The 42,724-nt window shown below is 70.7% G+C and carries 31 protein-coding genes; 20 read left to right on the top strand and 11 right to left on the bottom strand.

The window, feature by feature from the left end; all coding sequences use genetic code 11:
* Nucleotides 1-164: 164 nt before the first annotated feature.
* Complete coding sequence (locus WG209_RS00630) at nt 165-944, bottom strand: hypothetical protein (RefSeq protein WP_337173048.1); 780 nt, start codon at nt 942-944, stop codon at nt 165-167.
* A gap of 162 nt (nt 945-1,106) precedes the next feature.
* Between WG209_RS00630 and WG209_RS00625 the strand changes: the two genes are divergently transcribed.
* From WG209_RS00625 to WG209_RS00595, 7 genes are all read left to right on the top strand, one after another.
* A complete protein-coding gene (locus WG209_RS00625) occupies nt 1,107-1,346 on the top strand; it encodes a type II toxin-antitoxin system prevent-host-death family antitoxin (RefSeq protein ID WP_337173047.1) in 240 nt (79 codons plus the stop codon).
* On the top strand, nt 1,343-1,765 hold the full coding sequence (locus WG209_RS00620) for a type II toxin-antitoxin system VapC family toxin (protein WP_337173046.1): 423 nt from the start codon (nt 1,343-1,345) through the stop codon (nt 1,763-1,765). Before WG209_RS00625 ends, WG209_RS00620 begins: the two co-directional genes overlap by 4 nt.
* Before the next feature lie 123 nt (nt 1,766-1,888).
* Nucleotides 1,889-2,980, top strand: a complete 1,092-nt coding sequence (gene ychF / locus WG209_RS00615; RefSeq protein WP_337173045.1) for a redox-regulated ATPase YchF — start codon at nt 1,889-1,891, stop codon at nt 2,978-2,980.
* A gap of 67 nt (nt 2,981-3,047) precedes the next feature.
* Nucleotides 3,048-3,587, top strand: coding sequence for a methylated-DNA--[protein]-cysteine S-methyltransferase (locus WG209_RS00610; protein WP_337173044.1), 540 nt, complete (start codon nt 3,048-3,050; stop codon nt 3,585-3,587).
* An 11-nt stretch (nt 3,588-3,598) separates the two neighbouring features.
* Nucleotides 3,599-5,800, top strand: a complete 2,202-nt coding sequence (locus tag WG209_RS00605; protein ID WP_337173043.1) for a hypothetical protein — start codon at nt 3,599-3,601, stop codon at nt 5,798-5,800.
* A gap of 936 nt (nt 5,801-6,736) precedes the next feature.
* Nucleotides 6,737-8,008, top strand: coding sequence for a hypothetical protein (locus tag WG209_RS00600; RefSeq protein WP_337173042.1), 1,272 nt, complete (start codon nt 6,737-6,739; stop codon nt 8,006-8,008).
* A 71-nt stretch (nt 8,009-8,079) separates the two neighbouring features.
* The gene (locus WG209_RS00595) at nt 8,080-9,549 is read left to right on the top strand and encodes a hypothetical protein (RefSeq protein ID WP_337173041.1); all 1,470 of its coding nucleotides are present in this window, start codon (nt 8,080-8,082) and stop codon (nt 9,547-9,549) included.
* A gap of 83 nt (nt 9,550-9,632) precedes the next feature.
* Here WG209_RS00595 and WG209_RS00590 read toward each other — a convergent pair whose 3' ends face one another.
* A complete protein-coding gene (locus WG209_RS00590; protein ID WP_337173040.1) occupies nt 9,633-10,574 on the bottom strand; it encodes a caspase family protein in 942 nt (313 codons plus the stop codon).
* Nucleotides 10,575-10,741: 167 nt separating this feature from the next.
* On the opposite strand from WG209_RS00590, the gene WG209_RS00585 reads away from it, so the two are divergent.
* The gene (locus tag WG209_RS00585; protein ID WP_337173039.1) at nt 10,742-12,073 is read left to right on the top strand and encodes a hypothetical protein; all 1,332 of its coding nucleotides are present in this window, start codon (nt 10,742-10,744) and stop codon (nt 12,071-12,073) included.
* 34 nt (nt 12,074-12,107) lie between these two features.
* Here WG209_RS00585 and WG209_RS00580 read toward each other — a convergent pair whose 3' ends face one another.
* Nucleotides 12,108-13,037, bottom strand: a complete 930-nt coding sequence (locus WG209_RS00580) for a caspase family protein (RefSeq protein WP_337173038.1) — start codon at nt 13,035-13,037, stop codon at nt 12,108-12,110.
* Nucleotides 13,038-13,395: 358 nt separating this feature from the next.
* Nucleotides 13,396-13,575 (bottom strand): hypothetical protein, encoded by a 180-nt coding sequence (locus WG209_RS00575; protein WP_337173037.1) that lies wholly within the window; start codon nt 13,573-13,575, stop codon nt 13,396-13,398.
* Between the two features lie 154 nt (nt 13,576-13,729).
* Here WG209_RS00575 and WG209_RS00570 point away from each other — a divergent pair, with 154 nt between their 5' ends.
* From WG209_RS00570 to WG209_RS00560, 3 genes are all read left to right on the top strand, one after another.
* On the top strand, nt 13,730-15,418 hold the full coding sequence (locus WG209_RS00570) for a hypothetical protein (protein WP_337173036.1): 1,689 nt from the start codon (nt 13,730-13,732) through the stop codon (nt 15,416-15,418).
* Nucleotides 15,419-15,504: 86 nt separating this feature from the next.
* Nucleotides 15,505-16,020 (top strand): hypothetical protein, encoded by a 516-nt coding sequence (locus WG209_RS00565; protein ID WP_337173035.1) that lies wholly within the window; start codon nt 15,505-15,507, stop codon nt 16,018-16,020.
* A gap of 51 nt (nt 16,021-16,071) precedes the next feature.
* Entirely contained in the window at nt 16,072-18,165 is a 2,094-nt protein-coding gene (locus WG209_RS00560) for a CHAT domain-containing protein (RefSeq protein ID WP_337173034.1), read from the top strand.
* Between the two features lie 72 nt (nt 18,166-18,237).
* On the opposite strand, the gene WG209_RS00555 is transcribed toward WG209_RS00560, so the two are convergent.
* Complete coding sequence (locus WG209_RS00555; protein WP_337173033.1) at nt 18,238-20,070, bottom strand: sigma-70 family RNA polymerase sigma factor; 1,833 nt, start codon at nt 20,068-20,070, stop codon at nt 18,238-18,240.
* Between the two features lie 899 nt (nt 20,071-20,969).
* On the opposite strand from WG209_RS00555, the gene WG209_RS00550 reads away from it, so the two are divergent.
* Together WG209_RS00550 and WG209_RS00545 are read left to right on the top strand one after the other, a co-directional pair.
* Nucleotides 20,970-22,394 (top strand): trypsin-like peptidase domain-containing protein, encoded by a 1,425-nt coding sequence (locus tag WG209_RS00550; RefSeq protein ID WP_337173032.1) that lies wholly within the window; start codon nt 20,970-20,972, stop codon nt 22,392-22,394.
* A gap of 173 nt (nt 22,395-22,567) precedes the next feature.
* Nucleotides 22,568-23,251, top strand: a complete 684-nt coding sequence (locus WG209_RS00545) for a CPBP family intramembrane glutamic endopeptidase (RefSeq protein ID WP_337173031.1) — start codon at nt 22,568-22,570, stop codon at nt 23,249-23,251.
* A gap of 30 nt (nt 23,252-23,281) precedes the next feature.
* Here WG209_RS00545 and WG209_RS00540 read toward each other — a convergent pair whose 3' ends face one another.
* A complete protein-coding gene (locus WG209_RS00540) occupies nt 23,282-26,290 on the bottom strand; it encodes a sigma-54-dependent Fis family transcriptional regulator (protein WP_337173030.1) in 3,009 nt (1,002 codons plus the stop codon).
* Between the two features lie 715 nt (nt 26,291-27,005).
* Here WG209_RS00540 and WG209_RS00535 point away from each other — a divergent pair.
* Complete coding sequence (locus WG209_RS00535; RefSeq protein WP_337173029.1) at nt 27,006-27,848, top strand: alpha/beta fold hydrolase; 843 nt, start codon at nt 27,006-27,008, stop codon at nt 27,846-27,848.
* Nucleotides 27,849-28,017: 169 nt separating this feature from the next.
* Here the strand turns inward: WG209_RS00535 and WG209_RS00530 are convergent, their stop codons facing one another.
* Both WG209_RS00530 and WG209_RS00525 read right to left on the bottom strand, forming a co-directional pair.
* Nucleotides 28,018-29,643 (bottom strand): arylsulfatase, encoded by a 1,626-nt coding sequence (locus tag WG209_RS00530; protein WP_337173028.1) that lies wholly within the window; start codon nt 29,641-29,643, stop codon nt 28,018-28,020.
* An 11-nt stretch (nt 29,644-29,654) separates the two neighbouring features.
* Nucleotides 29,655-30,767, bottom strand: a complete 1,113-nt coding sequence (locus WG209_RS00525) for a hypothetical protein (protein WP_337173027.1) — start codon at nt 30,765-30,767, stop codon at nt 29,655-29,657.
* Nucleotides 30,768-30,969: 202 nt separating this feature from the next.
* On the opposite strand from WG209_RS00525, the gene WG209_RS00520 reads away from it, so the two are divergent.
* The gene (locus tag WG209_RS00520; protein ID WP_337173026.1) at nt 30,970-31,161 is read left to right on the top strand and encodes a hypothetical protein; all 192 of its coding nucleotides are present in this window, start codon (nt 30,970-30,972) and stop codon (nt 31,159-31,161) included.
* A 907-nt stretch (nt 31,162-32,068) separates the two neighbouring features.
* Nucleotides 32,069-33,082, top strand: coding sequence for a 3-deoxy-7-phosphoheptulonate synthase (gene aroF / locus WG209_RS00515; protein WP_337173025.1), 1,014 nt, complete (start codon nt 32,069-32,071; stop codon nt 33,080-33,082).
* Between the two features lie 241 nt (nt 33,083-33,323).
* Here the strand turns inward: aroF and WG209_RS00510 are convergent, their stop codons facing one another.
* The gene (locus WG209_RS00510) at nt 33,324-34,487 is read right to left on the bottom strand and encodes a TIGR04053 family radical SAM/SPASM domain-containing protein (RefSeq protein ID WP_337173024.1); all 1,164 of its coding nucleotides are present in this window, start codon (nt 34,485-34,487) and stop codon (nt 33,324-33,326) included.
* 137 nt (nt 34,488-34,624) lie between these two features.
* Between WG209_RS00510 and hemG the strand changes: the two genes are divergently transcribed.
* Nucleotides 34,625-36,049, top strand: a complete 1,425-nt coding sequence (gene hemG / locus WG209_RS00505) for a protoporphyrinogen oxidase (protein ID WP_337173023.1) — start codon at nt 34,625-34,627, stop codon at nt 36,047-36,049.
* Nucleotides 36,050-36,854: 805 nt separating this feature from the next.
* Complete coding sequence (locus tag WG209_RS00500; RefSeq protein ID WP_337173022.1) at nt 36,855-38,210, top strand: Gfo/Idh/MocA family oxidoreductase; 1,356 nt, start codon at nt 36,855-36,857, stop codon at nt 38,208-38,210.
* Nucleotides 38,211-38,454: 244 nt separating this feature from the next.
* On the opposite strand, the gene WG209_RS00495 is transcribed toward WG209_RS00500, so the two are convergent.
* Complete coding sequence (locus tag WG209_RS00495) at nt 38,455-39,321, bottom strand: SDR family NAD(P)-dependent oxidoreductase (protein ID WP_337173021.1); 867 nt, start codon at nt 39,319-39,321, stop codon at nt 38,455-38,457.
* Nucleotides 39,322-39,454: 133 nt separating this feature from the next.
* Complete coding sequence (locus WG209_RS00490) at nt 39,455-39,859, bottom strand: hypothetical protein (protein WP_337173020.1); 405 nt, start codon at nt 39,857-39,859, stop codon at nt 39,455-39,457.
* 336 nt (nt 39,860-40,195) lie between these two features.
* On the opposite strand from WG209_RS00490, the gene WG209_RS00485 reads away from it, so the two are divergent.
* Nucleotides 40,196-41,230, top strand: coding sequence for a DUF1559 domain-containing protein (locus tag WG209_RS00485; RefSeq protein WP_337173019.1), 1,035 nt, complete (start codon nt 40,196-40,198; stop codon nt 41,228-41,230).
* A gap of 200 nt (nt 41,231-41,430) precedes the next feature.
* A partial coding sequence (locus tag WG209_RS00480; protein WP_337173018.1) for a hypothetical protein occupies nt 41,431-42,724 on the top strand: 1,294 nt, incomplete at its 3' end.

Raw genomic sequence — 42,724 nt, 5'->3', positions numbered from 1 at the left:
GCGGTGTCGGCCCAGGTCGAGCCGTGGGAGGAGGAGCGGAACCGGTCGAGGGTGCAGGTCAAGTGGAGCTTCCGGGTGGCCGACGCCCGCCGGAGGCTGGCTCACCTCTACCCACAACCTTCAAAGCGGTAGACCACTAGGTGCACCTCAGGCGAGGGCTTGCATCATGGCTCGCGATCTGCAACGCGCTCCCAGAAGGCGTCGTCGATGCTCGGCTCGAAGCCCTTCATCAGCGACTTCATGCGCGCGACTTTCCGCGACAGAACCGGGTCGGCCCGGGCGCGGCGGGCGACCTCGCGCGGGGCGACGATCATCCGCGAGAAGACCTCGGCCTTGTCCTCCTCGACTCCGGAGGTCGCGTAGCTGGTGAGGAAGCCGGGGGTGTCGTCGACCAGGAAGAAGCCGAGCGCGTCGTCCTGCGCGTTGATCCCGCCCCTCCCGTAGCTGAAGCCAGGCGGGTTGAGCGCCGACCAGTCGTCGTCGCGGTACACCTCGCCGTCGTCGCGGTAGTCGACGATGTGGTAGAACTCGTGATGGATGGCCGCCTTGCGGTATGGCAGGCTGTGCGAGCCGCGCGTGACGTCGTAATACAGGGCGTCGTTGCCGTAGTCGGGGATCGCCCCCCGGAGCTGGCCGTTGAACGCCAGGTCGGAGGCCAGCACGATCCGTCGCAGTCGCGACCGCTCCATCAGGGCGCGGGGATAGATCGAAAGCTCGTCCGCCAGCACCGCGGCGAAGCCGTCCAGCCCCTCGCCCGCCGGCGAGGCGGTGATCGGCCCGAACGGCGTGTCGACCCGGAGGTCGGCCGTGCGCGCCACGATCGGGACGCCCAGCGTCCGCGAGACCTTCTCCAGCCCCCCGACCCTCGCCGGCTCCTCGCCCTCCTCCGCGCGCGTCCAGGCCCCGGGGATCAGGCACGCGACGATGACGATGAGCGATCTCATGGGACGCGTCCGCGGATCGGATGATGGTGGATCGGGGGGCTCGGTCCATGCCTACAATAGAACGTAGTACGGGGCTCGCCCGTCGAACCTTGCTGGAGCATGCCGCCCGCTCGATAATTCGGCGACGGCCCGGCTAGCCTTGCCGACAAGGAGGCCCATGCGATGACGTGGAATCTCGACGAATTCAAGGACCGATTGACCGAGGTCATGAGCCTCGCCGTGACCGAAGGCCCGCAGACGATCACCGGGCTGCAAGAACCCGTGGTGGTGGTCTCGGCCGAGAAGTACGCCGAACTCACGGGCAAGCGGCTCGACTTCAAGGAGTATCTCCGCCTGGGAGTCGGCCTCGACGAACTGGATTTGACCAGGGACCAGGGCCCCGGCCGGGATATCGACCTGTGAGGGTTCTCCTCGACACCAACATTCTGGCCGAATTTGTCAAGCCGGACGGCTCCCCGACGGTCCATGCGGCCCTCGCCGGGATCCCCACGGCGAACGTCTTCCTGAGCGTGCTCACCCTGGGGGAGATCGTGAAAGGGATTGCCCTCATGGCCCCCGGCCGGAAGAAGGATTATCTCGCCGGATGGCTCGCCGGGGTCGAGGACCAGTATGCAGATCGAGTACTCCCGCTCGACGCCGAAACCGCCCGCATCTGGGGCGAGCTGACGGCTCGCGCCCAGAAGAAAGGGCTCACGATCCCCCCGGTCGACGGCCTCCTCGCGGCGACCGCCCTCCGGCACGGGATGCACGTCATGACGCGGAACGCGAGGCACTTCGAGCAGAGCGGGGCCCTCGTCATCAATCCGTGGCGGGGGACGTGATGGCCGCCGGGAATCCGGGGAAGACGCCGAGGCCCCCGCGCGGGTACGATGGCCGATTCGACCGGCCGTCGGGCCGTCGTCGTTGGGGTTCGGACCATCTGGGGATGAGGGCGTCGCGTCGCTATGAGGGCTGGCATCGTCGGTCTGCCGAACGTCGGGAAGAGCACGCTGTTCAACGCGCTGACCAGCTCCAAGGCGGCACAGAGCGCGAACTATCCGTTCTGCACGATCGAGCCCAACGAGGGGGTCGTCAGCGTGCCGGACGGGCGGCTGGAGCGGATCAGCCGGCACATCGTCCCCAAGAAGCTGGTCCCCGCGGCGCTTCGGCTGGTGGACATCGCCGGGATCGTCAAGGGCGCCAGCGAGGGGGAGGGGCTGGGGAACAAGTTCCTCAGCCACATCCGCGAGGTCGACGCCATCCTCCAGGTCGTCCGCTGCTTCGAGGACCCCGACGTCGTCCACGTCGCCGGCGCGGTCGACCCGATCTCCGACATCGAGGTCGTCGAGATCGAGCTGATGCTGGCCGACCTCCAGACGCTGGAGAACGCGCTCCCGAAGGCCGAGCGCACGGCCAAGAGCGGCGACAAGGACGCCAAGGCCCGCGTCGACGCCATCAAGAAGTGCCTGGAGCACCTGGGCAAGGACCTGCCGCTCCGCACCCTGACCACCCTGGACGCCCCGGAGCAGGCCGCCATCGCCAGCTTCGGCCTGATGACCGCCAAGCCGATCCTCTACGTCGCCAACGTCGACGAGGGGGACCTGGCCGGCGAGGGCCCGCTGGCCATGAAGGTCCGCGCCCGCGCGAAGGAGACCGGCGCCGGCGTGGTCGCCGTCTGCGCCAAGCTCGAGTCCGAGATCGCCGAGCTGGACGAGGCCGACCGCCTGGAGATGCTCCAGTCATCCGGCCTGGAGGAGCCCGCGCTCGCGGTCCTGGCCCGCGAGGCGTACCGCGTCCTGGGCCTCCAGAGCTACTTCACCGCCGGCGAGAAGGAGGTCCGCGCCTGGACCGTCCCCATCGGCGCCACCGCCCCCCAGGCGGCCGGGGTGATCCACACCGACTTCGAAAAGGGCTTCATCCGCGCCGAGGTCTACACCCTCGACGACCTGGAGACCTACAAGTCCGAGAAGGACATCCGCGCCGCCGGCAAGCTCCGCGTCGAGGGCAAGGCCTACGTCATGCAGGACGGCGACATCTGCCACTTCCTGTTCAACTGAGCGACCGGTCGACCGACGGGCCCGATCCGGTAGAATGGCGGGTCCACCGCGAAGGAGGACCGCCCGCATGCCAGACGCCCGCCGCGCCCGCTTCGCCAGCCCGATCGGCGTCCTCCTGCTGGAGGCCCAGGGCGACCGCCTCCGCGGCCTGCGCATGATCGACGACCCGTCCGACCCGCTGCTGGAAGGGGCGGAGTCGGGTGCCGCCGGGCCGTTCCTGGACGACGTCCGGGCGCGGCTCGACGACTATTTCGCCGAGCGCCCGAGCCGGTTCGACCTGCCGCTCCTGATGGAAGGGACCGACTTCCAGCGCCGCGTCTGGGGGGAACTCCTGAAGATCCCCCACGGCGAGACCATCTCCTACGCCGAGCTGGCCCGCCGCGTCGGCGACCCGAAGGCGACGCGCGCGGTGGGCTCGGCCAACGGCCGGAACCCGATCGCCGTGATCGTCCCCTGCCATCGCGTCATCTCCGCCGACGGCCGCCTCGGCGGCTTCGGCGGCGGCCTCGACCGCAAGCTCTGGCTCCTGCGGCACGAGGCCCGCGTCGTCGGCCGCGAGGCCCCGGCCTCCTGGACCCGCGGCCTCGCCCCCGCCCCTTACCCCTGAGAGAACCCGCCATGATCGCGAGGAAATCCCTCCCCCTCTCGCTCATCCTCGGCGTGCTCGCCGCGTCCGCCCCGACCTCCACCCCCGCCCAGACGCCCGACCCCCGCCAGGGGGAGGAACGGACCTCGTTCCAGACCCACGCGAAGTGGGACCCCGGCCTCCAGCTCCCGGCCGACGTCGCGATGGTCTACGGCATCGACGCCAGCATGCCGGACCGGAGCCGCCAGTGGAAGGAGCGCGGGTACATCGTCCACCTGATGACCGGCGTCTCCTGGGGCGAGTACCAGGACTATCTCTACGGCCGGTTCGACGGCAAGGAGCACGTCGACGAGGCCCAGACCGACCGCCACGGCAAGGTCATCTCCCACGGCGGCGACGTCTACTACATGTGCCCCGGCCCCGAGTTCGGCAAGTACCTCTCCCAGGGCGTCCTCCGCGCCATCGACGCCGGCGCCGAGGGGATCCACCTGGAGGAGCCCGAATTCTGGGCCCGCGCCGGCTACTCCGAGGGCTTCAAGCGCGCCTGGCGCGAGCACTACAAGGAAGAGTGGGCGCCGCCCCACGAGTCGGCCGACGCCCAGTACAAGGCCAGCAAGCTCAAGTACGTCCTCTACCGCGACGCCCTGGAGCAGGTGTTCGACGCGGTGAAGCAGCACAACAAGAAGACCGGCAAGGACGTGAAGTGCTACGTCCCCACGCATAGCCTGGTCAACTACGCCCTCTGGTGCATCGTCAGCCCCGAGTCCAGCCTGCTGACCGTCGGCGCCGACGGCTTCATCGCCCAGGTCTGGACCGGCACCGCGCGGTCCAAGAACTTCTACGAGGGGAAGGAGGCCGAGCGCACCTTCCAGACCGCGTTCTTCGAGTACGGCTCGATGACCGCCGTCACCCGCGGGACCCACGGCCGGCTCTGGTTCCTGCACGACCCCATCGAGGACGACCCCAACCACGACTGGGGCGACTACCAGACCAACTGGCGCGCCACCGTCGTCGCCTCGCTCTTCTGGCCGGAGACCACGCGGTTCGAGGTCGTCCCCTGGCCTGAGCGCGTCTTCCACGGCCGCTATCCCGCCCCCGGCGCGAAGCCCGACCCCTCCCTCTTCGGCCGTCGCCGCCGGTTCAAGGACTCCGACCGGATCCCCATCCCCCCCGACTACGCCACCGAGCTGATCGGCGTGATGAACGCGCTGAACGACATGGACCAGCCCGAGATCGCCTGGGATTCCGGCACGCGCGGGATCGGCCTGGTGGTCTCCGACGCCCTCATGTTCCAGCGCGAGGGGTTCAAGCCGTCGGATTCGCACCTCGGCAACTTCTTCGGTCTGGCCCTGCCGTGCATCCAGCGCGGGCTGCCGACGGAGCCCGTCCAGCTCGAGAACCTGCGGACCGTCGACGACCTCTCGCGGTACAAGGTCCTCCTGATGACCTACGAGGGGATGAAGCCCCTGACGAACGCCGCCGACCCGGTCCTCGCCGAATGGGTCAAGGCGGGGGGCGTCCTGGTCTTCGTCGACGACGACAAGGACCCGTACAACGACATCCGGTCCTGGTGGAACGCCGAGGGTGGCCCCAACTTCGCCAACCCCCGCCAGGCGCTCTTCGACGCGCTGGGGGTCGGCCGCGACGCCAGTCCCGGCGAGCACGCCGTCGGCGACGGCCGCCTGATCTGGGCCGAGTCGAGCCCCGCCGCCCTGAGCCGCAAGGCCGAAGGCGCGACCGAGGTCCGCGAGCTGATCGAGCGTGCCTGCGCCGCGGCCAGCCTCGACTACAAGGAGACGAACCACCTCGTCCTGCATCGCGGCCCGTACGTGATCGCCGCCGGCCTGGAGTCGAAGCCCGGCGAGTCGCCCCATGTCCTGCGCGGCCGGTTCGTCGACCTGTTCGACGCCCAGCTGACGGTCCGCGAGACGGTGGAACTCCCGCCGGATTCGCGTTCGCTCCTGATCGACCTGGACCGCGTCCCGACCGATCGCCCGAAGGTGGTCGCCGCCGCCTGCCGCGTCACCGACGAAACGCCGGCCGGCGACGGCCTGAGCTTCTTCGCCCGCGGCCCCGAGAACATCACCGCCTCCGTCCGCGTCCGCCTCCCGAAGGCCCCAACCTCGGCGACCGTCGCCGGCCAGCCCGCCGAAGTCGCCTGGGACGAGGCATCCAAGACCGCCCTCCTGCGCTTCCCCAACTCCGCCGACGCCGTGAAGGTGACGATCGAGTAACCGGTCGCGGCCAACGAGAGCCTTTCGCGGCGACCATCCCGGTCGTCGCGGGGCTCGATCCCGACGGTCTTCCCCCTCGGAACGGGGGGCGGGCTCCGGCGGCGTCGGAGGTGGGGAGCAGCCCCGGGAGCCACGCGTTTCGGAAACATGCTCAGGCCGGTGCCTCTTGAGAGGCCGCTCCGAACGGTGCCGGTTGCCTCGCTGGCCCTCCCTCCAACGCCCCGGTAATCTTCCCCCGCCAGGGGCACGGACCTAACGAGGACCGGCCGCCGGCGGCCGCGGCGGCGCGGTGGGCCGGTCCCCAATCGGGTCGGGCTTCTCCTCCACGCGGTGGAGACGCCGGTCGAGGTCGACGGGCTCCGTCGGCCCGGCCGCCGGGGCCGAAGGGCCGGTTGAACAGGGGGCTGACAGGGCGATCAGATTGATGCCCTTGCCACCCTCGCGCCAACTCTAGAGGTCTCTCCACGTCGGCCTGGAGAGCCACGGAGTCTCGGCGAGCCCGACTCGGACTATTCCGGGCGGATCGTTCCTGCTCGACGATCTGGACCGACACCCGGCGGCCGGAAGCGGGATTCAGCGCACGGCCGCCGCGAAGACGGACGCACCGACCGTGCCCCCCGGCAAGCCGCCGACTGGATTGCGGCCTCAAAAACGGCGGGGAGGCCCACTGACCGTGGATCTGGCTGGGAGGATGGCGGGATCGGATCGGTTCCCACCAACAAAGCCGCCATGGATCGTTTCAAACTATTCCGCGGCAGATTCTTAGATTAAGTCGACAGGGTCTGCTCGGAAGATGAAATCTCGCCGGACCTGGAGATCGGCCGCGACAAAACCGGACAAACAGATTATTCCGGCCTTAACGGCTCAAGCAAGGATGGTGCGCCTGTCGAAACAGGTAGCGAAGAATCCGGGCAAGTAGGCTCAAGGAGGGCGCCCATGGCCGGCGGTGCCGAATCGATGCAGACGATCCGGGGAGGTCGAGGTCTATTCGTCGTCCTCGGGGTCGCGGTCGTCGCGGGTGGGCTTCTCCTCCGCGGGGGGGTGGCCCCTCGCCTTGCCGCGGCCAGCCCGATGGAAGACGGCCCCGACGCCGGCCGACCGGGCGCGGAGCCGCCCCCCCTCGACCCGGTGCCGGCCCCCCTCGACGCGGGGCGCGCGAACGCCGCCACCAAGGCCGTGCCTCGCTTCCAGGGGACGGCGGCGCCGGGCCTGCGGATCACGCTCAGCGCGACGGAGTCGCGGGGCGAGGATCTCCAGTACCGCTGGACCCAGACGGCCGGTCCGGCGGTGCGTCTCGACGACCCCGCCGCGAGCGAGGTCTCGGTCATGGTCCCCGGCAACGCGAAGGAACTCGCGTTCGAGTTGGTCGCCGCGGGGCGGGGGGGGATCGACCGCGCCCCGTTGGACATCCCGCTCCTGCTCCACGCCGAGCCCGCCCCGCCGGTCGCCGTCGCGGACGCGGGCGACGACCAGGTGGCCGTCGTCGGCCGCCGCGTGACGCTGAACGGGATCCGGAGCAAGCCCCGCGATCGGGCCGCCTTCCGCTGGATCCAGGTCGAGGGGCCGCCGGTCACGGAGTTGGTCGAGGAGTCGTGGATCTGCTCCTTCGTCCCCACGGCCCCGGGGGTCTACCGCTTCGTGCTGGTCATCGCCTGCGATCGGGAGATCTCGAAGCCGGACGAAGTCCTCGTCTCGGTGATGGCGAGCCCGCCGACGGCGCCGCGGTCGCGGGCCCCTCGACGATCGGGCGAGGCGGCCTCGACGTCGATCGAGGCCTTCGCGCGGGTCCGCGCCGAATCCGTGGCCGGAGGGGCGGAACTCGCGCCAGAGGTCGCCGAGGCCTTCGAGGGCGTCGAGTCCCGGCTCCCCCTCTATCAGAGCTACGAGGAGACCCTGTCCGAGCTGTCCCGCCGCATCGAATCGGCGTTGCCCGCCGACGACGGGGTGCGCGACGACTGGGACCGCCTCGTCTTCGAGCCCCTGACGGAACGGCTGATCGAGGCCGTGCGTGGGGCGGGGCTCGACCTGGCGAGGCCGGAGGCGCGTGCCCGCCCGCTCTCGCCCCAGCAGAAGGAGCGACTGGCCGAGGTGTTCAGCGGGGTGGCGAGGGGTTTCCGGTCGCTCGGCCCCGAGGCGGCCGGTCGCGACGACGCGATGGAGAGCGGTGATCGAGCGGAGGCCACGGGCCTCAAAGGGAGAGGACGATGAGCATGGAACGCAATCGGGCCCCGCGCCGGCCTCGATCCTTGACACGGCGGGGCGGGCGGTGGGCCCTCGCGATGCTTGTCCTGGGAGCCCTCTCGGGACCATCGGCCGTCGGACAGGCGCCCGACGCCGGGCCGACGCGGGCCGCCGGCGGGGAGGAGCCCGGCTGGAGCGAGGTCGCCCGCCAGACCCAGAGCCGCGGGATCCCCACGGTCCTGATCGTCACGTCGGAGGCCGTCCCGGAGTCGCGCGCCGCCGCCCGGTCGATCCTCGACGCGAAGGCCGCCGGGCCGTTCGCGGGGCGCGTGGGCCTGGCCGAGCTGTGCGTCGAGGAAGACCCCGAGCAGGCCGCCAAGCTCCAGGCCCGGACCTTCCCGACCTTCGTCGCCTATCGTCGCGGCGAGGGGAATCGGCTCGCGATGGTGGCGTCGTATCGCGGCGACCTGGGGCCGGAGGGGCTCGCGGGATGGCTCCACGGCATCGGCCTCCTCTCGGCCGAGGCTCCCCGGCCCACGGTCGCCGCGACGCGGGATCGGGACGAGGAGGTCTCGAAGGCCGGACTCTTCCACGGCCATGAGCCCGCCCCCTCGCCCCAGCAGTATGCCTATCCCCCGCCGACGCCTCAGTATTACCCCCAGCCGGTCCCGGTTCCGCCCACCAAGTACGTCCCCTCGCCTCCGGTCCGCGAGGTCTACGCCCCGCCTCGCGAGGTGGTTCGCGAGGTCGTCCGCGAAGCCCCCCCGGCGCGACGGATCGTCCGCGAGGCCCCGCGCGAGATGGTCCGCGAGGTCGTCGTCGAGCGCGAGGCCCCGCGCGAGGTGGTCCGCGAGGTCGTCGTCGAGCGCGAGGCCCCCGCCCCTCGCAACCTGATCTCCCGGGGCGTCACCGAGCGCGTCGTCGAACGGGCCGCCCCGCCGCCGGTCGAGCGCGAGGTGATCATCGAGCGCGCCGCCCCGCCGCCGGTCGAGCGCGAGGTGATCGTCGAGCGGGCCGCCCCGCGCGAGGTGATCGTCGAACGCGAGGCCCCGCGCGAGGTCGTCGTCGAGCGAGAGGCCCCCCGCGAGGTCGTCGTCGAGCGGGCCGCGCCCCGCGAGGTCGTCGTCGAGCGCGAGGCCCCGCCCGTCCGCGTCCGGGCCGCGGAGGCCGCGCCGGAACTCTCGCTGGTCCAGCCGGGCATCCTCGACCGCGTCGCCGGCGCGTTCGGAGAGCGCCTGCGGCGTCGCGCCTTGCCCCGAGTGGACGTGGCGGTGGAGACCCAGAGGACCTACCGCCTGGCCCGGCCGGCCCCGGCCGCCCGCATGGTGGCCGAACCGGCCTATGAGATCGAGGAGGAGCCGATCGTGGCCCGCGTCGCCAAGGGTCACGCGCCCTGCCGCCACGGCTGCCGTCCCGGCTGCCCCCACGACCACGGCCACGGCCACGCCCAGCAATACGCGCCGCCGGCCGCGCCGCAGCAGCCCGCCTACTATCCCCCGCCGGTCTCGCCGCAGCAGCCGTACTACCCCCCGGTCCCCTTCAACGCGCCGAGCCCCCAGAATCCCTGACGACTCTGGACATTCCCCACCGGCCCGCCGGCAAGCCGCCGCCTCACTTTCGCGGGGGGGGCCGGCTCGCCGGCGTGGCCGGTTCAGATCTGGAACGGCCTTTGCCGCGCGAACTCGATGGTCACTCCCCTGTGTCCCCCCGTCAGGATGCGGGGCGACTGGCCGTAACGCGACTGGATCCGCGCCCGGATCGTGTTGCAAAACGTCTCGTAGGAGCCCTGGAACGCCCCGCCATCCCAGACGTCGATCAGGGCCCGGGTGAAGGCTCCCTCCGTCCCTTCCTCTTTGGCCGTCTGGTAGTCCTCGCAGGCCGCGATGGTCAGCACGCCGCAGGGCAGGTCGTCCAGCGCCAACGGCCGCATCCTCCGCAGCTTGTCCCGGATCTCAGTCACGTAGAAACCGGACAGGGCGTTGTAGGCCCTTTCGGCCTCCCGGTCGTCCAGGATGCGGTCGCGGAGCATGGCGCCGGCGACGCCTTGACCGGCCCTGGTCCCGCGGACGGCCGCGTCGGACCTGTCCGGGCCCCGGCCTCGCGTGGACGACGATGGCGCGTCGTCGACGGGCGACCGCAGCGAGCGGCCCCGGATGAGCGAGCCGCTATGGCAGCAGTCGGCGAGGACGAGGATCCGGACCCCCGGGCGGAAGTGCGCCCAGAGGCGTAGCAATTCGTCGTCCACCATCTGGCCGTCGTAGAGGCAGATCGTCTCATCGCGGCCGTCGTCCTCGTCGTGAGTCCGATCACCCGCGGGGTCGTCGGGCCAGTGGCTGCCGTGCCCCGCGTAGTGGAGCAGGAAAATATCCCCGTCCCCGCGAAGTTCGCCCGCGACGCGCAGGACCTCGTCTATGAAGTCGCTTCGGGTGGCCTTGGACGACAGGAGGGGGCCACGTGCCTCGAAGCCGGCGCGTGCCGCGAGTTCCGCGACGCGCATCGCGTCTTGCTCGCACCCCGCGAGCGGGGAGACGCCGGGATAGGCATCGGGGTGGAGTTCGTTCAGCCCCACGGTCAGTGCAATCGCCTTCGGCATGATCCGCCTCCATCGGATAGAGCGCCGCGGCCTCGAATCAATGGGGCCTCACCCAAAAAGGCCGCGCCGTTGCGAGCCTAGCCAAACCACGATACAATTTCAATCAAATCCCACGGAGCCGACACAAACCCATCAATCCCCTCTCACTATTCACCGGAGACGAAGACATGCCTCCACTTCGAGGACGATCGGCCCCCTCCCGACGGCTGCTTGCCCTAATCACGCTAGCCTGCCTGGGGCTGATCGCCTCGCGTGGCGTAGCCACCGCCCAGGCGGTGGCTACGCCGCTCGTGCCCGGCGGCGTGGTCCCCGAGGCACCCCCGTTCGAACCGGAGGCGGGGGAGGGGGCCGAAGCCGCCCCCGACGACGGTGCCCCCCCCCCCGCGCACGCGCTCGACGCCGCCCCCGCGACGCTGCCCGGGTGGGCTCCCGCCGTCTATTACGGCGTCCCCCTCTCCCGGCTGAGCGAGGCCAGGCTCGCGGCCGTCCTCGCGATCCTGCGGCGTGAGTATCGACAGGGCGAGTTGAGCGGCCGATTTCTACTGCCCGACGGGACATACGGCACCATGCCCCGCGAGATGGCGAGGGATTACATGCTCGGCGTGTACGTCCACCAGCCGGGGTTCCAGGCCAAGCTCGGAGAGATCCACGGCGCCGCGTTCCCGATCGCGCTTTCCGCCGCCGATCACGCGCGCCTCCGCGACGCCCTGGATGGGGATCCGGCCGGGCTGTCGCCGGCCCCATGGGGGCGGTCCGGGACCCTCCGGTCGGTCGCCGCGTCCGACCTCGACGACGCCGAGTTCGCCCGCGTCGTCCAGCTCCTCCGCGATGTCGCCGAACAGACCGAAAGGATCAGGCTGTCCGATCCGAAGCCGGGCGCCACGGCGGGGACGCCCGATCGGGAGGACATCGAACTCGGGATGACCCAATGGATGGGACGCCGCGGGTTCCGCGACGAGCTCAAGAAAATCGGCCTCCAGATCACCGACCTTGGCTCCCCCAGCGCCCGGGCCGTGCTGGAAGGCGCGCTCCAGGCGGCCCTCCGGACCAGGGCCGCTCCGTCCGGCGTGACATCCGCCCTTACCTGGGATCGACGAGCGATTATCGAGGATCATCTCCGCGAGTGGGACGACTACCTCCGGGCGACGCCCTCGCCCGCCCTGGGGCGGCTCATGGCGCGCGAGGAACGCCGCGCGGCGATCTCCGCGTACATCCGGGCGGGCGGGACCGGCGGCTTCGCGGAATTCCTGCTGCGGCGTCTCGGGCCAGGATGGGGTGCACTATCGCGGGCGGACCTCGCGGCGCTTGATGGGGCGATCGTGAACCTGACCGCCCGGCCGGCATCCGCGCCGATCTACGTCCCTACGGCATTCGCCGCGGCGACCGGCGCGTGCGGGCACGACCACGGTCGGCCGGGGCTCTGCCTCGTCGGCCTCGCGCTGTGCCAGGCCCCGGAACACCCGGAGCGTTGCTGCCGTTACTGCCGCCCGAAGCCCTGAGGAGGCCGGTGCCGCCCGGCCTCCTTCGCCGCCCTCACACGTCCGAGATCGTGAACGGCTTCTGGGCCGCGAACGGGATGTCGACCGCGCCGACCATGGAGATCTGGGGATTCTGGGAGAATCGCACGCTGATTCGCCCCTGGATGGCCGTCTGGAAATCCCTGTAGGTCCCCCCGAACGAGCCCGAGCCCCACGTCTGGAGCAGGCCCCGGGTGAAGGCTCCGTTGGTGCCGATGTCCTTGGAGGTCTCGTTATCGCCGCAGCCGGAGATCAGCAGGACGCTCGCCCGCACGTCCCTCGCGCCGACGACCCCGGACGCCCGGATCCCTTCGTGCAAGGATCGATAGAAGCTCGCCCGGGCGTCGTTCGCCGCGTCGGCCTGCTCCTGGGTCAGCGTCCGGAGGCGGATCTGGCGCGGGTCGGCGTCGAGCAAGGGGTCGCCGGCGCTCCCGGTGGAACGCTCGCGTGCCACGACCGACCGAGCCTGCACCAGTTCGCGATTGGCCGTGTCCTCGTCGGGGAGCCGGATGACGCGGCTCACCGAGCCGCTGTGGCAGCTATCCGACAGGAAGAGGATGCGGACCCCGGGCTTGAACCGCATCCAGAGCCGCACCAACTCGTCGTCGATCATCTGGGCGTCGAACAGGCAGAGCGTCTCGTCCTTCCCGTCGGGCTCCCGATCCCCGTCGGCCGCGTCTCGCAATTGGCTGCCGTGGCCGGAGTAATGGAACAGGAAGATGTCGCCGGCATCGAGCTGGGCGGCGATCCCCTCGACGGCCCCGATCACGTCCCGCCGGCGTCCCGACGACGAGAACAGCGGGGGACGCACCTCGAAGCCCGCGGCCCTGGCCATCTGGCTGATGTCCCTCGCGTCGTTCTCGCAGCCGCCCAGGTCGGACACGCCGGGGTAGGCCGAGGCGCTCACCTGATTGAGTCCGACCGAAAGCGCGATTCCTCTTGCCATGGCTGGAGCGCCTCGCGGGGATGTTGGGGTGTGCGGATAGGGCGAAAGCGGGGCGAAACCATCTCGATCGAGACGTCTCCGAGAGTCTATCCGCCAGACGGCCCGTTGGCAACCGAGGGAAATGGGGGAAACCTGGCGGGGCGAAATCGGCGAAATCACTGGAGCTTCCATCTGAGTGTGTCATAATTGCACAATCTGGTTGGCATCCATTGAGGAGGGATGGAGCCTTCCGGCCCTCGGCTTCCTTGCGATCCCCGGAGGCGGACGGACCGGCCGCGACCGCAGGCGTGAACATTCCGAACTCAGTCCCACGACCAGAGACCCGTCCCCGAGGGCGATCCACCATGTTTTGGGCTTCTCACAAGTCCTTGTTCGTCTCCCTGGGTATCCTCGCCGGCATCCCCGCCGCCCTCGCGACGATCGCCTCGCCGGGAGTCGCGGCCACGACCTCCCCGAGCGAGGAGGCACCCGCCAGTAGGACTTCCACGCAGGCCCCGTCGACGCGGCCCGCGCCGGCGCCCGCCGCGTCGGCCGGCACACCGACTCCTCCCGCTCCGGCCGGCGCGCCGGCCCCCGCCGAGCCGGCCCCCGACGCTCCGGCCGAGCCGGCCCCCGCCGAGCCGGCCGAGCCCGCGGCCCCCGACGCTCCGGCCGAGCCCGCAGCCCCCGACGCTCCGGCCGAGGGGGTGCGTGTGCTGCCTGGCCTGCCCAACGAAGCGCGGATCGTGGTGCCCGACGACGCCCTGCCGGCGGACCAGGCGGTTCTCCCGCCGTTCGCCGGCGTCGAGGCCAGCCCGTTCGGCGACGCCCGCGCCGTCGAGGCGCTGGTCCGATATTTCCGGCGGGTGAACTCCGAGGGGCTCGACCACGTCCGCGTCCGGGAGGGCAACATCACCCGGACGTTGGACCTTTACGAGCGCGTCAGGTTCCTGCTCGACGAGTATCTCGGTCGCGACCGGTTGCCGGCCCAGTTGAAGGAGCTCATCCCCGACTTCCGCCGGGACGCGCTGACGGAGCTCGACAAGCACCGGCTGGGCCAGGCGATCGAGGGGGCGCTCGCCGGCGTGCCCCCGCGCGGCGAGCCCTCGCCCGACGGCGGGGCGGGCTTCGTCCCCCTCGCGACGATCGACGGATTTGAGCTGCTGGCCCCACGAGGGCTCTTCCTCCTGAACAACGGCGTCCTGCCCGCCCACGGGACCGTCACGGCGGAGATCACGGAGCAGGGGGTGGAGGCGCTGGCCTCGTACTTCCGCAAGTTCAACCAGCGGGTCCTCGACCGGGCCGAGGTGCGCGACGGCGGCCCGCGGGCCTCCCGCCGCATGAGCCCGGAGGAGAGGCGCGAGTACCTGCTCGACGTGTACATCAAGCAGGACAAGTTCGTTCGCGAGGTGCTCGCGAGGCTCGTCCCGACCGTGAAGGCCAGGAAGTTCGCCCAGCTGAAGCCCACGGCGATCTTCCAGATCGGCCGCGCCGTCGATCGGGGGCTCTCGCTCTCTTCGAGCTCGGACGTCCCGCAGGCCGGCGTGGACCAGGCGACGGGGGCCCCCCAGCCGCTGGTGGCCCTCGCGGGCTCTGGCGCCGCGGCCGTGCCGGCGACGACCGCGCCGGGGACGACCTCGGTCATCACCGACGCGAACCTGCCCCAGGTCGTCGAGCACCTCCGCCGGATGGACGCGCTGATCGAGCCGATCTACTTCGTCGACCCGCCGGACGGGCCGGAGAGGAGGATGAACCAGGAAGAGCGCAAGGCGGCGCTCGTCCAGTACGCCCGCACGCCGCAATTCGCCAGGGCCCTGAGGGGGATGGCGATCAACTTCCCCTCGCCGCCGACCGAGGGGGACATGGTCCAGGTCAACCGGGCCGCCGAGACGGTCGTGTTCGGGGGCCCGTCGACCCCGGCGCCGACGGGAGGGGCCGTCATCACCGCGGACCGCGTCGCCGCCGTCCGGGCCCATCTGGAGCAGGCCGACGATTTCGCGCGGCGGGCCGACCGCCGCAAGAACGCCCAGCAACGGGCGGGCGAGCTCCTCGAATACGTCCGCTCCCCGAGGGAGGACGGCTTCCGCAAGTTCCTCAAGGAACGGTTCAACGTCGTCGTCACGACGCTCGATCCCGCCGACGACAGGACCCTCGCGGACATCATCACGCAGGTTGTCAACCGCCCCGGCCGGCCGTCCTTCCTCTCGAACATCAACGCGCAGACGATCCTCGGCGTGGCCGGCGTGGTCGGCGACGTGGCGCAGCAGTTCGACGTGCCCGGCGTCGCGCCGATCTTCCAGATCATCCAGTCGCCGGGGTTCTCGAACCTGGTGGGGGGGATCGGCTCCAGCGGGCTGTTCGGCTCGCGAGACATCGTCATCTACGAATCGTACGGCTATTGAGCGGCCGGCGGGCGCGACGCCCGCCGGCCCGTCCGAGCGCCAGGAATTCCACCGTGGAAGGAGCCACGCAACATGGAGAGAGAGTCATGGAACGCCCCAGCTCAGCCGCCCTCCGGGCCCCCGGCCTGGCCCTCGGCCTGACGGCCGCGCTGCTGGCCGCCACCCCCGCCCGGGCCGACGGCCTGCACTTCAAGAAGGAGCGTTACGTCGTCGTGCCCGCCCAGAGGAGCTACGTCCCGGCCGAGACGACGCGGGTCTACGAGCGCCGCTACGTGCCCGTCGCGGTCGCCGACGACCTCGCGGAGTCGAGCGATCGCGGGTCGTCCGCCGCGAGCGAGTTCGGGTACGGGGAAGACGGCAAGCTGAAATATCTCGGCGCCGATGCCGACCGGTCCGCCGAAACGAAGTCGGCCTCCCGGGAGGCCGCTACGCAGCGAGTGTACGTCCGCGACGTCCCGGTGGAGCGCGTCTATGTGCGCGAGGCCCCGGTGGAGCGCGTGCTGATCCGCGAGGCCCCGGTGGAGCGCGTCTACGTGCGCGAGGCCCCGGCCGAGCCGGTCTACCTGCTCCGCTCCAAGAAGCACCACTGGTTCGGCCGCTGAGCGTCCGGCCGGGCGCCCCCCCCACGATTCGTCAACCTGGATAGGGCACCCATGACGACCAAGATGACGACTAAGAAGCAGTCCGGCCGGGCGGCCGCGGGAGCGAACGGCGCGACGGCCTCCACGACGGCCCTCGCGCCGGCGCCGCCCAGCCCAGCCGAGACCGGCCCGGCCTCGCCCAACCCGGTCGGGCTGGTCCCGCTGCCGCCCGGTTTCGACCGCGGCGGCGATCCCCCGCCGCGACGCTCAATCCGAGTCGACGTGGAAGTCGTCCGGGGGTCGATCTTCGAGCAGCGAGGGGTGATCGCGGTCGTCGGGCGCTATGTCGACACGCCCCCCTCGGGCCTCGTGGCCGAGCTTGACGGCCTCCTGGGCCGATGGCTCACGAAGGCGATCCGGCTAGGCATCGTCAGTTCGGACCTCGGCTGCCTTTTCCACATCCCGATCCAGAAGGCGTCCGAGAAGATCGCCAATTCGGGCGTGATCCTGGCGGGCATGGGCGAGGCCGGCTGCTTCTCGCGGGACGACCTACGCTACCTCGCGACCAACATCGCCTACGCGATCCGCGGCCTGGGCAAGCGCCGATTCGCCACCGCGTTGATCGGCACCGGGGCGACCGGCCTGCCGGTCGACGCCTGCGTCCAGAGCCTCCTCCTGGGGCTGAGCGACGGCTTCGCGCGGATTCCCGGGCTCCTCCAGGACGGCGACGAGACGAAGGCCGACAAGGCCGACGGGCGCGACGCGAAGTCCATCGACGCGATGACGATCGCGATCGTCGAGCAGGATCTGGGCAAATGTAACGAGGTGATGAACGCCATCGACTCCATGGCCAAGGAGCTAGACGAACAAAGCGGCATCCTGGTCGACGCGAAGGCGAAGGGGTGGGAGCGTCGCCCGACGCGCGCGGCGCCGAAGACCTCGTCTCCCGACGCCCCCCCGACCCGGATGATGATCACGCAGGTCGACGCCGGCGTGGCGGCGGGCGATCGGGTCGTCTACCAGTTCGCCGCGCTCGGCGGGGGGGGGGCGGCGGTCTCCGCCCGCAACCAGTTCCTCTCCCGGGCCTTCCTCGATCGGCTCCCCGAGCGTGTCGGCCGACCGGGCCCGCGCGAGGAGCCGGAGACGTTCGGCCTTGTGCTCTCCAATTACTTGATCCCTGAAGAGTACCGCGACCTGCTGGAGCGGGACCCGCCGATCACGCTGGTCCTCGACGAGGAGACGGCCCGCTACCCCTGGGAGATGGCGGCCGTTCGCGTGCACGGCCGGGTCCGGTTCCTGGGCGTGGAGCCGGGCGTGACTCGGCAGTTCCGCACCCTCCAATCGATAGCGCCGGGCGTCCCGCCGGTCGAGGGCTCCTCGCCGCGGATCCTGGTCATCGCCGACACCTGCGACGGCGACCTCGCCCTCCCCAGCGCCCGCAAGGAGGGGCTGACGGTCCTGAAGGCGGCGACGCTCGCGCGACAGGCGAGGGGGGATGAGCTCGACCTGCGGGTGACGCTCCGCATCGGCCCGGCGGATCCCACCCGGCCCCCGCTGTTCGACGAATGGAGCCTGCGACAGCTGATCCCGGGCTGCGAGCAGGTCCTGGAGAGCGTCGGGCCGTGCGACCCGCTGGAGATCCTTTCGCTGCTGCTGGACCGGCGTTATGACGTCGTGCACTACGCTGGCCACGGCGAGTTCGACGAGGCGACCTCGCGCAAGGGGTGGGTCTTCTCGCGCGACTGCGTCCTCTCGGCGGACGAGATCTTGAAGGTCCGCCAGGTGCCGCGACTGGTCTTCGCCAACGCCTGCGAGTCGTCCAGGCTCGACGGGGCCGGCCCCAACGCCGGCGTCAAGTCGCGGGTCAGCCTGGCCCAGGCTTTCTTCGCGCGTGGGGTCCCCAACTACATCGGGGCGGCCTGGCCCGTGGACGACGTCATGGGCCAGAGGTTCGCCTACTACTTCTATTGCCGCGCCCTGGGCATCGAACCGGCCGGGCGACGAGGGACCGAGGACGCCGCCCCCCGCCTCCTTCCGAGGGGGCCCGATAACCTTGGCAAGGCCATGGCCTCCGCCCGCGAGAGGTTGATCGGGCGCGATCGCCGAGCGACCTGGGGCGCCTATCAGCACTACGGGCAGGCGTCGTCGTCGCTGCTGGGCGGCTGAGGCCCGCTCGCGGGAGAGGCGCGATCGGCCCCATCCCGCGAGCGTCCGAGCCTCGCGATGAGCCTCGACCGCTCACGGCCTCGGCGGCGCCAGCGCGTCGAGCCGGTCCAGGATGTCGTCGAGCTTCTCCTCCACGCGCCGGAGGCGGCGGTCGAACGAGGCGGGGGCCGTCGGCTCGGGGCCGGCCTTCGGTTCGGGGCGGGGGGCCGGGAGGGGGGGGCCGAAGATTTCGGAGCTGAGAACCTCGCCCCCGGCGCGGGTCAGCAGGGCCGGCAGGAGTAGTTCGCGGCGGTTCGGCTGCCTGGGGAGTCGCCGAACCGCGCCGTCGACCATCCCGAGGATGTAGCCGTCGGCGTCCTCGACGAGCGCCGGCATGTCGCCGCCCGGCGTGATCCCGCCGGGGACGTTCAACTCGCCCGGCCGGGTCCACTCCACGGCGTCCTCGGCCACGACGAGGAACGCGGTGTTCGAGGTCCCGTCGAGCACGTCGCGGATCTCCATGCCCCGGGCGGCCTGGGGCTCGGCCTTTCCGCCCCCCGTCGGCTTCTCGACGGCGACCGTCGCGTCCGCCGGCGGTGCCCCGCCGCCCATCATGGCCCCCATCCCCATCATTCCGGTGTCCGCCGGCCCGGTGCCCATCATGGCCCCCATGCCCATCATCCCGGCATCCGCCGGCCCGCCCTCGTCGGGCGGCCCGAACATGGCGCCCGGCGCGTCGATCCCTCGAATCCGGGTCTTGCCCGGGGGGGCGGGGTGGCCCGGCGTTTCGAACACCGCCGGCATCCTGGCGATCAGTTGCCGGTTGTGGGTGCTGTCCCAGGGCTCGTGGAGGCGAAACTCGTTGTACAGCTCCTGCTGGTCGAGGAGCGGCAGGATCGCGACCCGCCAGCTCAGCAGGGGGCGGCCGTCGACCGATCGGATCGCCGGGGGCGGGAATGAGCCCTCGGCCGCGTGGTGGTTGTGCAGGGCGAGGAGGAGCGTCTTGAGGTTGCGGTCCAATTGGGCGCGATCCCCCGGCACCGCCTTGGCGATCGACGCGGGCCGCGTCGCCTCCTGGGCCGGGGGCGGGTCGGCGGTCCACGCGGTCGCCGAAAGCCCGACGAGGGCCAGGCCGCCCGCGATGGCGGCGCCCGAGAGTAGGATCCTTGAGAGCATCATCGGCGCGACTCCCGAGGTCAGGGCCGCGACGGCGGCCGGGACGGCGGCCGGGGCCGCGACCATGGCCAGCGTCGCGCGGAGCAGGGGGGCGGACACGGGGGACGCGAACGACCCGGGGGACGAGGCAGCCGCCAGCGTTGCCGTCGCCGGGGCGATCCCCCGACGGACCAGCCGCGACCTCAGCGCCTCCCTCGCCCGCGACAGCCGGCTCTTGATCGTGCCGACCGGGCAGGCGAACGTTATCGCCGCCTCCTGCTCGGTCGAGCCGTTCAGGAGGCAGGCCACGAGCACGTCGCGCTGGGCCGACGGCAGCCGGGCCAGCTCGGCGTCGAGGATCGGCATGACGTCGGACCACTCGGCCCGACCGTCGTCCCGCGCCGGGATGTCGTCGGCCAGCGACCCGGTCCGGCTCCGGGCCGACCGGCTCCGCGACTTGGCGGCGACGCGCGAGGCGACGCCGTGCAGCCACGGCCCCAATCGATCCGGGTCGCGCAGGCCGGGCCCCTTGCGGGCCAGGACCAGGAACGTCGCCTGGAAGGCGTCGTCGACGTCGGCCGGGTCGCGCAAGATCCGCCGGCAGACGCCCCGGACCATCGGCCCGTGCCGCCTCACCAGCGCCTCGAAGGCGTCCTCGTCGCGCCGGGCGCGGAACCGCTCCAGCAGGTCGCCGTCCCCCGAGGGATCGACGCCCCGGCTCAGCAGCCGCCCCAGCCCCTGAACGATCGCGCCGCGGTCTCGCTCGCCCATCCTCGGCCCCCGTCGGTCGTCTCGCGTCCATCGTACACTGCCCGCGAGGGCCGCCGGGGTTCCGACGATCCGGGAAAAAATTCCGAGCCGGGCCGAAAACCTGAAATCCCGCGGTACCCGCCGAGGATCATTCCGGGCGTTAGGATGCTCCTTGGCAATTCGGAATCTGGGATCGAGAGACAGGGCAGGGGGCCATGCGTCTCGCCGGGCTTGATCTCGCGGCGACCAGCGGCGGCCTGATTCCTCCCCTCTTCCGCCGGGCAAGGGCGGCCGCGCCAGCGGCGGGCGGGGGTCGGCGCGCCTCGTAGGATAGCGCCGGCCGCGCCCGCCACGAACCGCCGCTATCTCGACTGTCCGACGACCCCCGCCCGGCCCTTCGGGCCAACCTCTCCCGGCGGGAGAGGGGACGCGCGTTGCACGCTCGGGGATCCAAACACCACTTCGAAAACGACGAACGAAGCCAACGCAGAATCGCCACCAAGCTCTAACCCAATAACACCTTGCATCGAAACCATGGGGTGTTTCGCGATGACGAACGAAGCCAACCGCCGGGGGACGGCGTCGGCGGTGTCCGGGATCGACGGCCGCGCGGGGTCCGGACGGGCCGTGTCCAGGAATTCCGCGCGAGAACGGGTTGGACCTGGCGGCTTATTCCTGTCGCGCCGGGGTGGAAATGGAAGGGTTGTCGGGGTTCGCGGGGTCGTCGCGGAGCGGCCGACGGATGGGCCGGATCGGGGTCGACTTGCGCCCAAGCCGCGGGGGGGGGGAACCGATCCAAGAGGGCGTCGGGAATACCGGGGCGGGCGGCGGACGGACTCGCCGGCCCCGGGTCATGGATGGGAAGCCGACGCTCTACGCAGTGGGGACCAAACGTGCCTAATCCCTGGAGTCGCCGAGGAGTGGGGGATCGCCGCGCCGGCCTGGCGTTCCCCCGGCTGGGCGTCGGGCTGGTCGCGGGCGCCTTGGCGATCGTCGCCCCGGCGGCCTCGGCCCCGACGCGGGCCTCGGAGCCGTCGGTCGCGGGCGCCCGCCGGACTGCGGTGGTCGAGGCGGTCGAGAAGGCCAAGGGGGCGGTGGTCAACATCTCCAGCGAGAAGAAGGCCGCGTCCAGCAGCCGGTGGCCCTTCTCGCCCGAGGAGAACCAGCGCCCTCGCGTCAACGGCATGGGCTCGGGCGTCATCGTCGACGGCCGGGGCTACATCCTGACCAACCACCACGTCGTCGACAAGGTGCAGGGGATCCAGGTCCAGCTGCTGGACGGCTCGGCCTATCCCGCCCTGGTGCTCCAGGTCGATCCGGTGATGGACCTCGCCCTCATCAAGATCGAGCCCGCCTCGCCGCTCCAGGCCATCACGATCGGCACCTCGTCCGACCTGATGCTGGGCGAGTCGGTCATCGCGATCGGCAACGCCTTCGGGTACGAGAACACGGTCTCCCTCGGGATCATCGGCGCCCTCCACCGGGACCTGACGCTCTCCGACGACCAGGTCTATCGCAACCTGATCCAGACCGACGCCGCCATCAACCCGGGGAACTCCGGCGGGGCGCTCATCAACATCGAGGGCGAGCTGATCGGGATCAACGTGGCCGTGAGGGCCGGGGCCCAGGGGCTCGGCTTCGCGCTGCCGGTCGACGAGGTGAAGCGGGCCGCGGCCGAGATGCTCAGCACGCGGCGGATCGCCGCCACCTGGCACGGCGTCGTGGCGGCGGAGACCCTCCGCGGGGGCCATCGCGTGCTCGTCGCGGCCGACGTCCAGCGCGGGGGGCCGGGGGAGGCCGCCGGGATCCGGCCCGGCGACGAGCTGGTCCAGATCGCCGGGATGCCCGTCGCCAACGCCCTGGACGTGGAGCGGGCGTTCCTCGACGCCAGGCCCGGCGCGCCGGCCCAGGTCGTCGTCCGTCGCGGCGGCGCCGAGGTCCCGCTGGCGCTGGACGTCCGCCCGCTCCCCCGGGGCGCGTCCCTCGCGTCGCTGGAGCCCGGCGACCCGATCTGGGAGTCCCTGGGGCTGAGGACCGCGCCGGCCTCCACCGAGGACGTCGCCAACGTGAACCCCAAGCTCCGCGGCGGCCTGCTCATCCAGGCCGTCTCCCCCGGCAGCCCGGCCGCCGCCGCCTCGCTCCAGCGCGGCGACATCCTGGTCGGCATGAACGTCGGCGAGCGGAACTGGGAGACCATCCGGCCCGACCACATCCTCCACGTCCTCAGCCAGCCCGAGGCCGTCCAGACCGACTCGGCGCTGCTCTACGTCATCCGCCGCAACGGCCTGCAACAGCGGCGGATCAGCCTGGCCGACCCCCGCGTCAAGAACATAATCGCCCAGTAGACGCGGGGCGGCGTCCCCCGGATGCATCGGCCGTCCCCGATCCGCATCCAAGCCCACGTCCATCATGCCGCGCGGTCGACACCGCCAGCCCCGTGAGATATGGTGAAGGCCGGGCGAGATGGCCCCCGCGATAGCCGCGGGGGCCCCGCCGCCCGCCACCGCGGACGCGCCGGATGCAGGATCGCGACGACTTCGACCACGCCGACGAGGAGCCGCACCCAGAAGGGGACGCGCCGGGGCATGACCTGATCATCGTCCTCGGGGTGTTCGGCGAGGGGGGCCTGGCGCCGCTGGCGGTCTTGCTCGGCTGGTTCCTCTCGTGGTCGCCGCTGCGGGACTTCTCCTGGGACCTGGGCGCGGCGCTGCTCGGGGCCGTCCTGGCGGTCCCTCCGCTGGTCGCGATGCTGACGCTGCTGCGGCACCCCTTCGGGCGGTTCGTCCAGGTCAAGCGGTTCTTCGAGGACGAGCTGCTGCCGCTGCTGAACAACAGCCGGTGGGGCGACCTGGTGCTGATCGCGATCGCCACGGGCGTCGGCGAGGAGATGCTGTTCCGCGGCCTGTTCCAGCCGATCCTGGCCTCCGAGCTGGGGACGCCCGCCGCCGTGCTGCTCACCAGCATCATCTTCGCCGCCCTGCACCCGATCTCGATCCCGTACTTCTACGTGATGCTGGCGCTCGGGGTCTACCTGGGGACCGTCTGCGTCTTTTCGGGGAACCTGCTGACGTCGATGACTTGCCACGGCGCGTACAACTTCCTGCTCCTGGCGCGGCTCCTCCGCCTGCACGACCCGAACCGCCCGATGCGCAACCCGATCGAGGCCCTCGACTCGGACCAGAGCATCGACGACCACGACTGACCCGGCCGCCGCGACGGCGAGCCGAGGCGATCAGGCCAGGCCGTGCTTCTTCAGCTTGCTGAAGAACGTGCTGCGGGGCATCCCCAGGATCCGGGCGGCGACGCTCTTGTTGCCCTCGGCCTCCTCCATCGCCTCGACCAGCCGCTGGCGCTCGTAGGACGCGAACTCGGACCCCCATTCGTCCGCCGCCTCCGCGGCCGGCGTCGGCGTCGCGACGGGGGGGGCGGGCGAGGGCCGCCTCGCGATCGCGACCGGGCGCGACGGGACGACCGCGGGGGCGGTCGACGCCCGGGGTCGGTAGCGCCGGCGCAGGGGCTGGCGGACCTCCGCCGGCAGGTCGGCCGCGGTCAGCGACGGCCCGTCCGCCAGGACCACCCCGCGCTCGATCGCGTTCTCCAGCTCGCGGATGTTGCCCGGCCAGTCGTGGGCGAGGAGGGCCTCGACGGCCTCCGGCTCGATGTACGTCAGCACCTTCCCCGTCCGGGCCGCGTAGACGTCCAGGAAGTGCATCGCCAGCTCCAGGACGTCCTCCCTGCGCTCGCGCAGCGGGGGCGTGGTCAGCCGGATGACGTTGAGCCGATAGTAGAGGTCCTCGCGGAACTTCCCCTCGCGGATCAGGGCCTCCAGATCCTGGTGGGTCGCGGCCACGATCCGCACGTCGACCCGCACCGGCTGCGAGCTGCCGACCCGCTCGAACGACATCTCCTGGAGCACCCGCAGCAGCTTGGTCTGCACCTCCAGGTTGATGTCGCCGATTTCGTCGAGGAACAGGGTGCCGCCGTCGGCCTGCTCGAATCGGCCGACGCGGTCGCGGTCGGCCCCGGTGAAGGCCCCCTTCACGTGCCCGAACAGCTCGGACTCCAGCAGGCTCTGCGAGAGCGCCGCGCAGTGGACCTTCACGAACGGGCGGCCGGCGCGCGGGCTGGCGGCGTGGACGGCCTCGGCCAGCAGCTCCTTGCCGGTGCCGCTCTCGCCGCGGATCAGCACGGCGGACGGGCTGGCCGCGACCTTCCGCGCCATCTCCAGCATCTTCCGCGACGCCGGGCTCGACCCCCGGATCCGATCGAAGGCCGGGGCGTGGTCCGACGCGTCGCCGCCGGCCTCCTGGCCGGGCGAGGCGGCGGCCTCGCGCTCGGCGCGGTCGCGGAGCTGGTCCTGGAGGATGAGGATCCGCCGCTGCTGCTCGGCGATCTTGTCGACCTTGTCGCGCAGCTCGTGGTTCAGGGTCTCCAGGGTCTCCTGGATGCCGGCCGAATGGAGCGCCATCGCCGAGACGGAGCAGAGGGCGCCCAGGAACGCCATCTCCTCGTCGCCATACGGCAGGCCGCTGCGCCTGGGGCCCAGGACCAGCACGCCGGCGAGCTTGCCGTCGGCGCCGATCCCGCACGCGGCGTCCCCCCCCAGCCGGATCATGGCGTCGGTCGCCGCGTCCGCGCCGACCGAGCCCGCCGCCTGCGACGCCCGGATCGACGACGTCCTTCGCAGCCGCTCGATGAGCGGATGGCCCGCTTCCAGCACGGCGTCATCCGGCGAGGGGCCGTGGCTCGCGGCCAGCTCGAACCGGCCCCCGTCGGCCGAGGAGAGGTAGAGCGAGCCCCACTCCAGCCGGAGCACCTCCGCCGTCCCCTCCAGAAGCCGCGTCCCCAGCGTCTCGCGGTCGACCAGGCTGCCGACGGCCAGCCGCATCTTCTGCATCGCCTGGTCGAACTTGTACTTCTCGCGGAAGAACCGCCGGTCCAGCACCCGCTGGAACCGACCCCGCACCACCTCGGAGACCGCCAGCACCACGATCACGGAGACCGTGGCCATCACCGCCCCCCACGACGGCCCCAGCGACGCCAGCCGGTCGCCGATCAGCTTGCCGCTGATCAGCAGGAGCCCCGAGTAGATCAGTCCGGCCGTCGCGCTGAAGACGAAGTACGCCACACCCCGGTTGACGATCTCGTCCACCTGCAGCAGCTTGTATCGCGTGATGCTAAAGGCGTGGGCGATCGTATAAAGCAGCGACACCGTGAACATCGGCCACGCCGTGCTGTCGCGGCCGAGGTTCGACGGGTCGATCACCGTCTGGGCCATCAGGTAGCCGATCAGGACCGACGACGCCACCGTCGCCAGCAGGATCCACTGGACCTGATTCCGCTCCCGCCGTCCTCGCGCCCGCCGATAGCTCACCACCAGGCAGACCACGCAGAGGCCGAACAGCAAGACGGCCACCCAGACGTAGCTCAACGCCAGCGTCCGGATCATCTCCAGGGCCGTCGTCCCGCGAGAGGGGGTGTCGCTCAGGCGGAACCAACGCGAGGCGTACATGCTCCCCCAGAGCCCCCCCAGGAAGAGCGCGGGGAGCCCGTAGAGCGCGCCCAGCAACCGCCATCGGTGGAGCAGGAGCAGGGGGTTCGGCCGGGGGAACACCAGGTAGAAATGGAGGTTCACCGCCGGCACGAACAGCGCGAAGGCCACGAACGGGTAGATGAGCCAGGGCTGGCCCACGATCTCCGTCCAGTGATACCCCCCCATGAACGCCCCGACAGTCACGATGCACAGGGCGAAGAAGCACCGGGCGGAGCTGTCGTTGGGCCGCTTCCAGAAGACCCAGGCCCCGACGCCGAAGATCATCATCTCCTGGATGAACCACAGGCACGTCCAGATGTACGAGCCCTGGGGCGTGTAGCGCACCTCGGCCTTGGCCGCGCGGATCTCCTCCGTCTCCTTGTCCATCCAACGGACGTTGACCCACTGCCCCACCCGGCCGCTCAGGTCGCGCATCGCGGCGATGTAAGCCGCGTAGTCGCCCCGCCCCAGGTCGACCTCGCCGACCGAGAGCAGCAGATCCCCCCGCCGCGGACTCTCGGCCTCCCCCTCGGCGTTCACCCAGCGATAGTTCGGCGAGACGTTATCCTCGACCACCGTCCCGAACATGCACCGCACGCCGATGGTCCCCATCCAGGCGACATGGACCACCACCATCGCCGAGTAGAGGATGACCAGGGCCGAGATCGCGACATAAAACAGCCGCAGGCCCGCCCAGCGTTCCGTCAACCATGACGCCGGTCTCTCCCCATTCGAGGGGCCATCATCCCATGCCGAGCGCCAGGCCCGTGATCCGCTCTCGACGGGCATCACCCCATGCCTCCTACAAACCGACTCCGAAGATCCTGGCATCGGGCCAAAGCTAGATCTCCTAGCCTTCCCAATTCCACCTGCAAGCCATCTTCATCATCAGCATTTCGGCGCTGAACTGCAAGAACGGCGCTGTCGAAGTTTCGTCAAAATTCGGCATGCCGAGGTGTCGATCAAATCAACGACGCAAATAGCGAGCGATGTCGACACCTCACCGCGAGGGCCCCGGCACAGCCTCCCGATTTCCCCTACACACCGCATAGCACCCCACATCTGGGAACATGATCCGACTAGGAAAGATGGAAAGCCGGGAATCCCGATGTATCGGCGCGTCCCGGCGTCTTTCGGCGCTGAAAAATCGCCGAGCTAACGAAGGGGCGATTTCGACGAGGTCAAGTCACGGCAAGCGCGCATCGAAAAAAGATGCGTCGGCGAGCGCCGGGCACCCGACGTGCGTTAAGGGTCGTTCGATTCCGCGGGCCGTCGCCTTCTCATCGGAAGGGTCGACAAGCCGATCAGGGCGTCCGCCCGCGGCCAATCACACCATGAGTCGGCAACTTTGGCGGCTGTGGGCACGCGACGCGGGCAGGGGGGTAGGATGCGGCTTTCCAGGAAATGGCGAGGTCATGACGCGGTGCTCGTCCCGGACGCCGGGGCGAGGGCATCGCATCGCGTGACCGTCGAGGGCGAGGACTTCGACGTCGTCCGCATGGGGAAGGGTGACCCGCTCGTCGTGGTCCCCGGCCTGGCGGGCGGGTGGCGTCTGACGACCCCATTGCTGAACGCCCTGGCGCGGCGGTTCCAGGTAATCTCCTACAATCTCCGCGGCGACCGGACCCATGGGGCCGGTCCGCTCGGGGCGACTCGTACTCCCTATGTCGAGATCGGCCAGCACGCCGCCGACCTGGCCGCTCTGATCGAGCGGTTGGGCCTGGAGCGGCCCTCGGTCCTCGGCGTTTCGTTCGGCGGGGCGATCGCCCTGGAGTTGGCGGTCGAGCATCCCCACATCCTCGACACGCTGGTCGTGCACGGCATGGAGCCCAGGTTCAAGGCGACGACGGCCTCGGCGATCGTCCGCCACGTCCTGGAACGGTATGCCCTGCCGCCGGACAGCCCGTTCATCAACCAGTTCCTGAACCTGCTGTACGCCCGCAAGCCCGAGCCCGGCCCGGCCCACGACGTGGTCGTGGATCGGATCTGGCGGACGCCGCAGACGGTGATGGCCCACCGACTGGCGCAGCTTGAACAGTTCGACGTCACGGATCGCCTCTGGCGGCTCGACGTCCCGACGCTGGTCCTCGCCGGGGCGAAGGACGCGATCATCCCGGCCTCGCGGCAGAGGCGGCTGGCCCAGGAGATCTCCGGGGCCCGCTTCGAGGCGATCGAGGGCGCCGGCCACATCGCGTTCGTCACCCACGCCGACGCCATGGCCCTCCAGGTCCAGGCCCACATGGAGCGCGTCAAGGCCCACGTTTGACCGCTCGACGAGTCATCCTCGGGAAGTCTCCCCCCCGTCGGATTCGGCCCCGGCGGGGGTGGAGCTTCTTGAATCGAACAAGCCGATCATCCTCGGGAAGTCTCCCCCTCGCCGGATTCGGCCCCGGCGGGGTGGGAGCTTCTTGTTTTTCGAACCGGTCCCGAAAGCCTCAGGGCAAATCCCGGACGACGTGGCAGCGGGCGGCCCAATCGTCCCACGCGCGGGCGAGCCTGGCGACATCGTCGGCATGGGTCGCGGCGAGGTCATGTATCTCGGCCCGGTCGACGTCCATGTCGTACAACTCCCACGGCCCATCGCTCCGGGCGACCAGCTTCCAGAGTCCGTCGCGGACGGCGCGATTCCCCTCGTGTTCCCAGAACAGGAGCCGAGGCGCGTCGGGCTCGCCCCGGAGGGCGGGGACCAGGCTGATCCCCTCCATCGGAGGGATCCCGCGCTCGCCGGCCGGGTAGCGAGCCCCGGAGACATCGACGCAGGTGGCCATCACGTCGATGATGTGGCCGACCTGCCCCTCCAACTCGCCCTTCCGCGCGAAGCCCCGCGGCCAGCGGGCGATCAACGGCGTGCTGATGCCCCCTTCATGGGCGTGGTGCTTGTACAGCCGCCACGGCGTATTGCTGGCGCCCGCCCAGGCGGAACCATAGCTGATGTAGGTGTCGGGGCCGCCCATACTGTCCAGGTCATTCCCGGCGTGGAGGATGTTGGTGGTCTTCGGCCCGGTCGCTACGTCGAAGCCCCAGGGGTCCCACTCCGCGCAGGCGCCGTTGTCGGAGAGGAACAGGATCAGGGTGTCGTCGAGCCGCCCCGTCCGCTTCAGCTCTCCCATGACCCTGCCAATCGCCGCGTCCATTCGGTCGACCATCGCGGCGTAGATCGCCATCCGTCGCGCGAGGTCGGCGCGGCGGTCGGCGGGGAGGTCGCTCCAGGCGGGGTTCACTCCCTCCTTGTGGTGGAACGGGTGGACCCAGTCCGAGCGCGGCGTCAGCGGCGTCGAAGCCGGGACAATCCCCATGGCCTTCATGCGGGCCAAGCGCTCCTCGCGGATCGCGTCCCAGCCCTTCGCGTAGACATCGGCGTAGCGATCGACGTCCTCCCTCGGGGCGTGGAGAGGGAAGTGGGGGGCGTTGAAGGCGAGGTAGAGGAACCAGGGCCGGTCGGGTTCTCGGCGGGCTTCGTCCAGGAATTCGATCGCGTAGTCGGCGAAGGCGTCCGTCGCGTAGAAGCCGCCCGGCGGGTACTCCCGCCTCGGCCGGCTGGCGGGGAGGCGGGTGTAGAACGGGTCTTCCCGCCAGAAGGAGTTGAACCCGCCGATCATGCCGTAGAAGTCGTCGAACCCGCGCCGGATCGGCCCCGGGTTCGAGCCCAGGTGCCACTTGCCGACCATCAGCGTGCGATAACCGGCCCCGCGCAGGACCTCCGGGATGGTCGCCGTGGCCTGGACGAGATGGCCGCGATAGCCGGGGCGATCCGGCCCCTCGTCGGCCGTCATGTCGCCGACGCCCGCCTGGTGAGCGTACAGTCCGGTGAGGAGCGACGCCCGCGTCGGGCAGCACCGCGAACCGTTGTAGAAACGAGTGAACCGCAGCCCTTCGGCCGCGAGGGCGTCGAGGTTCGGCGTCCGGATCTCGCCGCCGAAGCAGCCGAGATCCGAATACCCCAGGTCGTCCGCCAGGATCAGCAGGATGTTCGGCCGATCCACCGCGACGGCTGGCGCTGCCGTCATGAGCACCGTGGCCAGCAGGACACACAGCCGAAGCCCGCCGCGTCTGTCCGTCATGCGTCGATCCCTCAACGGTAGCCCCGGTACGCCTTGCCGATCTCCCGGAGCTTCGCGGGGTCGCCGCCGACGCCCGACCAGTGGAAGATCATGACGCCGGTCGACGGGGCGCGGGTGCCGTGGTCGACGATCGCGCCGACGTCCTCGGGGCGGACCTTCTCGCCCCAGTCGGCGACCTGGACGATGGGCCAGATCTTGTGGCGTTCGCCCGGCTCGCCGCGAATCCCCAGGTGCTCGCCGAGCCAGGCCGTCTGGCGCGAGATCCACGCCGGGTCGTCGGCGTGGCCGAAGCGGGCGTGGTAGGGCATGATGCTGAAGACGTCGACATACTCCGCTTGCGCCTTCAGGTCGATGGCCAGCTTGTCGCGCAGGGCGCCGTCGCGCTCCTCGACGGTCCAGGGGCAGTGGAACGTGCCGAGCAGGGCGTCGGGCCGGACCTCGTCGACGATCGCGCGGAACTCGCGGACCCAGTCCGTGAAGACGCCGCAGCGCCAGTCGACCCACGCGCGGCGATGCTCGCCCAGCAGCCTGGCGGAGATCGCGGCGGTCGGCCCGTCGCCGAGCGGCGTGCCGGTCGCCTTGGAGAAGGCCTTGAGGCAGCGGTCGCAGAAGCAGGTGTCGGGCAGGTTGGGCTCGGCCTGCTCCCAACTCGCGTGGGCGTGGTGATAGTCGAGCCAGATGCCGTCGATCGGCGCGTCGGCCAGAGTCTTTCGGAACGCGGCCATGCGGTCGCGACGATGCCCCTCGTGCGTGGGGCAGATCCCCTGCCAGCCGTCGGGGGCGGGGCTTCGCTCGCCGTCCGTGCCGACGGGGGCGGCGTCGGGGTGGTCGGTAAGGTACTCCGCGTCGTGCATGGTGTTGAATTCGGCGAAGACCCTCACGCCCGGCGCCTTCGCCTTCAGGCCCGACACCACTTCGGACGTCGCCCCGCCCGACCCGATCCAGACGGCGTTGATCCCGTAGTCTTCCAGCGTCTCGCCCCCCTCGAAGATTCGGGTCGGCACGCCGCCGTAGATCCCCCGAATCTCCAGGTTGGGGCGAGACTCGCGCGCCTGGTCCTCGTAGGCGGAAGCGGCCGGGACGAGGAGGATGGACAGGCCGATGAACATGCGAAGCGTTGTCATGAGATCGTCTCGTCGCGGGGGCAGTGTGGTGGGCTCGCGCGGACGCGGCGGGGCGAAGTCGATAACCCGTCATCTTGCCAGCCCGCCCACCCCGGGGCAACCCGCGGGGTCGATCCAGGACGCGCCGGCCCCCATCGACCCACGCGTCTCATGCCGATAAGATCGAGACGGGTGGACTCCTTCGCTCATTCAGGAGGTCACGATGCGGACGCTGAAATTCGTGTACTGGGAAGACGGCGACGCCTTCCTCGGCTACCTCATCGAATTCCCCGACTACTGGACCCAGGGGGAATCGCTCGAGGACCTGAAGGGGCATCTGATCGATCTCTACCGAGACCTCACGAGCGGCGAGATCCCGGGAGTACGGCGGGTCGGCGAGCTGGTCATGCCATGAAGAGGGTGGATCTGATCCGGGCCATCGAAGGGCTTGGCTGCGTCCTCATTCGCCATGGTGGTGCCCACGACTGGTATCGCAACCCAGTGACCGGGGTTTCCCAGCCGGTGCCCCGGCATCGAGAGATCAAGGAGCATCTGGCCCGCCGGATCATCGCGGTCCTTGGGGAGCCGAGGCAGGAGGGCGGCAGGGGCCGAGGATGAACCCGACCGCTCGGACGCGGTGGCCCCGGCCGCGTGGACGCCGATCGTCCCGCTCGATTTTGGCCTCCCCTGTTGATCCGGGCGACTCTCGGGGATACAGTGATCTTGTCGAGAACGGCGACACGCGCCCCTCGACGCTCTCGGATCGCGCGACCGTGGCGCGACGGACTAGAGCCCGCTCCCGCGAAGAGGCTGGACTCCCGCGGGCCCGGGGAGGCTAGAACGAAAAGGAGGTGATCGCGTGTGTAGTGACAACCAGAGGCGGCTCGCCTAACGGCAGCCGACGGGTTGCCCGTCGGGCAAGCCGCATATCTGAAAGCCTATCATAGGCTAGATTCGGCCGGGCTCGGTCTACACCCGGGCCCGGTCGAATTCGCTTTCTTCCATACGATCGATCGAGATTCAGGGATCCTTTCGCGTGACGCTCGGCCTGACCGCGACCTACTTTACTGGCTCCTATCTGGGCTGGCGGCGTTGGTACTTTACCAACGTCGAATCAGGTCGCCGGGCTGTGTGCGGAGGTTCCCGCTAGGATCCCCCCATACAAGCAGATACCCAAGGCCCCGGGACCTGATATCAGGACCGGGGCCTTTTTCGTTTCCAGACCTAGCGAGCGAGCCGAGCTTCCGAAAACCCGACCCCGCGACGTTCGCGGGGGGGTCGGATCCGACGGCCGCCCGACAACCAGAGAAGGGGCGTCGACCGTGATCGTCGTGATGAAGCCGGACGCGAGCGGGGCGCAGATCGAGGCCATGACGCAGCAGATCGCCGAGTTGGGGCTGACCCCGCAGGTCATCAAGGGCGAACATCAGACGGTCGTCGCGGCGCTCGGGCAGGAGCGGCCCGGCATGGCCGAGACGCTCGAGGTCGGCGGGGGGGTGGAGAAGGTCCTGCCGATCATGGCCCCGTACAAGCGGGCGTCGTCGGAGGTCAAGAAGGACCGCACGGTCGTCAGGGCGCTCGGGCTGGAGGTCGGCGGCACGAAGGTCGCGGCCATCGCCGGGCCGTGTTCGGTCGAGAGCGAGGAGCAGATCGTCTCGATCGCGAGGAAGCTGAAGGAGCTGGGGGCGACGGGGCTCCGCGGCGGGGCGTTCAAGCCGCGCACCAGCCCGTACAGCTTCCAGGGGCACAAGGAGAACGGCCTGAAGATGCTGGCCGTCGCCCGCGAGGAGACCGGCCTGGCGATCGTCACCGAGGTCATGGCGCCCGAGCACGTCCCGATGGTCGCCCGGTACGCCGACGTCCTCCAGATCGGCGCCCGCAACATGCAGAACTATCAGCTCCTCCAGGCCGTCGGCGACTCCGGCAAGCCGACGCTCCTCAAGCGCGGGATGAGCTCGACCGTCGAGGAGTTCCTCCTGGCCGCCGAGTACATCCTCGACCGCGGCAACCCCAACGTCATGCTCTGCGAGCGGGGCATCCGGACGTTCGAGGACCACACCCGGTTCACGCTGCCGCTGGCGACCGTCGCCTACCTGAACGAGAAGTCCCACCTCCCCGTGGTCGTCGACCCGTCGCACGGCACGGGCAAGTCCAGCCTGGTCGCCTCCATGTCCAGGGCCTCCGTCGCCGCCGGGGCCGACGGCCTCATCATCGAGGTCCACGAGGATCCCAGGAAAGCCGCCAGCGACGGCGCCCAGACCATCACCCCCGAGGCCTTCGGCCAGCTCATGGCCCAGTGCCGCCGCGTCGCCGAGGCGGTCGACCGGACGATGTGAGCCGTGGCGATCAAGCCGGGCGGGTCATCTCATCTTCATCCCTTCTCCCCTCGTGGGAGAAGGTGCCCCGGAGGGGCGGATGAGGGGCGCGCGACCCGAGAGCGTCGGATCGGGATCCCTCGCTGGACGGCGGGCGCGTCGCCGGTTGCCCCCTCATCCGGCCTTCGGCCACCTTCTCCCACGAGGGGAGAAGGGGGGGCGTCCGCTCGCTTCCGGACCCCGATGAAGCAGCAATGCCGCCTTATTCCACCCCCGCCGGGGCGCCGTGCGCCTCGTCCCAGGCGCGGGGGATGTGGACGCAGTCGGGCTCGGAGGCGAAGGGGTCGCCGGTGACGGCGAACGTGCGGGCGCGGCTGCCGCCGCAGACGTGGCGGTATTCGCAGACGCCGCACTTGCCGCTGAACGAGTCGGCGTCGCGGAGGCGGCGGAAGATCGGCGAGTTCTGGTAGACGTCGACCACGTCGTTGAACGGCACCATGCCGCAGGTCAGCGGCAGGAAGCCGCTGGGGTGGATCAGGCCGGCGTGGCTGACGAACAGGATGCCCCGGCCGTCGTTGACGCCGGGGAGGCCGCCCTCCCAGCCCCGCGCCGACATCTTCATCGGCTCCGCCTTGCCGGACTCCTTCCGCTTCTGGAGGACGTATCGACGGTAGTGCATACCCTCCGTCGTCTTGACCATGAACGAGTGTTCGCGCGAGATGTCCCACAGGCGCTCGAACGCCTTCTCGTAGCGCTCGCCGTCGAGCCGCATCTTCTCGGAGGCCCGGCCGACTGGGATGATCAGGAACAGCGACCACAGCGCGATCCCGTGCGGCTCCAGCATGTCGGCGATGGCTTCGAGCTGGCCGTAGGTGTCCGGGGTCAGCGTGGTGTTGACCTGGATCGGGAGGCCGGCGGCGCGGGCGTCGTCCATGATCCGGTGGGTCATGGCGAACGAGCCGGCGACGCCGCGGAGCTTGTCGTGGGTCTCGGCGTCGGCGCCGTCGATCGAGACGGCCATCCGGCTGATGCCCGCCTCCTTCAACTCGCGGATCGCCTCGGCCGTGACGAGCGGCGTGGGGGAGGGGGTGATGGCTGTCTGGATGCCGGCCGACCCCGCGTGGCGGATCAGGTCGAACAGGTCGGCTCGCTTCAGGGGGTCGCCGCCGGTGAAGATCAGCAGCGGCGGCTCGGGGAAGCGGGCGAGCTGGTCGATGAACGTCATCGAGTCGGCCGTCGTCATCTCGTCCGGGTCGGCCTTGGCCTGGGCGCAGGCGCGGCAGTGGAGGCAGACCAGGTCGCAAGCCTTGGTGATCTCGTAGAAGACCAGGAGCGGGGACCGGTCGAAGTTCCGGCGGCGGGTCCAGTCGGGCCGTGCGCCGCCGGACGTCCGCGGGGGCGGGTCGGCTGCGTGGGGGTGGCTCATGGCGGTGGGCCGGGACCTCATCGCTGACGCCCGGCTCGGACCTCGATAGAATGGAAGTCTCCGATCCGATGATAGCCGAACGAGGCCCGCCGCTCAAGGAAGCGCCCGCCCCGCGAGGCCCTGGCGACGAGGCGACGATGCGGGACGAGACGGGCGGCGCGGGCGTGGACGTGGCGATCATCGGCGGCGGGATCTCCGGGCTGGCCGCGGCCAATCGGCTCCGCGAGGTCGCGCTGGGGCTGTCGACCGTGGTCCTCGAGGCCGGCCCCCGCGCCGGCGGCGTGCTGGGGACGATCCGCCGCGACGGCTTCCTCGTCGAGCAGAGCGCCGACAGCTTCATCACCAACGTCCCCTACGCGATCGACCTCTGCCGCCGCCTGGGCCTGGGCGACCGCCTGATCTCCACGGACCCGAACCATCGCCGCTCGTTCGTCGTCCGCCGGGGGAGGCTGGAGCCGATCCCCGACGGCCTGGTGATCATGGCGCCCTCGAAAGTCGGGCCGATGGTCGCGACGCGGATCCTCAGCGTCTTCGGCAAGCTCCGCCTGGCGATGGAGCGGGTCCTCCCGCGCGGGAGCGGCGCCGACGAATCGCTCGCCTCGTTCGCCCGCCGCCGGTTCGGCCGGGAGACCTACAACCGGCTGATCCAGCCGCTCGTCGGCGGCATGTACACCGGCGACCCCGAACGCCTGAGCGTCAAGGCGACCATGCCGCGCTTCCTGGACATGGAGCAGCAACACGGCAGCCTCATCAAGGCGATGCGGGCCGCCGCGAAGGCCGACGGGGCGAAGAACGAAGGCTCCGGGGCGCGCTACGGACTGTTCGTCGGGCTGGAGGGCGGTACCTCGGAGCTGGTGGACGCCCTGGCCGGCCGCGTCCCGGTCCGGGCCGACGCCAAGGTCGAGCGGCTGGAACGCGACGGCGAGGGCTGGCGGCTGATCGTGAACGGCGAGCCGATGGCCGCCCGCTCCGTCGTGATCGCGACGCCGCCGAAGGCCGCCGCCGGGCTGCTCCGCGACATCGACTCCGAGGCCGCCGGGCTGATCGGCGGGATCCCGTCCACGTCGAGCGCGATCGTCTCGCTGGGGTACCGTCGCGACCGGATCGCCCACCCGCTCGACGGCTTCGGGTTCGTGGTCCCGTTCGTGGAGCGCCGGGATATCCTCTCCGGCAGCTTCTCCAGCGTGAAGTTCGCCGGCCGCGCCCCGGAGGGCTCGGCCCTGATCCGGGTCTTCATGGGGGGGGCGAAGCGTCCCGAGCTGGTCGACGCCGACGACGCCGAGCTGGTCCGGATCGCGTCGTCCGAGCTGGCCTCGCTGCTGGGCACCCGCGGCGAACCCGACCTGGCGGTGGTCTCGCGCTGGCGCGGGGCGATGCCGCAATACGAGGTCGGCCACCTGGACCGGATCGCCACGATCACGGATCGCATCGCGGCGATCCCCGGCCTGGAGGTCGCGGGCAACTGGTTGGCCGGCGTGGGCGTCCCGATGTGCGTCAAGTCCGGCGAGGACGCCGCCAACCGCGTCGCCGCCCGCCGCGCCGAGCCGGCCGAACGGGTGTAAGACCGCCTCGAACGAGGCCCGGCGGAGTTGGCTTCGTTCGTCATCGCGGCAAGCCGGATAATCCACCGCAATATATTTTACGCCAAGGAATTGCGTCGCGATCAAGTTGGCTTCGTTCGTCGAAAACGGATTGCGAATCCGGTGGGCTCAGGGGGCATGTTCGTCTCCTCTCCCCCCGGTGTAGGGTCGGCGGATTTCGGGTGCTCCGTCGGGGAGGGATGCCATGAACCGCCGCTATCTCCACCGACCGACGACCCTCACCCGGCCCTCCGGGCCGCCCTCTCCCGACGGGAGAGGGGACAGAGATACTCGCCCTATCTTGCCCAAATGCCGCGCCAAAAAGTTGTGACCATGCCCATGCCCTCGCGGCGGACAGACCGCGAAGCCGTCAGATAAGGGGCGCACGCGCGACGGCCATTGGGACCATTGAAGGCCCGGCCGACCGGTTCGAGCTCCCGCCGGCCGTCTCGCTTGGCTTCGCCGCCGTCCGGCCCTCCGGGCCTCCTTCCCCCGCCGGGGTTTGTGACCGCGTCACGGTCGGCGCATATCTCCTTCGCCTCGGGGGCTTGTTTCCGCCCCTTCAACCGATCCCGGGATGTCAAAGAACACGATCAACGATCTCCAACATGGTCCGCGGGGAGGGGGGCGGGATTCCAGGTTTCCTGGTTTTCTTTTCCCGGACGGGGGAGGTGGGGGCCGGGCGGGTCGGTTGAACGCGGGGCGCCGGTGTGCGATCCTCGGGATCTCCGCCGTCGGCGGGACCGCGACGGCCATCCTCTCTGATTGATATGACGGAGTGCGAATCATGACCAATCGACGCGACGCGCTGAAGCTCGGCGCCGCGGGGCTGACGGCTTCGATGCTCGGGGGATACGTCCACGCGGCGGCCGACGAGAAGACCTACCGCGTGGGGCTGATCGGCTGCGGCTGGTACGGCAAGTCCGACCTGTTCCGGCTGATCCAGGTCGCCCCCGTCGAGGTCGTCTCGGTCTGCGACCCGGACGACAAGCACACGGCGCTCGCCGCGGAGATGGTCGCCGCGCGGCAGAAGTCCGGCAACAAGCCCCGGACCTTCCGCGACTATCGGGAGATGCTCAAGGACAAGGATCTGGACATCGTCCTGGTGGCCACGCCCGACCACTGGCACGCCCTGGCGATGATCGCCGCCGTCGAGGCCGGCGCGGACGTCTACGTCCAGAAGCCCATCAGCCACGACGTGCTGGAAGGCGAGGCGATGGTCGCCGCCGCCCGCAAGCACGGCCGCGTCGTGCAGGTCGGCACCCAGCGCAAGAGCACGCCGCACCTGATCCGGGCCAAGAAGGAGGTCGTCGAGGCCGGGCTGCTCGGCAAGATCGGCCACGTCGAGGTCTGCTGCTATTACCACATGCGGCACAACGACGACCCGCCGGTCACGACCCCGCCCGACTTCCTCGACTATGACCTTTGGTCCGGCCCGGCGCCCCTCCGCCCCTACGACGGCCTCCCGCACCTTCGCTGGTGGCGCACGTTCATGGAGTACGGGTCGGGCATCACCGGCGACATGTGCGTGCATATGCTCGACACCGCGCGCTGGATGCTCGGGCTCGGCTGGCCGGAGCAGGTGACCTCCAGCGGCGGCATCATCGTGCAGAAGGGGGGCAAGTCGAACATCTCCGACACCCAGGTCGCGACGTTCGAATACCCCGAGTACGACGTCGTCTGGCAGCACCGCACCTGGGGGACCGCGCCCGACCCGGACTATCCGTGGGCCCTGTTCATTTACGGCGAGAAGGGGACGCTGAAGGCCAGCACCATGCGCGCCGACTTCATCCCCCAGGGCGAGGGGAAGCCGATCCACTTCGACTGCGTCTTCGAGCGCGAGCAGTACCCCGAGGACGTCAACGAGCCCGACATCGAGCTGAACGCCGCCCCGGCCACCCGGCTGCACATGCGGAACTTCCTCGACGCGATCGCCAGCCGCGGCCGCCCGGTCGCCGACATCGAGGAAGGGCACATCTCGACCGCGTCGTGCCTGCTGGCGAACATCGCCATGCAACTGAGCCGCCCCGTGGCCTACGACCCGGCGAAGCGGATCATCGCCGGCGACGACGAGGCCACCAAGCTCCTCCGCGCCCCCTACCGCGCGCCGTGGGTCCACCCGGCCGACACGGAGCTGGCTTGAAGTCTCGGCCTCGTGACCGCCCGATGAGCGTGAAGCGCGCCCCCTCTCCCCCCGGGAGAGGGTGGCCCGGAGGGCCGGGTGAGGGTCGTCGGATCGGTAGATATAGCGGCGGTCTATGATCCGCGCGGCCGACGGCGACCCCGCGCCGCGTCGGCCCTCACCCGCCGCTGGCGCGGCTGCCCTCTCCCGGGGGGGAGAGGGGACGGATGAGGTTTCGATCCCCGCGGCATCGATACGGGTTCTCTCAGGACACCCGGCCGACCTGCCGGCGCGGCTTGCGCTTGCGCAGCACCGGGGAGTCGGGGAAGTGGCGGAGGATCCAGCGGGAGAGGCCCCAGTCGACGAAGCGGGGGAGGAAGCGGTTGGCCAGGACGAGGAGCCGGCCCTTGGGGGTCAGGGTGATCTCGCGCTTCTGCTTCTCGACGGCGCGGAGGGCGGCCGTTGCGACGGACTCGGGCGAGGCCGTGCGCCAGGAGGCGACGGAGACGCGGGCGGTCTTCGCGACGGCGTTCTCGTCGAACGGGGTCGCGGAGAAGCCGGGGTTCACCTGGAGGATGTGGATCCCGTAGCGCCGCCACTCGATCCGCAGCGACTCCACGAAGCCGGACACCGCGAACTTGCTGGCGCTGTACTCCACCCGGCCGGGGAGGCCGCGGCGGGCGTTGATGGAGCCCATCACTAGCATGGTCGGGGCGACCCCCTCGCTCAGCAGCGGGAGGGCGGCGCGGCTGACCTCGGCCATCGCGAAGAAGTTGATCTCGAAGACGCGCCGGAGCACCCAGGCCTCGTGGGTGTCGAACTGCCCGGTGGCCCCGACGCCCGCGTTGTTGACGAGCAGGTCGATCGCGCCGAAGCGATCCTTGACCACTTCGAAGAGTCGGTCCCTGTCCGCCTGAGCGGTCAGGTCGGCCGGGACGACGATCACGCGGTCGGGGTCGGCCCCCGCGCGGACGAGGCCGGACGCCGTCTCCTCCAGCCTCGCGAGCGATCGGCCCGTCAGGATGACTCGCGCCCCGCGGCGGACGAGATCCTCGGCGATCGCCCGGCCCAGGCCGGACGACGCCCCCGTCACCAGCGCCCGCGTCTCTCCCCAGCAACGTCGCACGCCCATGGCACCACCCGGATCATGTCGAGATGTCCATCACGTCCATCTCATTGTAGCAACTCCGGGCGGCGAGAGGCGGATCCCTGCAGGAAAAATGGACAATCCTCGCGGACGAGGCAAGGCCTGAAGGGATCGCGGGCTATTTGACGGTCGACCGGACCGCGCCGTCGATCTGGGTGAAGGCGGGGACGTCCTCGGGGTTGGAGCTGCGCCAGCCGAGGCGGGAGGAGCGGCGGTCGGGCTTGCTGACGAGGACCCTCGCCTTGCCGCGGCCGTCGTCGACGATCGTGGAATGCGAGCCGGCGATGGCGCCCTCGACCTCGGTGGGCACCTCGCAGACGGGGCCGTCGACCACGTTGCTGGAGATGACCGTGCCGAGCCCGACCGCCGGGGGGCAGGGCCCCGCCGCCGACGCGCCGTAATAGTAATGGTGGTGGTGGCAGCCCCAGCCGCAGAGGCAATAGCCGCCGAGAAGCAGGGCGGCGAGCACCCCGCGACCGTCCCGGGCCCTCGCGCGGGCGTCCCTCATGGCGTATACCCTCATCGTCCCGATCCATCCGAGGGCCGCGCGAGTCATTGGGAGCGTTCGCATGGGTGAAGGGCCCCTCGCCGACCTCCTGTCGGCCCGGGTCATGCCGGACTTTAGCGATTACCCCCCGATCGGCCAACCTCATTTCCCCGGCCGACGGGTCTGTCGCGACCCCCGGAGGCCCGCCGGGGAAATTGACGACGACATTGACATCATGGCCGAGGTTCTTTATGCTCGCCCCAACGCAATGAGACCGAGTCTCAATTGCAAATCTCCAGGCGGCTCCGATAGTCACCCCGCGCGGGCCGCGGGGAGGCGGGGGCCGCCGCCCCCCCCACCGAACGCCCCACCATGACCAGAACCCCCCGACGAGCCTTCACGCTGATCGAGTTGTTGGTCGTCATCGCGATCATCGCGGTGCTGATCGCGCTGCTGCTCCCCGCCGTCCAGGCGGCCCGCGAGGCCGCGAGGCGAGCCCAGTGCACCAACAACCTGAAGCAGATCGGCCTGGCGCTGCACAACTACATGTCGGTCTACTCCGAGACGCTGCCGATCGCGGGCTACACGGGCCCCAGCTATCCCCAGGACCATTCGCCGCACGCGCGCCTGCTGCCGTTCGTGGAGCAGGGGGCGTTCTACTCGGCGATGAACTTCGACGTGTACATGGGCCACCCCGGCACCACGGCGCTGCCGGAGGCGCTCCACACCGCGGCAAGGACCGCCGTCGCCGCCTACCTCTGCCCCAGCGACTCCACGCCGGCGGTCCATAACTACACGTCGCCGACCGGCTCGACGCTGCCGTTCGCCTCGACCAATTACGCGATGAACCAGGGCAACGGCCTGGACGGCGCGTTCCACCCCGGGAACGGCACGGCCTCGAACGGGCTCGCCTGGGTGGGGGGGCTGGTGAGGCTCTCCTCGATCACCGACGGGACGAGCAACACGGTCGCGTTCACGGAGTCGCTGATCGGCCCCGGCGCGGCGTCGACGTCCACGTCGGCCACGCCGATGCAGGACCCCAAGGTCTACCGCGCCAAGCTTTCCTCGTGGTCGGTGACGGTGGTCGACGCGGTCGACGTGGGGGGCTACACGGCGGCGGCCGGCGTCTTCACGGCGTGGGACGGCGCGCGCCTGAACAACTGGCTCCGCAGCGCCGTCCCCGACGGGCCGCTGATGAACGGCCGGTTCACCCCCAACTTCCCCTCCCCGGACCTCGTCTCGGCGTCGTCGAAGGCGACCGCGGCGCGGAGCCGGCACCCCGGCGGCGTGAATGTCCTGCTGGTCGACGGCTCCGTCCGCTTCGTCAAGGACTCGGTCGCCCGGCCCACCTGGTGGGGCCTCTGGTCCCGCGCCGGCGGCGAGGTCATCAGCGCCGACTCGCTGTAACTCGCCGCGCCTCCCATCCCGGCCAGCACCGGCCCCCGGCGTCCTCCCCGCCGGGGGCCTTTTCGCGCGCCGAGCGTCCGCGAGGGAGAAAACAAATCCATCCATTGAAATCGGGTGGATCGGCCGATACAAGATGTCTGGATCGTCGCGCGTCGGGTCTGGGGCACGGATCGGCGAGGGGCGTCCGGGCGAGCACGGCCATGAAGATCCATTTCTCCTGCCCCTTCTGCGCGAAGTCCTATTCCGTCGACGAGACCCTGGCCGGCCGCAAAGGCCGCTGCAAGGACTGCGGGACGACGATGCAAATCCCGGGAGCGACGGCCACGAAGCCCGTCGCGCCGGCGCCGGCCCCGGCCCCGAAGGCCAGGCCCGCCGCGAGGCCTCGACCCGCGCCCGACCCGGCCCCCATGCCGGCCCACGACGTGAGCGACCCATACGGCCTGGCCGACGAGCCGGCCCCGATGCCCGCCCGGCGGGACATGCTCGCCGACGCCGAGGAGGCCGCGGCGTTGCCTCGCGGCGGGATGGGGAAGCCGGGCGGGGGGGCGAGGAAGAAAAAGAAGAAGCGAGGCGCGGACGAGGGCCCCTGGGGGCTCCCGATCCGGCAGGGTGCCATCGGCCTGATGGTGCTGGTGCTGTTCCTCGGCCGGGTGATGAAATACGCGCGGCGGGCGCATCAGGAGGGGGAGATCGGCCCGTACCTCCAGACGGGGATGCTGGGCCTCTGCCTGCTGGCGGCGGCGCTGTCGCTCGTGAGCGTCGTCGGGGCGATCGTCAGCTTCTCGCGGGGCAACCGCTCGGCCTTCCGCGGCGAGAGCACCGGCGGCCAGGCGGCCTGGGGGCTGACCGTGCTGGCCTCGCTTGCGGTGGCGTACTTCTTCCTCACCGGCACCCTGAGCTTCAGCGGGCGTGGCCAATTAGCGGCGATGGACGCCTCGCTCTCGGCCACGGAGCGGGTGCCCATCGGGGTCTACGAAGACCTGGTCGACACGGCCATCCGGCATCAGCGTCGGATGGCCGCCGCGCTGGACAAGCTCGGGTCGCCGGAGTTCGGGGCCGGGATGGAGGCCGCCATGGAGCTGGAGATGCTCAAGTTCGAAGCCGAGTCGATCCTGGCCCGAGGCCGATCGACCCCGGCGCCGACCCGCGAGCAGGTGAGCCAGCTCTACGCCAAGTTCGCGGATCCGTTCCGCCAGGCCTTCCAGGAGACCGTCCGCGCCGCGAGGGACGCGCAAGGCCGCCTGGACGCCCCGCCGGGCTCCCCCCCCGCCAAGGCGATGCGGGAGGTGGTCGACGGCGCGACGGAGTACGCCGACGGCTACGCCAGGGCCTACCCGGAAGGCTCGACCGACTCGACGGGCTGGTACTTCGCCGTCTTCAGCAAGGACGCCGGCTCCGGCACCCGCGATTTCGACGCCGCCCTCGCCAGGGCCCCCGTCCCGGCCCCCGCGCCGCCGACGGGCGCCCCCGTCTCGGCGCCGGGGCGGGCGCCGC

This window comes from Paludisphaera sp., assembly GCF_037189885.1.
In the GTDB taxonomy this organism is placed as follows: Bacteria; Planctomycetota; Planctomycetia; order Isosphaerales; family Isosphaeraceae; genus Paludisphaera.
Note: the sequence above shows the minus strand (reverse complement) of the source record. Positions and strands in the feature narration are given on the sequence as shown.

Excerpts from the sequence above, each read along its gene's own strand:
- WG209_RS00630 (WP_337173048.1), bottom strand. The coding sequence starts at position 944 with ATGAGATCGCTCATCGTCATCGTCGCGTGCCTGATCCCCGGGGCCTGG.
- hemG (WP_337173023.1), top strand. The coding sequence starts at position 34,625 with ATGCGGGACGAGACGGGCGGCGCGGGCGTGGACGTGGCGATCATCGGC.
- WG209_RS00530 (WP_337173028.1), bottom strand. The coding sequence starts at position 29,643 with ATGACGGACAGACGCGGCGGGCTTCGGCTGTGTGTCCTGCTGGCCACG.
- WG209_RS00625 (WP_337173047.1), top strand. The coding sequence starts at position 1,107 with ATGACGTGGAATCTCGACGAATTCAAGGACCGATTGACCGAGGTCATG.
- WG209_RS00520 (WP_337173026.1), top strand. The coding sequence starts at position 30,970 with ATGCGGACGCTGAAATTCGTGTACTGGGAAGACGGCGACGCCTTCCTC.
- WG209_RS00590 (WP_337173040.1), bottom strand. The coding sequence starts at position 10,574 with ATGCCGAAGGCGATTGCACTGACCGTGGGGCTGAACGAACTCCACCCC.
- WG209_RS00545 (WP_337173031.1), top strand. The coding sequence starts at position 22,568 with ATGCAGGATCGCGACGACTTCGACCACGCCGACGAGGAGCCGCACCCA.
- WG209_RS00490 (WP_337173020.1), bottom strand. The coding sequence starts at position 39,859 with ATGAGGGTATACGCCATGAGGGACGCCCGCGCGAGGGCCCGGGACGGT.
- WG209_RS00525 (WP_337173027.1), bottom strand. The coding sequence starts at position 30,767 with ATGACAACGCTTCGCATGTTCATCGGCCTGTCCATCCTCCTCGTCCCG.
- WG209_RS00580 (WP_337173038.1), bottom strand. The coding sequence starts at position 13,037 with ATGGCAAGAGGAATCGCGCTTTCGGTCGGACTCAATCAGGTGAGCGCC.
- WG209_RS00605 (WP_337173043.1), top strand. The coding sequence starts at position 3,599 with ATGATCGCGAGGAAATCCCTCCCCCTCTCGCTCATCCTCGGCGTGCTC.
- WG209_RS00500 (WP_337173022.1), top strand. The coding sequence starts at position 36,855 with ATGACCAATCGACGCGACGCGCTGAAGCTCGGCGCCGCGGGGCTGACG.
- WG209_RS00565 (WP_337173035.1), top strand. The coding sequence starts at position 15,505 with ATGGAACGCCCCAGCTCAGCCGCCCTCCGGGCCCCCGGCCTGGCCCTC.
- WG209_RS00510 (WP_337173024.1), bottom strand. The coding sequence starts at position 34,487 with ATGAGCCACCCCCACGCAGCCGACCCGCCCCCGCGGACGTCCGGCGGC.
- WG209_RS00595 (WP_337173041.1), top strand. The coding sequence starts at position 8,080 with ATGCTTGTCCTGGGAGCCCTCTCGGGACCATCGGCCGTCGGACAGGCG.
- ychF (WP_337173045.1), top strand. The coding sequence starts at position 1,889 with ATGAGGGCTGGCATCGTCGGTCTGCCGAACGTCGGGAAGAGCACGCTG.
- WG209_RS00600 (WP_337173042.1), top strand. The coding sequence starts at position 6,737 with ATGGCCGGCGGTGCCGAATCGATGCAGACGATCCGGGGAGGTCGAGGT.
- WG209_RS00585 (WP_337173039.1), top strand. The coding sequence starts at position 10,742 with ATGCCTCCACTTCGAGGACGATCGGCCCCCTCCCGACGGCTGCTTGCC.
- WG209_RS00555 (WP_337173033.1), bottom strand. The coding sequence starts at position 20,070 with ATGGGCGAGCGAGACCGCGGCGCGATCGTTCAGGGGCTGGGGCGGCTG.
- WG209_RS00610 (WP_337173044.1), top strand. The coding sequence starts at position 3,048 with ATGCCAGACGCCCGCCGCGCCCGCTTCGCCAGCCCGATCGGCGTCCTC.
- WG209_RS00485 (WP_337173019.1), top strand. The coding sequence starts at position 40,196 with ATGACCAGAACCCCCCGACGAGCCTTCACGCTGATCGAGTTGTTGGTC.
- WG209_RS00495 (WP_337173021.1), bottom strand. The coding sequence starts at position 39,321 with ATGGGCGTGCGACGTTGCTGGGGAGAGACGCGGGCGCTGGTGACGGGG.
- WG209_RS00560 (WP_337173034.1), top strand. The coding sequence starts at position 16,072 with ATGACGACCAAGATGACGACTAAGAAGCAGTCCGGCCGGGCGGCCGCG.